Source organism: Catenulispora sp. GP43 (assembly GCF_041260665.1).
GTDB lineage: Bacteria > Actinomycetota > Actinomycetes > Streptomycetales > Catenulisporaceae > Catenulispora.
In genome coordinates this window covers 1-57,671 of sequence record NZ_JBGCCT010000001.1, presented here as the reverse complement: position 1 = coordinate 57,671, position 57,671 = coordinate 1, and the positions used below count along the sequence as shown (strand labels likewise).

Below are 57,671 nucleotides of genomic sequence, written 5' to 3'. Positions count from 1 at the left end.
GGACTGACAGCGCTCAGTAGGGCCGCGCGCCGCCGTACGGGTCGTTCTCCTGCGGCGGCGTCGCGATCTCCGTCGGGGCGTTCACCGACTCCGACGAGTACGAGGAGCTTGCGGAGCCGGAAGAGCCCGACGAGCCCGAGGATCCCGAGGAGTACGGCGAGGTCGGGCTGAACGAGTAATCCGAGTAGTCCGAGTAGTCCTCGAGCGGGCTGGTCGGATACTCCCGCGTCGTCCGGTCCTCCTCGGCGACCTCGGTCGAGCCGTACACCAGCACCGCCACGAAGCCGACCAGCCAGCCCGCGAAGAGCCCGAACGCCAGGCCCGACGAGGTCAGCGCGTAGTAGATGTCCCCGCGCTTCGCCTGGGCGCCGCCCATGCCGGCGATCGACGTGCCCACGATCAGCGCCACGGCCGCGGCCAGCCCGGTGACGAACCAGGCGCCCAGGAACAGCGACCAGCGGCCGCGCACGGCACCGACGCCGCGGCAGACCAGCATCAGCAGCAGGAAGGTCAGGACCACCGCGATCACCGGTGCGGCGAGCGTGCCGAAGAACAGCCGGCTCGGTTCGCCCGTCTCCTTGGTGGCCCGCCAGGCCAGCGCGCTCAGGCCCCTGACCGGGGCGGCGATCCAGCTGTGGGTGGTGTCGCCGCCCTCTGCGGCACGGCCTTCGCGCCAATGGCCGGTCCACTGGTTGTCGAAGGCGGCGAGCAGCACCAACAGCACCAGCGCTGCGAACCCCGCTATGGCCGCCCCGCGTCGCGCGGAGATGTTCTGAGTCATGCCAGGCGCCCCCTGTCAGTGTCCGCTCCCTGACATTTTGTCTCCGGGAGCGCGGCGTGGGTAGCCCTTACCCGCCCCTCACCGGCGCTATCGCGTCCGGCGCATCGGGACCGATGCCCGGATCGAGGCACGTCCCGGGACGATCTACGCTGAAGGGGTGACCGATGACGCCCCGAGCAATCCGAGCCCCGCGCCCCGCACCACCGCCGCCTCGCGCACCATGCTGTCCCACATCATGGGCCCCACCGAGGTGAACCTCCTGGGCACCGTCCACGGCGGGGTGGTCATGAAGTTCGTCGACGACGTCGCCGGCGCCGTGGCCGGCCGGCACTCCGGCGGCCCGGCGGTCACCGCCGCGATGGACGAGATGCAGTTCCTGAACCCGGTCCGGGTCGGCGACCTGGTCCACGCCTACGCGCAGGTGAACTGGGTGGGCGCGACCTCGATGGAGGTCGGCGTCCGGGTGATGGCCGAGCCCTGGAACGAGGCCGGCACCGCCCCGCGCCACGTGGCCAGCGCCTACCTGGTGTTCGTCGCCGTCGACGACAAGGGCCAGCCGCGCTCGGTGCCGCCGCTGGTTCTGGAGACCGACCTGGACCGCCGCCGGCACGGCGAGGCCGAGATCCGCCGCAGCCACCGGCTGGCCCGCCGCCGCGCCATCCAGGCCGCGCGGGCCGGAGCCGGGCAGGCCGTCGGTGCCGCCGGGACCGGGCAGAACGGACAAATCGAACAGGCCGGGCAGTCCGCCGCGAAGGCGGAGGCCGGGCGGTGACCGGCGCCGCCGACCGCGCCCAGCGCCTGCGCCTGGTCCCCGGCCGCTTCGCGGTCGAGCACCTGCCCGCCGCCGTCGCCCCGCCGAACGGCTGGATCGCGCAGGTCCGGGCGCCCGAAGGGCTGACGGTGGTCCGCGAGGTCGTCGAGCACCAGAGCGGCGACGGCGCGGCCGGGCTGTGGCGCGCGCTCTACGGCGGCGACACCGCGCACGGCCTGGACCTGCCCGGGATGCTCGCCGCGCTGCTGGAGCCGCTGGCCGGCGCCGCGGTTCCGGTGTTCGTCGCCTCGACCTACCACGCCGACCTGGTGCTGGTGCCCGAAGCCGACACCGAGCGCGCGGTCGAGGCGCTGCGGGCGGCCGGGCACACCGTCGACTGAGAGCTGCCTGTGCTCCGGGCGTTCTGTAGCTTCTGGTCCCGGCGTTCTGGGCTTCTGTCCCCGGCGTTCTGTGCTTCTGTTCCCGGCGTTCTGTGCTTCTGGTCCAAGCGTTCAGGGTCGGCCGGTAATCTGACCGACGATGAACGTCTCAGAACCCTCCGCGGCGCCCGTTGAGGAGCACAAGACCGCCTGGCCGGCGGTCTCGGTGATCATGCCGGTCCTCAACGAGGAGCGCCACCTCGCCTTCGCGGTCAACGGCGTGCTGGCCCAGGGCTACCCCGGCGAGCTGGAGCTGATCCTGGCGATCGGCCCGAGCACCGACCGCACCCAGCAGATCGCCGACGACCTGGCGGCGGCCGATCCGCGCGTGCGCAACGTGCCGAACCCCACCGGCCGCACCCCCGCCGCGCTGAACGCGGCGCTGGCCGTGGTCAAGCACGACATCGTGGTCCGCGTCGACGGCCACGGCGAACTCGTCCCCGGCTACATCGCCACCGCCGTCCGGCTGCTGGAGCAGACCGGCGCGGCCAACGTCGGCGGCGTCATGCGCGCCGAGGGCGTCACCGTCTTCGAGCAGGCCGTCGCCCGCGCCATGACCAGCAAGCTGGGCGTCGGCAACGCCCCCAACCACACCGGCGGCGAGGGCGGCCCGGCGGACACCGTCTACCTCGGCGTGTTCCGCCGCGACGTGCTCGACGAGCTCGGCGGCTACGACGAGCACTTCACCCGGGCCCAGGACTGGGAGCTGAACTACCGCATCCGCGAGTCCGGCCGGCTGATCTGGTTCGACCCGGGCCTGTCGGTGACCTACCGGCCGCGCCCGACCTTGAAGGCGCTGGCCAAGCAGTACAAGGAGTACGGCCGCTGGCGGCGCGTGGTGATGCGCACCCACGCCGGCACCGCGAACCTCCGCTACCTGGCCCCGCCCGGAGCGCTGCTTGCGGTCGCCACCGGCACCGTCGTCGGCCTGGCCGGCCTCACCGGCGGCCCGGGCATAGCGGCGCTCGGCTTCGTGATCCCCGTCGGCTACTTCGGTGCGCTCACCGCCGGCGCCCTGCGCGAATCGCGCGGCCTGCCCCCGGGCGTCCGGGCCCGGCTGCCGCTGGTGCTGGCCACCATGCACGGCTCCTGGGCCTACGGCTTCCTCACCTCCCCGACCCGGCTGGCCAAGGCCACCGGCAAGACCCCGAAGAAGTAGCCGCGCATGCGCATCCTGATGCTCGTCATCTCCAATGTCGCGACCGACACCCGGGTGATGCGCGAGGCCGCGGCGCTGGCCGCCGCGGGCCACGCGGTCCACGTCATCGGCAAGGACGTCTCGACCGGCTACGAGCCGCCGGAGGGCGTCACGGTGGCCAGCGTCGGCGCCGGCTCGGCGTTCCGCAAGCAGGGCGCCGAATCGCTCGGCGCGCGCCGCAAGCTGCCCCCGCACCTGCGTGTCGCGCGCTGGCTGCTGCTGCCGCAGCACCGCAACTCGGCCTTCGCCTCCTGGCGGGCCAAGGCCGGGGAACTGGCCGCCGGGCAGGAGTTCGACGTCGTGCACGCGCACGATTTCAACACCCTGTCGCTCGGTGTGGAGCTGGCGCGCGACAAGCGCGTCCCGCTCGTCTACGACACCCACGAGCTGTGGCAGGGCCGGCCGCGCGTCGGCCGTCCGGCGCCGTTGCAGAAGCGCCGGGAGGCCAAGCAGGAGCAGGCGTGGGGGGCCCGTGCGGCGACCGTGATCACCGTGGGCGAGGGCGTGGCCGACGCGCTGCGCGAGGCCTACGGCTGGCGGCACGTCGAGGTCGTCCGCAACACCTTCCCGCTGCCCGAGGGCGGCCCCGTCGACCCGCCGAAGACGGTGACCGGCGCCGTGTACGCGGGGCGCATCGCGCCCTTCCGCGAACTGGAGGCCATCGCCGGCGCGTCGGAACTGGTGAAGCCGCTGCGGATCGTCATCGCCGGCCCGGCCGACGACACGTATCTGGGCTCGTACAACGCCAAGGCCGCCGAGGTGGTCGGCGCGCTCCCGGTGGACGAGGTGGACGCGCTCCTGCGGGAGCTGGGCATCTCGCTGGTCACGCACTCCGACAAGTGGCTGAACCACCGCCTGGCGATGCCGAACAAGCTCTTCCACGCCGTGCGCGCCGGCGTCCCGGTGGTCGGCACCGACGTGCAGGAACTGCGCCGGGTGGTCGAGGAGCACAAGCTGGGCGCCCTGTACACGCCGGGCGATCCCGCGTCGCTGGCCGCCGCGTTGCAGGAGGTCGCGGACAACTACGCGACGTACGCGGTCAACGTGCGCGCGGCAGCCCCGGCCCTGAGCTGGGAAGCCGATTCCGTAGTCCTGAGGGGGATCTATGAGCGCCTCACCCCGCGAGGCGATTGATTACGGCCGGTTCGCCGAGCGTCTGGCCGCCCAGCGGGCGAATCAGGACCCGGCCAAGCGCTGGGATCTGTATCAGGAGTTCCACCGCGAGTGGGGGTTCGACCCGGAGGGCGCCGAACGCTGGAACGACGGGGAGCCGGTCTACCGCGACGGCGACGACCGGCTCGTGCCGGCGGAAAGGATCCCGGCGGCCCTGCGCGAGTGGTGGAAGCTGCCGGAGAACTCGTTCGCCGACCGCCGGGTCAAGCACGGGATGCAGCACGACTGGCCGCCGGAGTGGATCACCGCCCCTCCGGGGAACGGCGATGTCGAGGCGCTGGCCCCGGACAGCCCGCTGGTGGTGGATCCGGACGACCTGCGCATGTGCAGCGTCGTGATCGAGAACCAGGGCTGCGCGTACTGGGGGTACCAGAGCGCCGAGGCCCACCTCGACGACCCGCGGGCGTACGTCCTGGCCACCGAGGAGGGATGGGAGGTCCAGGCGGACTCGCTGTCGGAGTTCGCTCTGCTCGTCGCGGTCCGGACCCTCTTGTTCTCCTTCGGCTGGATGGCCGAGAACTGGGACGACGACTTCGACGCGGTGGCGGACAGGATCCGCGCGACCATGCCCGAGCTCGGTTTCCGCGTCTGGCGCGAGCTGGCCTCGGAGATCGTCTTCCACGGCGGCCCGGACACGGTGGCCTGGGTCGACCCGACCGGCGAGGGCGACCAGCTGTACCTGTTCGGCCGGACCCGCGAAGCGCCGGAGCGCCAGACCGCGGACCTGGGCGGGGAGTGGAAGATCTCGCCGCCGCCGGTGCCGAGCGAGTAGGGTCGGTCCGTGTCGAAGCTCCGCGTCCTGTACGCCCCCAGGGACATCGCCGGCCAGCCGTCCGAGTGGGCCAAGGCGCTGCGCGCGCAAGGCGTGGACGCGCAGGTGTGGTCGTTCGGCGAGCCGGCGTTCGGCCTGCGCCCGGACCGCGAGTGGGAGCAGGACCGGCTGCTGGCCGATCCGATGTACCGCTGGCAGGCGCTCGACGAGGCCGTGCGCGGCTTCGATGTGTTCCACCTGCAGTACGGCCGCGGCCTGCTGGACGCCAAGGAGCCGGTGCTGCCCGAGCTGTGGGACCTGCCGCTGCTGCGCTCGCTCGGCAAGCGGGTCTACATGCACTGGCACGGCTCGGACGTCCGGCTGCCCTCGGTCCACGCCGAGCGCGAGCCCGACTCGTACCTGGCCGGCGCGAACGTCGACGAGGACGCCATCCTGGCCCGGGTCTCCGTGGCCCGCCGCTTCTGCGACGCGATGTTCGTCTCCACCGCGGGCCTGCCGGACTACGTCCCCGACGCCGAACTGGTCCCGCTGGCCCTGGACGTCGCAGCCTGGCGCACCACGCGCGGCGCCGAACCGGCCGTCCCGGTGGTGGTCCACATGCCCTCCCGCCGCGCCACCAAGGGCTCCGACCTGGTCGACGCCGCCCTGCGGCCGCTGCACGACGAGGGCGTGATCGTCTACCGCCCGCTGTCCGGCCTGACCCGCGACCAGGTGAAGGCTGAGTTCGCCAAGGCGGACCTGGTGGTCGACTCCCTGACCATCGGCGACCACGGCGTGGTCTCCTGCGAGGCGATGGCCAGCGGCGCGATCGCGATCGCGCACATCCACGAACGCGTCCGCGCCCGCGAGGCGATGCCTGGCACCCCGGTGTCGGAAGTACCGATCGTCGAGGCCACCGGCGCCACCCTCGCCGAGGTGGTCCGCAAACTGGCCGCCGACCCGGCGGAGCGCGCCCGGCTGCGCGCCGAAGGCCTGACCTGGGTCACGCAGCGCCACGACAGCAAGGTCGTGGCGGCGCAGCTGCTGGAGGCGTACAAGCGCCCGCGCGGCAAGGTGGTGAGCGCCTACCCGGAGTGGCCCGAATCGACGGGCAAGAAGCGCGTCCGGGAGCTGGAGGCCGAGATCGAGCGCCTGCGTGCCCAACTGGGCCCGAACGGCGAGCCGCTCCCCGGCCTGACGCGGCGCGACCGGCTGGAGGAGCGGCCGGGGCTGCACCTGGCGGTGCGGAAGGCGGACCGGGCTTATCGCGGGTTGCGGAAGAAGCTGAAGTAGTTATTCGCCGAGGGCGTAGCGGGCGATCGTATCGAGGTCGATGGGGACGTCGATGTCGGCGACTTTGAGGGCGACTTGGCCGAGGTGGGTTTTTTCTTCGCCGCTGAGCGGGATCTCCACGAGAAGAAGCCGCTTTCCGCTGCGTTCGATGCGCCACGACGGAATCCCCGCGTCGCGGTAGAGCGCGGGCTTGATCCGGCGGTCGTTCGTCTTGGAACCGGGTGACGTGATCTCGACGGCCAGCAGAACCTCGGCGGCTTCGGTGACGCGGTCGGGGTCGTAGGGGCTGGAGCGGACGACGAAGACGTCGGGGCGCGGGACGTTCTCCTCGTCGACGATCACGTCGAGGCCGAGATAGACAATGAAGTCCGGCCCGAGGGCTGCTCCCAGGGCATCGCGGAGCTTGAGCGAGACAATGCCGTGCCAGACCTTTGATGATGGACCCACGGACAGCGCACCTCCGATGAGTTCCACCTTGAGCTTCTCGTCCACATCGAGGGCGAAGAACTCTTTGGTGGTAAGCGGTTCGGAGGCGTACATGATGGAGTTCAAGTCGAAACCTCCTTCCGTTCGCTCGCCATCATCCGATGAGGTCATCGGGAATGGAGTACTCGCCATCTTCCCTCGCAAGGACTGACCAACCCGCGTGCCGGTTCCCGGACCCGCCCGCACCACCATGATGCAATGGCACGGCGGGTCGCGGTGGTCTACGACTCGCACGAGTACACCGCCAGCGACCTCCGGCCGGAGGACGTGACCTGGGCGCCGGTGATGACGGCCCAGGAGGCGAAGTACATCCCGATGGAGCCTGTTGTTGTCGCTGCTGGTGCGACTGCTCGCTGCCCGCCACTGCGCTGCCTGCCGCTGCTGCCGTTGTCGCGCTGCCTACCCTCCCGCTGCCGCATGCCACCGCCGCCCAAGCCCGGCCGACCACCCCGGCACCCGCCCCACCCGCCTCACGCGAATCGGCTAACGTGGCCGCACCGGCGCGCCCCGACGCACCGCCCCAGCCCGCCCGACCAGAAAGCCGCCGCGCATGCCAGAGCAGGACCTGCCCGCCGCCGCCCGCAGCCGTGCCGCCGTCGTCTCCGCGGCCCCGGCGACCGCCTCCGCGGCCGCGCGTGCCGAGGCCGACCGGCTCCTCGCCGCCGGGTACAGCGTCCTGTTCCTCACTCCCGCGTTCGGCAAGCGGAAGCCGGATGCGTCGCGCGGTGGCGTGCACGTCGTCGAGGTGCGGGTCGGCACCTCCTTCGACAGTGCGCCTGGCGCGCTGGGCAAGATCGGGCGCAAGGCCGTGCTGACCACGCGCAACGCCCGTGGCAAGGCCCTGAACAACCCGGCGGCCACCTGGTCCGCCGCCGATGTCGCCGCCGAGATCGGTCCCTACCTCGACGCGTTCGCTCCGGACGTCGTCGTGGCCTGCGACAAGACCGCCGAGAAGGCGGTCGCCAAACTCGGCCGCACTGCCACGGCGCCGGGCAAGGCACAGCCGGCCGCCAAGAGCCCGCAGACCTCGCTGATCATCGGCTCCAACAACAACGCCGGCATGGGCCACGCCTGGGCCGTCGCCGTCCGGGAGCACGCTGGGATCCCGGCCCGCAACATCCAGAAGAAGAGCTACCCCTTCGCCTACGGCTCCGACATCAAGGCCGAGGACAAGGACTGGGTGGACCCGCTGTGGGGCCTGGGCCGCGTCGCAGACACCCTGGACACCGTCACCCACGTCCTGTCTGAGAGCGGCCTGGCCGTGCTGGGCCGGCTCAACGGCGGCCAGCTCGCCGACGACCTGCCGGAGCTGCGCCGGGCCGGGATCCACACCGCGCTGCTCTTCCACGGCTCCGACATCCGCTCGCCGGACCGGCACATCGAGCTCTACAAGTTCTCGCCCTTCCGAGCGCCGGTGACTGAGGAGGACCAGAAGCTCACCGAGGTGCTGCGCGGCAAGACCGCCGAGATGGCCAAGTGGGTCGAGGAGTTCGACGGCCCGGTCTTCGTCTCCACCCCGGACCTGATCGACGACGTCCCGCGCGCCACCTGGCTGCCGGTGGTCGTGGACCTGCAGCAGTGGACCGAGGGCACGCGCCGGCCGCTGGAGCGCGAGGTGCCGGTGGTCGTGCACGCGCCGTCGCGGCCGTTCATGAAGGGCTCGGACCTCATCGAGCCGACCCTGCGCGACCTGGAGTCCCGCGGCCTGATCGAGTACCGGCGGCTGGAGCACATCCCGCAGGCCGAGCTGGTCGGCGTGGTGCAGGACGCGGACATCGTGCTGGACCACTTCGTGATCGGCAACTACGGCGTCATGACCTGCCAGGCGATGGCCGCCGGCCGCGTGAGCATCGCCAACATCGACCAGCGGGTCCGGGCGCGGGTGCCAGCGGAGATCCCCACCATCCAGGCCGACCCGGACTCCCTGGGCGAGGTCATCGAGGGAGTGCTCGCCGACCGGGACAAGGCGCGCGCGGTCGCGGCGGCCGGGCGGGCGTTCGTCAGCGAGTTCCATGACGGGCGCAAGTCCGCCGAGGCGCTGGAGCCGTGGCTGCGCGGCTGACCGCTGCGCCAAGCCCCGCCGTACCGGGGCTTGCAGAACCGGGCTCATGGTCATATTCCTCGTTGCTAGACTCCGAGCCAGCCCGCACATGCCTTCGGAGGAACAGTGACCACGTCCGACCAGCGCCGTCCTCGTGTAGTCATGCTGGTCGGGAACTTCATCGACGGCGACTCCCGGGTTCAGAAGGAAGCGCGCTCGGCGGCCGAGGCTGGCTGGGATACCTATCTCGTGGGCCGCTCGCGCAGCGGCAAGCGCGAGGAGTCGAAGCTGGGTGAGGTCACCGTCGTCCGCGCGGCCGAGTCCATGGCCGCCACCCGCTACCGCTCCGCGCACCCGCACCGGCGCGGCGTCAAAGGCCTGATCGCATATTCGTCCCAAGACGTGAGCCGGGTCGAGCACCAGCGGCAGCGGCTGCGACAGATGGACCTGGCCGCCGAGCGCGAGCTCCTGGCCCGCCGGCTCAGCGCCGGCGCCGGCCCGCTCGCGGCGTTGCTCGGCAAGGCCGGCCTGACGTCCGGCGGCATCCTGGTCCGGGCCCGCGGCTACTGGGTCGCGGCCCGCAAGCGCGCCTTCGACGCCAACTACCAGCTCGCCCAGCGGGTCCCGAGCTCGGCCTTCGAGCGACTGCGGGCCAAGCGCGGCGGCGACCGCTCGTCCTGGGACGTCCAGCCCCGGCTGGTCGACTTCGAGGACTCCTTCGGCCGCGAGGCCGACCGGCTGGAGCCGGACGTGATCCACGCCAACGACGCCGAGATGCTGGGAGTCGCGGTGCGTGCCGCGGCCCGGGCCCGCGCTAAGGGCCGCAAGGTCGCGGTGGTCTACGACTCCCACGAGTACACCGCAGGCGACGTCCGCCCCGAGGACGTCACCTGGGCCCCGGTGATGTTCGCCCAGGAGCGGAAGTACATCGGCGCCGCCGACGGTGTGGTGGCCGCCGTGGACAACTTCGCCGACAAGCTGGTCGAGCACCACGGGCTCACCGTCCGCCCCACAGTGGTCCGCAACATGCCGGAGGCCTCGACGTTCACCGTCGCCGGCGGCAAGGAGCCGGGTGTCCGGGGCCGCCTGGGCCTGGGACCGGACGCGACAATCCTGGTGTACCCGGGCGCCGTGACGCCGATCCGCGGCCTGGACACGGCCGTCCGGGTGCTCCCCAAGCTGCCCGACGCGCATCTGGTCCTCATGGTCGCCTCGCGCGGCGGCCATGTCGCCGAACTGGTGGCCCTGGCCGCCGAGCTGAACGTCGCCGACCGCCTCCACGTCTTGGACTACGTCCCGGTCGAAGAGCTCACCGACTTCATCGCCTCGGCCACGATCGGCATCGACACCCTGCGCCGCATCCCCACCCAGGAACTGACCATCACGACGAAGTACTGGTCGTATATCGGCGCCCGGCTCCCGGTCGTGGTCAGCGACGTCAAGGCGGCCGGCGAGCTGACCCGTCGCCTCGGCAACGGCGAGGTCTTCGAGGTCGACGACGTGGACGACTTGGCGCGCGCGGTGCGCGTGGTGGCCGCCGACCGGGAGCGCTACACGGCGGTGTACACCGAGGAGATGCTGGCCGAGCACAGCTGGGAGGGGCAGGTGCCGGCGCTCCTCGCGATGTATTCCGCAGTCAGTGGGCTGACGCCGAAGGCGGCGGAGATGCTGGACACGGTGGACTCTGTAGAGGCGGAGTAGGCGGAGTAGTCGGCCTGAGCCGTCCCGGTGACGTGATGGCTGTGCCGGGCACGGTGCCCGGCACAGCGCGCGACTGCTGTGCGAGGCGGTCGGTCGTGGTTCCACGACAGGGTTCGCTCCGCGACCCACCTGCGCGGTAACCAGGACGTGCTTCCCGGCGTCGTAGCCGCGCTCGGCAGTTGCTACAGCGTCTCCGCCCCGCGCACTGATTGGGAATCGATGGTGCCTGCGAAGCAGCGGCGGATCTTGCCGTAGCCGTTCATCCAGCCTTGCGAGCGCTCCACCAGCCGGCGGCAGCCGACCTGGATCGGCGCGGGCACGCCCTTGGCGGCGATCTGTCCGACCATGTCAGCACCCTGTCACGCAAAAGTCAATATCGCCGTGCCACCAGATTATTGGAAATGCCTGGATAGTTTCCACTATGGATGCCATGCCCCGGTTTCGAGACGATGTGGATGAAGCTGGCCGCTTGAAAGATTCAACAACGCACAGATTGGACCATTCAATTGCGAGCCTTCGTCAAAAAGCGCCTCTTTACCCTCGCCGTCAGCGGTGCGATCACAGCATTCGGTGTTGCTGTGGCGACGCCGGTCAGCGCCACCACTCCCAGCTACCAGGCATACCACCTCTACGGGGGTCAACCCAGTAACTGGACGTGCGGGGCGACGGAAACCGTAGACAGTGTCGGAATCTATGCCCGTACGTGCATAGTCTTGGCATCCGACGGAGCCTCTTATCAAGATGTGACGATTGTCAACAACACCACCGGTTCATCCCAGCAAGTCAATACTACGTCAAGCTCTTCCCAGAACAATAACCAGGATCCGATTTACGGGTTCTGCCTGGGCTTCGCCAACAACTCAACGCAGCAGCCGCTTGCGGCGCACACGGCGTACTACTGCCCCGGCAAGACATATACCGCCCCGCACGGGGCCAGCCTCTCCGGAAGCGGCTACAGCATAAGCGCCAGCGGTAGTCAGGGGTCAACATCCGTAAGCGGCGTAATCCGCTAAGGGGACCCTGAGTCTGGAGTTCTATTCATAAGGATTCAGAGCGAAGCGGGCGAAGTCGAGCAGTCCGATGACCACTCCGAATTCGATCGGGGCGCGGGCCACCGGGGTGATCTCAGCAGGCATCTCTGGCTGATCGGGCGTGATCTTCTGGAAGTTCACAGCGCAGACGTGGGGCCCAGTGGCAGAAGGGTTCCGACTAAGCTCGCTGTTGAACCTTTTCGGCAGGCTTGGTGCCCTTTTGATGATGAGCAGGTCTGCTGTAGGCCTCGCCGGTGGCGAGGACCCGGCCGACGTCGTGGACGGCGGCCCGCTGGCGGTTGTGGGAGCCGGGCGGCCGTCCGGGGCCTGGGCGTGTCGGTTTCGGCGCACGGGTTGGCGACGGGATCTTCGCGCGGAGGTTCCGAAACCCGCAGCGGACCCGGGCGGGGTGAGACGGTCGGGCTCCAGCGGCTTCTCCCACGGCCGGCGCAGGTCGGAGGGGAGTGGCCGGGCCAGGCCGAAGCTGGGTGTGGGCGTCGATCGTGATCCAGGTCCAGCGATCGGCGGCGGCCGGGTCACGAAGCCTCGGGGCGGCCCAGCCCAGGGCTTGCTTCAGCAGCCTGAAGGTGTGCTCGATATCGAACCTTCGCAGGAACGCCGTCCATGCCCGGCGCACTGTAGGCGTCCCGATGTGCTCCCACCTGGGATGGACGTGCCGAGGCTCGGCCCCCCACCCCACTGGGGAAGCCGGGCCTCGGCCTGTGTCGCGGCGTCCGTCGGCGCCCCACAACGCCGAACGTCCGCCCTTCCTACACCACTTTGACGTTTGGGCCAGGCCGCCGGTTCCGGCTGTCCGCAACGTATTTTGGGCGACCGCCGCGCCGGGGGTGATCGAGCTCTGCAGGGCGAAGACTGTGGGACAGGGGCTGTCCACGATCGCGTTCGCTCAAACATTCTCCAAGCCGGATCGGACCCGAGACGGCGTTCTCTGCCCTCGAGGGCAGAGAACGCCGTCGAGTGAATCAGAGCGTTGACCGACAACCTGATCGTCCTGGCCGGGGACGGGGCGTCCTTCCAGGACGTGACGATCGTCAACAACACGGCCGGTACGCCGCGGCAGGTCAACACTGAATCCAATTTCACCAGGAACGATGACAGTTCTTGGCGGGATTGCCTCGTGCACAACGTTATTCGCTGAGTAGTGCTGGAGCCGACATCCGTCGGCAATCTGCCATCCGCAATGGCGAGGAATCACAGCCAGCCGCGGCGCGCGGCCTCGACGCCGGCCTCGAAACGGCTCTCGGCGTCGAGCCGGTCCATCAGGTCGGCCATGATGCGCCGGACCGTGCGGGCCGAGATGCCCAGGCGCTTGGCCGCGGCCTCGTCGGTGAGGCCGTCGGCGAGCAGGCGCAGCAGATGCCGGTCGGTGGGGGACAGTGTGGCGCCGGAATCGGCGACCGAGGGCATGCCGAGTGGGACGGCGTCCATCCAGATCAGTTCGAACAGTGCGGTGAGCTGGTCGATCAGTCCGGGCTCGCGGACACAGAGCGCGCCCACGCTGGCCTCGTTCGGCTTGATCGGCACGACGGCGGTCTTGCCGTCCACGATGAGCAGGCGGCGGGTGACGGCGGGGGAGAGGCGGATCTCGCTGCCGCGCTCGGCCATCCACTTGCCGTAGGCGATGGTGGTGGGGTCCTGCCGGACCGTGGAGTGGTAGAGGATGCGGGAGCGGACACGGCGGGTCATGTCCTCGTCGAGAGCCTCCGCCGCCTTCAGCGTCGCGGCCGGTACCGCACTGCCCGGGACCATCGAGAGCACCTCGTCGCTCGCGCCGGCCAGGAGCTGCTCCAGTTCGGCCTGCACCGCGTCCAGGCCGAACAGCCGCTCGGCCAGTTTGCGGTCGGCCACCGCCGCCCGGCCCGCGGCCACGGCGTCGCGGCCGGCGGCCAGTTCCGCCTCCTGCCGCTGCACCAGCAATTGCATTCCGGCCACCAGGGACACCGGGTACAGCTCTCCGGGCTGTTCGCGCGAGGGGCGCAGCAAAGCCAGCTCGACGAGCCGGTCCAGGGTGTCCCGGATCCGTCCCTCTTCCTGGCCCAGCCGGTCCTTCAGCTCGCGGACACCTACTGAAGGGTCGGCGAGCATCGCGCTGTAGACCGCTTGCGCTAGCGGATCCAGTCCCAGCGAACCAAGCACGGCACACCCCCTTTTTGGTATATCCGGCCTCCATTTTGCCGGACCCATGCTCGCAGCCGGACCCTTGGCGATCAAGGGGGATACCGCACGATTCCGGATACAGGGTTGTGGCCGGGACCGGCCTGTCCTAAGGCGGACGGGCCTGCACCGTTCCCCGCTGGGCCTGCCACGGGCGAGACTCGAACCGGCGCCGGATCCCGGCGCACCGGCCCGCCCCCCGCTTCTGTTTATCGGGCCCCACAAAACCCACCCCGAAGAATGGATTCGCCGTGTCTCGCTTCAAGCATGTCCTCATGGGCTCCGTGGTCGTCGCCGCGCTGGTCGCGGTACCTGTTGTCCCGGCGGTGGCGCAGCAAACGCCCGCGTCGCACGCCACCGTCACCGCGGCCGCCGTCACGCCCGACTGTGCCGGCTGCTGGGTCCCGGGGATCTGAGCGGAAGAAGGAAGAGCAATGGACCTGATCATGGTGGCAGTGCAGCGCGCCGGCTTCGCGGGGGACCGCGGCCTGGCCGCGGCGACCCTCCGCTACGCCCTGCAGGCTGTCTCCGGCGACTCCCCACGCGCCCTGGAGCACGCCCACGTCGTCGTCGACGAAGCCGGCGTCTTCCCGGCCCGCCTGGTGGCCGGCCTGTACCTCTCCTCCGACCCGGACGCCCCGTACTCGGTGCGGGACACCGCGACCGCATTGGTGCGGCGCGCCCTGACCACCTCGCCGATGCTGGAGGACTGGAGTGTGGACTGGGTCGAGGGCCCATACGGATACGAGTTGCTGGGCGGTCTCGACGCTCTCGAGGACAGTGCGAGCCCGTTGCACAACTGACTGTGCGGCCCGGCCCGCAGTCGGTTGCGGAGGTGTGCCCCACCGGAAACTTTCGGCGGGGCACACCTCTTATACTTTTTTGGACCTATACATCCCATTAGCGCGTTTCCGACCATGCCGGTCAATCGTTGATCCAGCATGCGAATGGCGTTGCGGAGGATCGACCCGTTGGCGGCGGCGGTGGCCGTCCTCGCCTTGGCGCTGCGTGTCCCGCTGGTGGTGGCGGCGCTACCCGGTCTCGGCAATTCCGACGAGCCGCTGAACGTATCCGTCGGGCTGCGCATGGCGTCCGACGGGACATTGGACGCGCACAGCTATCGCTACCCGGGCCTTCTCTATGGGGTCATCGTCGGGGTGACGGATACCTTCCGTGCAGTGGGGATCCGCGTACCCACGCACGGAGCGATGCGGATCGAGAACCTCGGTGTGGCGCACACGGACTCCCGTGCCTTCATCGTGGCGATCCGGCTTGTGGGGGTCCTGGTGTCGGTCGCTACATGCCTTCTGGTGTGGGCCACAGTGCGGGAAGTGCTTAAGGCGTCAGAGCTGCCGGAACGCTGGGCCCGCATCGCGGCTGCGGTCGCCGCGGCCACGGTGGCGGTGTCCCCGTTGGCGGCGGCCAACAGCGCCTACGCGACTCCGGACGTATATGCGGGATTCGCTGTAGCGCTTACCTTGTATGGCGCTACCCGGGTTCTTCGTGGCGCGCGCTATGCGGACCTCCTCTGTGGACTCGGTGTGGGGATCGCATTGGGCGCCAAGTACCTCGTCGCCGCGGTGCTTCCGGTAGTCGTCGCCTATTTATTGGCGCCCGGACTACGTGCCGAGCGCGGCAGGCGAATGATCAGAATCACCGGAGTCACCGCCATCGCGGCGGCCGTGTTCGCGCTGACCACGCCGGGGATCCTCACCCATCCCGTCGCGGTTCTCGACGGATTGCGAGCCGAAGCCGTCCATTATCAAGACGGCCATGTCGGCGCGCAGGGCGGTGCGCCCGGCTACTACCTGAGCGCGCTCTTCCGTGATCAACCTTTGCTATTGGCCGCCGCCGCGGTGGCGGCCGTCGCGATGTTCCGCACGGCCGGCCTCATTCGCAGAACCTTGATCACCGGCTTCGCTTATGCGATTCCGCAGTTCTTTCTCCTGGCCGTGATGACCGTGCGCTTCGACCGCAATCTCGTCCAGCTGACCCCGGCGCTCGCGGTCCTCGCCGGCGTGGCGGTCCCGGCGGTGTTCCCGGCGGTGGTCCCGCGGACATACTCGCGGGCGGCCGCGGCCGTCGCGGTCCTAGCCGCGGTCGTCCCCCTGGCCGTCGCGGTGCGCCTCTATCCGCGGCTCGACGAGCACTCGCGGGTCGAGGCCGCCGCCTGGGTCGTCCGGAACGTCCCCGGGCACGAGCCGGTGGCCGTGGAGAGTTACGGTCCGTGGCTGGATCCTTCCCGCTATCGCCTGGTCCCGCTCACCTTCGCGGCGGACAAGCCGACCGTGGACGCCCGCGCCCTCATCCTGACCGAGCACGCCGCCGGCCGCTTCCTGTCGGATCCGGCGGACCACCCCCGGGAGGCCGCGGCGTACCGGCAGATCATGAGCCGTTACCGACTTGCAGCACGATTCACAGACGGCTCGTGGATCGAGGTCTACGTGCCGCGGAAGACGGCGGGGACCGCCGCGCGGCCAGCGCGTTAGCCGGGTCACCCGTCCGGCGCAGCGGCGGCTTTCCCTTCCCGGGGCGGGACCCCACTAGCATTCCCATGTGACAAACGACCGCCGCCTCAGTGCCCGGCGCCCACGCGTGGCGATGCTCGTCGCCAACGACGTCCGCCTGGACTCGCGGGTGCAGAAAGCCGCCTACAGCGCCGCGGAGGCCGGCTACGACGTCCTCCTGCTCGGCTACGAGCCGAACCGCAAGGGGCGTCCATCGGACCCGGCCTACATCGGCGCGGCGCAGGTCGTGCGCACCGGGCTGCACAACAAGTGGCAGATCGCGCAGTGGCCGCTGAAGGACGGCGGGGCGCCGAGCCTGCGGTTGATGCCCTTCCGGGCGCTGTCGTTCGCGTCGTCGCTCGACTACAAGACGCGGCGCCGCATCGTGCAGCGGATCAAGGAGCCCGGCACCGGCGACGGCAGCATGAAGCACCGCGCCAAGGAGATGCTCTGGAAGGTCTACTTCCGGGACGGTGACTGGCGGCGCACGGCCCGGCACCTGCTGTGGCTGGAGTCGAGCTGGTCGGCGCTGATCGAGGAGTTCGAGCCGGACCTCATCCACGCCCACGACATGCACACCCCCGGCATCGCCGTGCGGGTGGCCGACAAGCTGGGCCGCAAGGGCAAGCGGCCGAAGGTGCTCTACGACGCCCACGAGTTCGTGGCCGGCGTCTCCATGCCGGAGCAGCGGCGGCTGGCCTACGTCGGGCTGGAGGGCGAGTACGTCCGCAAGGCCGACGCCGTCATCACCGTCTCCCCGTTGCTCGCGCAGTGGCTGCAGGAGCGCTACCACCTCACCGAGACGCCCGGCGTCGTGGCCAACGCCCCGATGCTGCACGTGCCCGGCGAAGAGCGCGACGAAGCGGACAAAGCAGGCGAATCAGACTCCGCCGAGGCCCCGAACCTGGAAGCCCCGAACCTGGAAGCACCGAGCCTGCGCAAGGCCTGCGGCCTGGCCGACGACGTCCCGCTGCTGGTCTACTCCGGCGCGGTCTCGCCGATGCGCGGCATCGCGACCATGGTCGCGGGCCTGCCGGAGCTGCCGGACGTGCACGTGGCGGTGGTCCGCGGCGCCGACACCGAGTTCACCCGCGCGCTGCAGAAGCAGGCCGAGGAACTCGGGGTGGGCGACCGGCTGCACATGGTCGGCTACGTGGCGCCGCACCTGGTCCCGCAGTACCTGGCCTCCGCGGACATCGGCGTGATCCCGATCCTGCACACCCCGAACCACGAGGTGGCACTGATCACGAAGTACTACGAGTACATGCACGCCAAGCTGCCGATCGTGGTCTCCGACGTGCAGGCGATGGCGGACTTCACCCGCGAGTTGGGCAACGGCGAGGTCTTCACCGCCGAGGACGCCCACGAGTACGCTCAGGCGGTCGCCAAGGTGCTCGCCGACCGGCCCGCCTACGCGTCCCGTTACACTGACGACTTGCTGGCGGCCAACTCCTGGGAGGGCCAGGCCGAGGTACTGGGCGGGGTGTACACGCGGCTGCTGGGGCGGGCACCGGAACCGCGGACGGGGGTCCGGGCGTTCGGCGAGACAGATGGGCCGAACGCTTAGGGTGTAAACCACGGGGACATCGGCGGACTGCATAGCGTTGCCCGATAGTGTGACCGATCTACAGCACGACCCTGACCCCCATTCAGGCGCAACCTAGTAAGTGGAGTGTGAGCGTGGCGACCGCCACCAGTGAGACGGGATCCTTGGAGGACACCCGTACGAAGGCCCCCGAACCCCCGCGCCCGGCCGAGCAGGTTCACGTCTTCGAGCCCTACCGATACGCGCTGCCCAAGCTGGGCCCGTATTTCCGGGACGTGTGGGCCCGGCGTCAGTTCGCCACCCACATGGCGTCCTCGACCCTGAAGGGCCAGCACTTCGACAGCTTCTTCGGCCAGTTCTGGCTGGTGCTGAACCCGATGCTGCTGGCGCTGGTGTACTTCCTGCTGACCAGCGTGCTGGGCGGGCAGAGCGGCGCCGGCACCAGCGCGATGAACCATTTCGTCGGACTTTTGACCGGTCTGTTCGCGTTCTTCTACACACGCAACGTGATCCAGTTCGCCGCCAGCTCGATCACCGGCGGCGGCAAGATGATCATCAACATGTCGTTCCCGAAGATACTGCTGCCGCTGTCGACGACGTTCACGGCGATGCTGACGTACTTCCCGACGCTGTTGGTTTACGCCTGCTTCTACATCGGCGTGCATCACAGCGTCACGGTGAACATCCTGTGGATCATCCCGATCTTCATCATCCAGACGGTCTTCAGCTTCGGGCTGGGGCTGCTGTTCGCGGCGGTGACGCTGTACTTCCGCGACATGTCGACGCTGCTGCCCTACGTGCTGCGCATCTGGATGTACATCACCCCGGTGCTGTTCTCCTTGAGCTACGTGAAGTCCGAGGTCGCGGCCGGGAAGCTGCCGCACGCGATCGAGGCCGTGTACAAGTGGGATCCCTTCTCGCCGATCATCAACTCCTGGAACACGGTGCTGGTCGGCAACGGCCCGCGACCGTTCGCCCACGGAGCCTCTTACGCCCCGCAGTTGTCGGAGCTCCTTGTCGGCGCCGTGTGCGCCACCGTCGCGCTGGTCGTCGGCGCCTGGTACTTCATGTCGAGGGAGCGTGAGTTCGCTGTCCGCCTCTGAAACCGTCGAGACCGTGGAGACCGCCCCCGTGGCGGAGCAGACCAAGGTCATCGAGAAGCAGCAGGAGAAGCGCCTGGCCATCAAGGTCGAGGACCTCCACCTGTACTACCGCACCAAGGCCGAGGCCAACCCGACCCTGAAGGCCGCGCTGATCCGCAAGGCCAAGCGCCAGAAGGTCGAGCAGAAGGTCATCAAGGCGGTCAACGGCGTCTCCTTCGAGGTGCCGCACGGCACCGTGCTGGGCGTCATCGGCCACAACGGCGCCGGCAAGTCCACGCTGCTGCGTGCGCTCTCCGGGATCCTGCCCCCCACGCAGGGTCGCGTGGAGGTGCGCGGCCGGGTGTCCACGCTGCTGGCCCTGGGCGTCGGCTTCAACCAGAACCTCACCGGCCGGGAGAACATCGTCCTGGGCGGGCTCGCGCAGGGCTGGTCGAAGGACCAGATCCGCGAGAAGGAGAACGCGATCATCGACTTCGCCGACCTCGACACGCTCTCGGAGGGCGCGATCGACCGGGCGATGAAGACGTACTCCTCGGGCATGTACGCGCGCGTGGCCTTCGCGGTCGGCGTGCACATGGACCCGGACATCCTGCTCGTGGACGAGGCCCTGTCCGCCGGTGACGCGCGGTTCAAGGAGAAGGCCACCGAGAAGATGCTGGAGCTGTGCGAGAACGCCCGCACCATCGTGCTGGTCTCGCACGGCCTGGAGACGGTCCGGCACATGTCCAACCACTGCATCTGGATGGACCACGGCAACCTGGTGGGGGCCGGCGACCCGGACGAGGTCATCGACGCCTACATCGAGAAGCAGCGCAAGGACCGCGAGGACGCCGACCGCAAGAAGGCCGCCGCCGAGGCCAAGGAGGCCCAGGAGGACCAGGCGCTCGCGGCCAAGGCCGAGAAGACCAAGGAAGCGCTGCACAAGGCCATCGGAGAGGACGTCTGAGCAAGGCATGGCCCCCACCATCGACGTCTCGATCATCACCGGCGGGCACGACGTCGCCGACGCCAGGCTGCACCGCCTGGCCGCCGCGCTGCGCCGGGCCGGCCTGGCCGTCGAGGTGGTCGGCCTCGGGGCGCCCGAGGCCGGCCCGGCCGACTGCGCGGTGCGCACGCTGGGCGCCCGTTCGGCCAAGAAGCGCCTCAAGGCGGACCTGACGCTGCCCTTCAAGGCGCGCGGCAAGGTCCTGCTGACCGTCGACCCGGACATGGTGCCGGGCGCGACGCTGGCGCGCTGGTTCAAGGGCCGCAAGGTCGTGGCCGACGTCCACGAGGACTACCTGAAGCTGCTCAAGGACCGCGCCTGGGCCCGGGCCTCGTGGAAGAAGAGCCTGGCCACCTTCGCGGTCCGGTTCTGCACGTTCTGGACCAAGCGCGCGAACATCACCGTCGTGGCCGACGACCACGTGCCGCCGATGAAGGGCCGCGAGCGCCTGGTGGTGAAGAACCTCCCGGACTTCTCCTTCCTGCCGGCCCCCGGCGACCCGGACACCGCGGTGCCGCGCGCCATCTACATCGGCGACGTGCGGCGCTCGCGCGGCCTGCAGGCGATGCTGGCCGCGGTGGAGGGCACCTACACCTGGGAGCTCGACGTGGTCGGCCCGGTCCAGCCGGGCGACCAGGCCTGGCTGGACACCTGGCACGCGACCTCCAGCGAGCAGGTGCGCAACCGGATCCGGTTCCACGGGCGTCTGGACCCTCAGAAGGCCTGGGCGCTGGCCGACGGGGCGTGGGCCGGGCTCGTGCTCCTGGACGACACCCCGGCCTTCCGCGAGGCGGTGCCGAGCAAGCTGTACGAGTACCTGGCCGTCGGTCTGGCCGTGGTGGCCACGCCGCTGCCGCGGATGGCCGAGCTGGTCACCGAGTCCGGGGCGGGCGAGGTGGTGGCGGACCCCGCCGCCGCGTCGGTTACGCTGCGGCGGTGGTCGGAGGACTACGAGGAGCTCGAGAAGGCGCGCCGCAACGCCCGCAAGTGGGCCTCGGAGCACCTCACCGGAGCCTCGCCGTACGACACGCTCGCGGAGCAGATCCGCGGGCTGGCCAAGCACTGAAGCCACAACGCAATGGGCCGCCGAGCCCACGGCCGAGCGGGCCGCGACCCGGCACCGCGCGATCGACCCCGGAGAACCGAGAGTGACTGAACAGAAGCAGGGTGGCCGGGAAGGCGTGCGGATCCTGCCCAGCGCCGACGTGGACGACCGCGCGGAGATCGGCGAGGGCACCAGCGTCTGGCACCTGGCCCAGGTGCGCGAGGGCGCCAAGGTCGGCCGCAACGTCGTGATCGGGCGCGGCGCCTACATCGGCCCGGACGTGCCGGTCGGCGACAACTGCAAGATCCAGAACCACGCGCTGGTCTACGAGCCGGCGGTGCTGGAGCCCGGCGTGTTCATCGGCCCGGCGGTGGTCCTCACCAACGACCACTACCCGCGCGCGGTCAACGCCGACGGCACGCCCAAGTCCGCCCACGACTGGACCCCGGTCGGCGTCACGCTGCGCGAGGGCGCCTCGGTCGGCGCGCGCTCGGTGTGCATCGCCCCGGTGACCATCGGCCGCTGGGCCCTGGTCGCGGCCGGCTCCGTGGTGAACAAGGACGTCCCGGACTTCGCGCTCGTCGCGGGCGTCCCGGCGAAGCGCCTGCGCTGGGTCGGCAAGGCCGGCGAGCCGCTGGAGGACCGCGGCGACGGATTGTTCGTCTGTCCCAAGGACGGATCCGAGTACGTTGAGATCGACGGCGTGTTGAAGGAGAAGGCATGACGCTCCCGTTCATTCCCCCGGCCCGTCCGGTGACCGGCGAGGATGAGATCGAGGCCGTGGTGCGCGTCATGCGGACCGGGCAGGTCGCCTCGGGACCGGAGGTCGAGGCCTTCGAGAACGAGTTCTCGCAGCTGGTTGACGGCCTGCACTGTGTGGCCGTGAACTCCGGCACCTCGGCGCTGCACCTGTCGGTGCTGGCGCTGGGCGTCAAGCCGGGCGACGAGGTCATCATGCCCTCGTTCTCCTTCGCCGCGACCGCGAACTCGGTGGCGATCGTCGGCGCGGTGCCGGTGTTCGTGGACATCGAGCGCGACTCGTTCAACATCGACCCGGCCGCGATCGAGGCCGCGATCACCGACAAGACCGTGGCCATCATGCCGGTGCACCTGTACGGGCACCCGGCGGCGATGGGCGCGATCATGGAGATCGCCCGCAAGCACGGTCTGAAGGTCATCGAGGACTCGGCCCAGGCGGTCGGCGCGTCCCTGGACGGCAAGGCGATCAGCACCTTCGGCGACGCCGCGTGCATCAGCCTGTACCCGACCAAGAACATCCACTCCATCGAGGGCGGCATCGTGGTCACCCCCGACGCCGAGGTCGCGCGGCAGGTCCGCCTGCTGCGCAACCAGGGCATGGAGGAGCGTTACAAGAACGAGGTCATCGGCCTGAACAACCGGCTGTCCAGCGTGCACGCGGCGGTCGGCCGGGTGCAGCTGGCCAAGCTGGCCGGCTGGACCAAGCAGCGCCAGGAGAACGCCAAGTACTTCGACACTCATCTGCAGGGCGTCGGCGTGCCGCCGGTCGCCGCGGGCGCCGAGCACGTCTACCACCAGTACACGATCCGCGTCACCGACGAGGTCGAGGGCGGTCGCGACGGTCTGGCCGAGCGTCTGAAGGAGCGCGGCATCGGCACCGGGATGTACTACCCGATCCCGATTCACCGGCTGCCGTCCTTCCAGCGTCCTGATGTCCTGTCGCGGGTGTCCGGTGATCTGGTCGAGACGGAGAAGGCCGCGGCTGAGGCGCTGTCGTTGCCGGTGATGCCGACCCTGGCGTCCGAGGAGTTGGAGCGGATCGTGGCCGGGGTGAACGCGCTGTGAGCGGGGCTGAGGGTAAGAAGCTGCGCGCGGGCCTGATCGGTCTGGGCATGATGGGCCGGCACCACGCGCGGGTGCTGGGTTCGCTGGACGGCGTGGAGCTGGTCGCGGTCGCCGACCCCGGCGGCGACCAGCACGGCGCGGCCGGCGGCCGCCCGGTGCTCGGCGGCGTCGAGGAGCTGATCGCGGCGGGCATCGACTTCGCCGTGGTCGCGGTGCCGACGGTGTTCCACGCCGAGACCGGCCTGGCGCTGGCCGAGGCCGGCATCCACACGCTGATCGAGAAGCCTTTAGCGCCGGACGTGGAGTCCGCGACGCAGCTGACCGAGACCTTCGAGCGGGCCGGCCTGGTCGGCGCGGTCGGCCACATCGAGCGCTTCAACCCCTCGCTGCAGAACCTGCGCAAGCGGCTGGAGCACGGCGAGCTCGGCGAGGTCTTCCAGGTCGTCACCCGGCGCCAGGGCCCGTTCCCGAACCGGATCGCCGACGTCGGCGTGGTGAAGGACCTGGCCACCCACGACATCGACTCCACGGCCTGGGTGACCCGCCAGACCTACACCTCGATCTCGGCCCACACCGCCTACCGCTCGGGCCGCGAGCACGAGGACCTGATCGCGATGACCGGCCGGCTGGCCGACGGCACCGTGGTCAACCACCTGGTGAACTGGCTGTCGCCGATGAAGGAGCGGGTGACGATCGTCACCGGCGAGAAGGGCTGCTTCGTCGCCGACACGCTGGCCGCCGACCTGACGTTCTACGCGAACGCCTCGGCCCCGACGATCCCCACCTGGGAGGCGATGCAGGCCTTCCGCGGCGTGTCCGAGGGCGACATGGTGCGCTTCGCGATCCCGAAGCCCGAACCCCTGCGCACCGAGCTCGAGGCGTTCCGCGACGCGGTCCTGGACGTCGAGGGCGGCCGCGACCGCATCGTGAGCATGCGCCAGGGCCTGCAGGTCGTGCGGGTGGCCGAGGCCGCGCTGGACTCGGCCGCGAAGGGCGCGACCGTGGAGCTGTGAGCCGTGTCCGGAACAGGCCGTTGACCTGCTGAGGACGCCGAGTGATCAGGGCCCCCGAATCCGGGTAACCGGATTCCGGGGGCCCTTCACGCGTTCTTTACCTGAGTTTGACGACCTTCACGAAACTCTAAGAGTCGTCACGGAGACTGTGATCTCCCGACTCGGGACGAGTCCGCACCATGCCTGATGAAAGGGGCTGGATCCTTGGAGAACGAGCAGCCTCCACCGCATGTCAGTGTGGTTCTGCCGTGTTTCAACGAGGAGGCGCACGTTCTGCTGGAGATCCAGCGGATCTGTGCGGCGTTGGACGCCATGGACTACCCGTACGAGGTGCTGGCGATCGACGACGCCTCGACCGACGGGACACTGGAGGTGTTGCGCAAGGCGGAGATCGAGTATCCGTCGGTGAAGGTGGTGGCCTTCAACCGGAACGGCGGGGCCGGGACGGTGCGGCGGATCGGGTCGAAGATGGCCCGGGGCGACATCGTGGTGTGGACCGATGCCGACATGTCGTATCCGAACGAGCGGATCCCCGAGTTGGTGGAGATGCTCGATTTCGATGCGGACATAGATCAGGTGGTGGGTGCTCGCAAGGCCGAGATGGGGTCGCACCGGTTGTTGCGGATCCCGGCCAAGTGGGTGATCCGCAAGATCGCGGAGAAGCTGACCAACCAGAAGATCCCGGACTTGAACTCGGGGCTGCGGGCGATGCGGCGTGAGGTGGCGTTGCCGTATCTGCGGCTGCTGCCGCCCGGGTTCTCCTGTGTCACCACGATCACGTTGGCGTTCATGTCCAACCAGCATCCCGTGGTGTACATGCCGATCGACTACGCGAAGCGGGCCGGCAAGTCGAAGTTCCGGTTCGTGACCGACGCCTACCGGTACATCCTGCAGGTGCTGCGGATGGTGATGTACTTCAACCCGCTGAAGGTCCTGATGCCGCCGGCACTGTGGCTGATCGGGATCGGCGTTGTGAAGGCGGTGTTCGACTTGGTGGTGCACCCGGTCCGGTTCGCGCAGAACACAGCTTTGTTGTTGCTCAGCGGGCTGATCATCGCCTCGATGGCGTTGCTCGCCGACCTGATCGTGCGGTCGCGGCCGGAGTGAGCGGGCGCGGTTGGGGCGCTCGCCTGGTGACCGCCGCGTCCGTGCTGGCCGCGCTGTACCTGGCGATCGGCGGCATCGCCTCGCAGCTGGCCGGGCGCAGCGTCCTCGCCGACACCGACTACATGGTGCGATACGGCGTGTACGCGAACGCCGGTTTCGCCGACTCGCAGAGCAAGAACCTGATGCAGTCGGACGTGTACAGCGCCGAGATCCCGGCCGAGGACCTGTTCGCCAAGGGGGTCAAGTCCGGCAAGGCCACGGCCTGGGACCCCTACATCGTCGGCGGCACGCCGCTGGGGAGCATCACCAACAACGCCCTGGCCTCCCCGGTGACCGCACCGTATTACGTGCTCCCGTCCTGGCTCGCGCCGGCGTACGAGCGGCTGGCCGAGGTGCTGGTCGGTCTGGTCGGGCTCTATCTCTTCCTGCGCCGGCTGAAGCTGTCGCCGCCGGCCGCGCTGGTCGGCGGGATGGCGTACGTCTCCGGCGCCTACATGGTGGCTTGGCAGGGCTGGCCGCAGACCCGGGTCGGCGCCTTCGTGCCCTTGGTGTTCTGGGCCGTGGAGCGGCTGCTGCAACAGCGGCGCTTCCGGGACGTCGCGGTGCTCGCCGTGGTGGTCGCCTGCCTGCTGCTCGGCGGGTTCCCGTCGGTCGAGGGCTACGCGCTGCTCACCGCGGGGGTCTACGCGCTGGTGCGGACCCGCAGGATCGGGCAGCTGGCCGCGCTCGGCGCCGGCGTCGCGGCCGGCGTCGGGCTGGCGATGTTCCAGCTGCTGCCGTTCGCGAAGTTCTACTCGTCCTGGTTGATCGAGGGCCGGGGGCAGAACGGCGCCGACCATCTGGATCCGGTGTCCTTCCTGACTTCCTTCGCGCCGTGGGCGTTCGGCGGCGTGGCGTCCACCGACCAGCAGTTGTTCTACCTGGGCCCGAACGCCGTCGAAGCGCTGGGCTATGTCGGCGCGGCGGTGCTGGTGCTGGCCGTGGTCGCGGTGATGGCGGTCCGGCGCGGCCGGATCCTGTTGCCACGCGGGGTGTGGGTGTTCTTCGTCGCCGCCACCGCGATGTGGATGCTGCTCGTATACCACGGTGGCTTTCTGCTGGCGGCCGGTCAGCACATCCCGGTCCTCAGATCGCTGTTCGGGGCGAACTTCATCGGCCGGGCGCGGTGTGTCACCGGGCTGCTGCTGGCGTGCCTGGCGGCGGTCGGCTTCGAGGTGGTGCTGCGCAAGCGGTCGGAGTTCGCCGACGCTCCCGCCGGGTCGCGCGGCCGTCTCGCGCGCTGGGTGGCGCCGCGGATCACGCTTCGGCCGGGCCTGGCACGCTGGGCCGCGCCGGCCTGGGCGGCGCTGGTGGTGCTGGCGGTCGGCCTGGAGGCCTGGGCCCTGGTGGGCCAGGGGCGCAAGGTCGCGGCCGCCGACGGTGCCACCGGGTACAACGGCGGCGACGGCGCGAAGGCCACCCAGGTGGCCGTCTCCACCTACAACACGGACATCCGCCACGGACTGCTGCTGATCGCGGCCGCCGTGCTGCTGGTCGGCCTGCTGTACCTGGTGTCGCTGGTCGGCGGGTCGGTGCGGCGCCTGGGCGTGGTGCGGGTGCTCGCGGCGTGCGGGGTGGTGGCCATGGTCGCCGCCGAGGGGACGTCCTTCATAGGGCGGTTCACTCCCAGTGCTGATAAATCGACTTTCTATCCGGTGACGGACACTCAGGAGTTCCTGGCCGCGAACCTCGGCCACTCGCGCTACGCGGCCACCTCCGAGGCCTCGGTCCTCGGGACCGACTCGGTGTACGGGCTGCGCGCGCTGAACGGGCACGCGTTCCTGAACTCGGCGTTCGCGACACTGGTGAAGGGCGTGCCCGGGGACCCGGTCCCGGCGCCGACCCGGCTGGCGTTCAGCCCGGACGAGGCGCAGGCGACCAGCCCGATCCTGGACCGCCTGGGCGTCGCCTACTTCACCGCGGCGCCCAGCGAGCAGGTGTTCGGGACCGTGCACGCGGCCCAGAGCGACGGCTCCTCGGTGGACCTGCAGCCGAACGTGCCGGTCACGGTGCCGCTGCCGGTCGGGGACGACGTCCGGGCCCTGGGCCTGGTGCCGACCTCCGCGGACGACGTGTTCTCCTACGCGCCGACGTCGAGCGGCGACTGGATCGAGGTGACGGTCTCGGACGGGGCCGCCTCGGTGACGTCGAAACGGCTGACCCAGGGCATCCAGACCGGCGTGGAGTTCGACGTGCCGATCGCCCTGGACTCCCCGGCCGCGAACGGGCCGCGCACCGCGACGATCACCCTGCACTCGGCGAAGACGAAGCCGCTGGCGGTCCAGGCCGTGGCCGGCGACCCCGCGCTGGCGACGGTGACCGACCCCGGCGACGGACTGAAGCTGGTGTACGCCGGATCCTCGGTGATCTACCAGCGGCTGAACGCGCTGCCGCGCATCCGCTGGGCCGACTCCTCGGTGGTGGTGCCGAACGCCAGCTCCCGCGTGAACCTGCTGGCCTCCGGCATGCTGGACGCCTCGACGGTGGTCCTGAACAGCGGATCGGCGTTGACCGCGCCGACGGTGCTGTCGGCGGAGGCCTCCGACTCCGGGGCCGCCGCGGCGAGCCCGCCTTCGGGCACGCCCGACGGCGCGGTGACGGTGACCGGCGACGGCATGGACTCGGTGGGCGCGCAGGTGGAGTCCCAGACCCCGGGCTACCTCGTGGTCGCCGACTCCGACCAGGTCGGATGGTCGGCCACGGTGGACGGCAAGGCGGCCCGCCTGGTCCCGGCCGACCAGGGCCTGGTCGCGGTGGCGGTACCGGCCGGAGCCCATACGGTGAAGCTGCGGTACCGGTCTCCGGACAACGGCATCGGCGGCTACGCCAGCGCCGCGACGGCGTTCGCCCTCGCCGGCGGCGTGGGCGTGGAGACCTGGTGCACACGGCGCGGACGCGCACTGCCGTGGGAGCTGGCCTGGATGCGCGTCCGGGCACGGCGGGCCGCGGCGGCGGTGCCCGGCGGCGCCGGAACGGCCGATGTGGTCGCGTCCGGGAGCGGCGGCGCGGAGACTGGAGACGGTGACGTGCGCGGGCCGGATGTGCGGGAGGGAACGGGTGTCTGAGACGTCGATGCGCGACGCGGGCTCGCGGTTCGGCGGTTCGGCGTTCGGAGGCGGGCTCGGTCGCGCAGCCTTGCAGGCCGGGCCTGGAAGTTCAGCCTCCGAAGCCCAGTTCGTCCAGCTTCGCCAGCAGCGGTTCGACCACGCGTGCCGGGGTGAACCGCTCGCGGGCGGCGTTGCTCGAAGCGTGCTTCAGCTTGGCGAGCTCGCCGGGGTCGGCGGCGAGGTCGGCCAGCGCGTCGGCGAGGGCGTCGGCGTCGCCGGGCGCCACGTAGCGTGCGGCGCCGTCCAGGGCGCGGCGCTGCGGCGGGGTGTCCGAGGTGACGATCGCGCAGCCGGCCGCGGCCCCCTGGTAGACCTTGTTCGGCACCACGCGCAGCGCCTTCGGCCCGGTGCCGAAGATGCCGAGGCACACGTCGTGCTCGGCGACCAGCCGGGGGAGCTCCGCGGCGGGGACCCAGTCGTGCCAGGTGACGTTCCCGGCGTCGCCGGCGTTGCGCACCGTCTCGGCCTTGTCCTGGCCGCCGCCGACCATCGTGAAGGCGACCGGCCGGCCGGCCAGGCGGGCGATGGCGCCGCCGATCGTCGCGGCGCCCTGGAGCGGGGTGAACAGGCCGTAGAAGACCACTCGGAGCGGGCCGTCGGCCGGCTTCGGCGCGTCCTCCGGCGCGAACCACTCGTCCGGAGCACCGACGGGCACCACCACCGCATGCGCCCGGTGTTTCGCGGGCAGGGTCTCCCGGTGCTCCTCGGTGTCGACGACCACCACGCGCGCGGCGCCCAGGGCCGCTGCGTCGATGGCGCGCAGCAGCGGCTGCCGCACCCCGTGGCTCACCTGCCGGTCCCGCCCGGTGTCGGCGGCCCCGATGAGGTGGTCCAGCACCACCCGCCGGCGCCCGAACAGCAGCCGCGCCAGATGCACGTCGAAGTGCCCCAGATACCCGACCACCACGACGTCGGGCCGCGGCCCGCGCCTCGCCTGCCGGGCCAGCCGGGCCCAACACCGCGCCAGCCGCACGCCCAGAGCGGGCACCCGCCACGGCTGGGCCAGCATCTTGACGCGGGCGGCGGTATCGAAACCGAGGGGCGCGTTACACTCGCGGACCTCATGACCCGCACTCCGCAGCCCCTCAGCGATGACCCCCACCCGGGGGTGCGCCGCCACGTCGTAAGTGCCGAAGATCAGGACGCGCATGGTCAGCCACAGTAGCGGTTCCAGCTATGGCCGGCGGGCCCCCCGGACGGAAGAGGACGCGGCCGCGCAGAGCGCCGCGCCCCAGCCGGGCCTTGCCGAGGCCGAGCGGGACTCCGCACCTGCCGCCGCCCTGCCGGTGGAGCAGTCCGGCGCCGCATCTTCCGCTGCCGACGTCGCCGCAGCTGAGCCGGAGCGGGCTTCTGGCGCCACCGAAACTCTCGCCGAGCCACAGCAACAGCCGCAGCCAGACACCGACGCCGACCCCGACGAGCCCCCGCGCGTCACCCCCAACCGCCGCGGCCAGATCGCCCGCCTGGCGTTCCTGGCCCTCACCCTCGCGGCCGGCGCCTACGCCGTCGGCCGCCAGTGGACCCGCGTCCAGCAGGGTTTCGCCGAACTCGGCCCGGTGCCCCTGCTCGTCGCCCTCATCCCGGCCCTGGCCTCGGTGGTGGCGATGATGCTGGCGTGGCGCGGCCTGCTCGGCTCGCTGGGCTCGCCCCTTCGCCTGCGGCCCGCGGCCCGCATCTTCTTCACCAGCCAGCTCGGCAAGTACCTGCCCGGCTCGGTCTGGCCGGTGGTCGCGCAGATGCAGCTCGGCCGCGCGTACCGCATCCCCCGCGCCCGCAGCGCGGCGGCCGCGGCCCTGGCGATGCTGGTGTCCCTGTCGTCGGCGCTGGTGCTGGCCGCCGCGACCCTGCCCCTGGGCGGCGGCACGGACGCCGCCGGCTACCGCTGGGCCTTCGCCGTGGTTCCGCTCCTGCTGGCGGGCCTGCATCCCAAGGTCGCGAACCCGGCCCTGCGCACCCTCTTCCGCCTGACCCGCCGCCCCGCCATCGAGCCGCTCACCGCTCGTACCATCGCCGAGACGGCGGCCCGCAGCGTGGTCGGCTGGCTCCTGGCCGGACTCCACATCTGGGTCCTGGCCGTCGCCCTCGGCGCCACCCCCGGCCGCACCCTCCTGCTGGCCATCGGCGGCTACGCCTTCGCCTGGAGCGTCGGCTTCATCATCGTCTTCGCCCCCGCCGGAGCCGGCGTCCGCGAACTGATCCTCGTCGCCGCCCTCCAGCCGGTCCTGGACCCCGGCAAGGCGACCGTGGTCGCGCTGGCCTCCCGCCTGGTGACCATCGTCGCCGACCTCGTCGCCGCCGCCGTCACCGCCCGCGAAGGCCGTGCCGGCAAGGGAGACGCGGCCACCGGCGACGCGACGGTGACGGAAGCCGCCGGCGTCAGCGCTTAGACGGGAGCCGCCCTGCGACTCCCCGGGTTACGACTTCTTGGGCGGCAACGGCGGCATCCGAAAAGCCTTCCGCACCACCGGATTCCGCTTCACCGCCAACTCCGTGGCGGCCATCCGCCAGCGCACATAACCCTTCTTCGAGTACCGCCACTCCCGCTTGTGCCGCGCCCAGTCCACCTTGCGCGGCTCGGGGACCGAGCCCAGCTTCTCCGAAGCCAGCGCCTGGTACTTCTCCTGCAGCGAGGTGCGCAGGGCGGCGTCCTCGGCGTTCTTGTTGACGCTGCTGATGTTCGCGTCGTGGCGGCGGTACAGGAACGACGGGGTGCGCGAGTACACGAACTTCCGCCCGTCGATCAGCAGCGTCGCCCACACCGGGTACAGCATCTGCGCCAGCAGCGCCGGGTCGAGTTCCACCGCCTGGATCAGTTCGGTGCGGACGAAGGCGCCGTCGTTCACGTCGATCCGGCCGACGAGCAGGTCGCCGAGGTGCGCGGCGCGGCGGCGCTTCGCGTACTGGCGGTTCAGCTGGCCGTCGGTGATGTAGTACGAAGCCGCCGACACGTCGGCGCCGTTCCGCATGTTCCGCAGATGCAGCGTGATGTGCTCCGGCAGCATGATGTCGTCGTCGCCGAAGATGGTCAGGTAGCGGGAGTCCGCCAAGGAGACGCCCAGCGCGATCGCGGCGCCCGGGTCCTTGCGGCCGTCGTGAACCTCGACGCGTGCGTAGTCGACGCTGACTCCGGTGCCGGCCGCGGCGGCGGAGGCGCCCAGAGCGGAGACCGCCTCGCGCGTGGAGTCCGTCGGCGACGCGTCGTCCACCACCAGCACCCGCACCGTGGCCCCGAGTTTGTCCGAGGCGGCGCGGGCCGAGGCGACGATGGAATCCACCGTCTCCTTCAGCAGTTCCGGCCGCTCGCGAGTCGGGACGATGACTGTGAGTTCAGGGTCGGTCACGGTGCTCCTCAGCAAGTAGACGGCATAAGGGTATTAGGAACCGGGCCGGGTACGCTTGCGTCCTCAGACTTGGATAACCAAGTGAAGTCCGCCGAGCCTGGAGTCCGGAGCACTGTGAAGATCAGCGTCATTGGAATGGGCAAGATCGGCCTGCCGCTGGCCGTCCAGTTCGCCTCGAAGGGGCACCAGGTCTACGGCGTCGACGTCGTGCCGCGCGTGGTCGACCAGATCAACGCCGGCGTGGAGCCCTTCCCCGGCGAGGCCGAGCTGGACGTGCGCCTTCCGCAGGCCGTCTCCGCGGGCAACCTCACGGCCACCCTGGACGGCGTCGCCGCGGTCGCCGACAGCGACGCGGTCGTCGTGGTGGTGCCGGTGGTCGTCGACGAGGACGCGGTGCCGGACTTCCGGGCCATGGACGCCGCCACCCAGACCATCGCCGCCGGCCTGAAGGAGGCCGCCGCCAACGGCCGCACCGGCATCCTGCTGAGCTACGAGACCACCCTGCCGGTCCACACCACCCGCGCGCGCTTCCTGCCCGCGCTGGAGGCCGCCTCGGGTCTGAACGCCGGCCGCGACTTCCTGCTCTGCCACAGCCCCGAGCGCGTGTACACCGGCCGGGTCTTCGCCGACCTGCGCAAGTACCCGAAGCTGGTCGGCGGGATCGACGCCGACTCGGCCGCGGCCGCCGTCGCGTTCTACGAGGCGGTGCTGGACTTCGACGAGCGCCCCGACCTCAAGCGCGGCAACGGCGTGTGGGACCTGGGCTCGGCCGAGGCCGCGGAGCTGGCCAAGCTGGCCGAGACCACGTACCGCGACGTCAACATCGGCCTGGCCAACCAGTTCGCGCGCTTCGCCGACCGCACCGGCATCGACATCTTCCAGGTGATCGAGGCCTCCAACAGCCAGCCGTTCAGCCACATCCACCAGCCCGGCCCGGCGGTCGGCGGCCACTGCATCCCGGTCTACCCGCGCTTCTACCTGTTCAACGACCCCGAGGCCTCGATCGTGCGCGCGGCCCGCGAGTCCAACCTGGCGCAGCCGGCGTACCTGGTCGGCCTGCTGGAGGGGCTGCTCGGCGGCACGACCGGCGGCGGCGGGCTGGCCGGCCGCACGGTGCTGGTGCTCGGCGCGGCCTACCGCGGCGGCGGCGTGAAGGAGACGGCGTTCTCCGGCGTCTTCGGCCTGGTCGCGGCGCTGGCCGGGGACGGTGCCCAGCCGGTCGTGTCCGACCCGCTGTACAGCGCCGAGGAGTTGCAGGCGCTCGGCCTGCCGGCCTACGTGCCCGGCACCGAGGTCGCGGGCATCATCGTGCACACCGAGCACGAGGAGTACCGCGAGCTGGCGGCCGCGGACTTCCCCGGCGTGAAGGTGATCGTCGACGGCCGCAACATCACCGACCCGGCCAAATGGGACGGCGTCGCGCGCAAGGTCCTCGGGATCGCCTGACGAGCCGGGGGCGGCCCATGCCGATCCGCGCGATCGTCCTCGACATCGGCGGGGTCCTGGAAATGACCCCGGACACCGGCCTCGACCAGCGCTGGGAAGCGGCGTTCGGACCGGGCTGGGCCGACCGCGTCGGCGCGGTCTTCGACGCGGGCGAGATCGGCCGCATCACCCTCGACGACGTCCACGAACAGGCCGCCGGCATCCTCGGGGTGCCGACGGCCCGTTTCGAGGCGTACATGGAGGACGCCTGGGCCGACTACCTGGGCACCTACAACACCGAGATGGCCGACTACTGGCGCGCCCGCCGCGCCGAGGGCTACACCACCGCGATCATCAGCAACAGCTTCGTCGGCGCGCGCGAGCGCGAGGAGGAGGCGTACCGGTTCAGCGAGCTGACCGACCTGATCGTGTACTCCCACGAGGTCGGCATCAAGAAGCCGGACGCCGCCATCTTCGAGCTCTGTCTGGAGCGGCTCGGCCTGCCCGCGGAGCAGGTCGTCTTCGTCGACGACTACGGGCCGCACTGTGAGGCCGCCCGGAAACTCGGCATGGCCGCGGTGCGTTTCGAGGACACCGCGCAGGCCATCCGCGACCTCGACGAACTGCTGGCAGAAGCCTGAAATCCGCCCCGCACCGATGACTTCCGCGCCGCCGGATCGTCTGTACAGGCATGAGTGCGCTCAAGCCCCTGCGGGCCAAGAACCTGTCCCTGCCCAAGTACGGACTCGACCAGCTGCTCTGGGACGAGGTCGAGCTGGCGGTCGCCGCCGAGGTGGCCGGCCCCGGCCGCTCCTGGTACCTCACCACGCTGAACCCCGACGGCTCCCCGCACACCACCGGCTTCGGCCACACCTGGCTGGACGGCGCCGTCCACTTCACCACGGCCCCCACCGTCCGCAAGACCCGCAACCTGCTGGCCGACCCGCGCTGCACCGTCGCGGCCCCGATCGAGGGCTTCGACGTGACCTTCGACGGCGAGGCGCACCGGACCGACGACCCGGCGGTGGTCGCCGCGATCGCCGCGATGTACGCGGCCGCAGGCTGGCCCTGCCGGGCCGAGGGCGACGTGATCACCGCGCCGTTCAGCGCGCCGAGCGCGGGGCCGGGGCCCTGGCAGGTCTACCGGATCGACGTGCGCTCGGCGGTGGCGTTGAAGACCACCGGGGACGGCGGCGCGACGAAGTGGTGGTTCCGGTAGGGGCGCACGGGGGACGGTGAGGGCTCGCGCGGACGGCTGCGGCGTTGCGGCGAGGCGAGGCTGGCGGCCCGGCCCGGCCCGGCGGGGCGGCTGCGGCGTCGGCGGCCCTCAGCAGCCCCCAGCCCGCCCTCACGACGTCGTCTGCTCCCCCTGCTTCGCCGACAGCGCCAGCACGTCCGCCGGCACCGCCGTGTCCTGCCGCATCGCGGTGAACAGCTCCTGCGCCAGCGGCGCCAGCTGCACCCGGTTCGGATCCGGCTGGTACCACTGCCACGGCACCGTCAGGTACGTGATCTGCTGCCGCGGCACCTGCTTCAGGTCCGAGGCGAAGTCCGCCAGCGCCGGCAGCGAGCCGAGCGCGGGGTCGGTGGTCAGCGCCTTGGTGGCGGCGTCCAGGACCTTGTAGAGCTTCGCCGGGTCGTCCAGGGTCCCGTTGTCCGCCAGGGTCTGCAGCGCGGAGTCCAGGAACTGCTGCTGGCGGCTCATCCGGCCGATGTCCGAGCCGTCGCCGAGGTTGTGGCGGGCGCGGACGAAGGCCAGCGCCTGCTCGCCGTCGACGACCGTGGTGCCGGCCGGCAGGTTCAGGTGCGAGTCCGGGTCGTTGACCGGCTGGTCCAGGTGGACCGGTACGCCGCCGATGGCGTCGATGATCTTCTTGAAGCCGGTGAAGTCGACGACCAGGACGTGGTCGACCCTCAGGCCGCTGATGGACTCGACGGTCTTCACCGTGCAGGCCGGCCCGCCGATGGAGAAGGCCGCGTTGAACATCCCGAACTGCGGCTGGGACCGCGTGCCGTTCGGCTCGGTGCACGCGGGGGTCTGCACCATCGTGTCGCGCGGGATCGAGGCCACGGTCGCGCTCTTCCGGTCGGCGGCGACGTGCAGCAGCATCGTGGTGTCCGACCGGGCGCCGGAGTTGGCGTCGCCGTACTGCGCGTTCGCCCCGTCCCGGTCGTCGGAGCCGATCAGCAGGACGTTCATCGAGTCGCGGCTGCTGGAGGACGGGCTGCCGGGTACGGGCTTCATGGTGTCCGCCGGGCCCGGCGTGTCGTCGGCGTGGATGTCGACGGTCCTGATGTTGTCGTTCAAACGGTTGTACAGGGTCCACAGTCCGGTCGTGCCGGCGACGGCCAGCACGGCCAGCGAGGTCGCGCAGATCATGACGACTCTGCGGCGCGGCATCGAGCCGCGGTCCGCCGGTTCCGTGGGCTGGTCGTCCATGATGCGACGAGACTATGTCATCTTCATACTTACTTCGTCCCGGATGTCCCGCTGCTGCGACATCTGTGCGATATGTACGATCCGAACAAAAGTGCGCCGGGGCGGTGATCCGCCCCGGCGCACGTGCCGCGTGTCGGACGCGGCCTCGCCGGACCTCAGCCGGTCCCGGCCCCGTAACCCTCGGTGATGCCCGAGCAGATGTCCTGGTCGGCCGTCCGCGAGTTGTTCGCGATGTCGGTCGGCAGCGTCCCGCTCGGGGTCGTCGAGCCGCCGGAGGTGGAGCCCGAGGTGGGCGCACCGGTCGTCCCGCCGGCGCCGCCGCCCTTCGGGTGCGCCGCGGCGTAGTCGTCGCCGAGCGTCACCACGATCTGCGTGCCGGAGCCGCCGGACTCGACCTTCGCGCCCGGGTACAGCGTGGCGAGCTGCTTGGCCTTGGCCTCCTCGCGCGAGCTGCCGTAGACGATCGTGGTCACGGCGGTGTGCGGCGGGGTGGTGTGGCTGGTCACCGCGTTGTAGCCCTGCGCCTGCAGCGAGGTCGTCGCGTCGCCGGCCAGGCCGGTGACCGTGGTGCCGTTGCGCACCAGGACCGAGATGGTCGACGGTGAGATCGACGGCGCCGGCGGAGCCGTGGTGGTCGGCGGCGCCGAGGACGTCGTCGAGGCGGGCGTGGTCGGCGCGCCCGAGGCGCCGGAGCCGTTGCTGCCGTCCAGCAGGGTGTCGCTTTTGAGGTGGTTCCAGATCACGCCGGCGGCCACCGGGTCCATCTCCACCCGGCCGTCCTGGGTCCGGTAGTGGCCCGGCAGCGTCATGAACTGGATGTGCGCCGGGTCGATCCCCTTCATCGACGAGGCGAAGCCCGACAGTGCGGTCAGGCTGCCCAGGCCCGGGTCGAACTGCGCGTACTTCAGCGCGTCGTTGAAGATGGCGCTCAGGGTCGTCGGGTCGTTCAGGACCCCGTCGCTCTCCACCTTCTTGATCATCGAGCCCAGGAACGCCTGCTGGCGCCGGGTGCGGCCGATGTCCGAGCCGTCGCCGAGGCCCTCGCGCTCGCGCACGTAGTCCAGCGCGGTCTGGCCCTTCACCGTCTGGATGCCCTTTTTCAGGGTGATGTTGTCGCCGCCGGCGTCGCTGACGTCCTTGGGCACGCAGACCTGCACGCCGCCGATGTCGTCGGTGAGCTTGGCGAACGCCGCGAAGCCGACGACGACGGTGTGGTCGACGCGGATCCCGGACATCGACTCTATGGTGTTGATCTCGCAGGCCACGTTGCCCTGCGAGGTGTTGCCGACCGCGAACGCCGCGTTGAACTGGTTCTGCTGCGGCTTGGTCTGGCCCTTGCCGGGGTTCTTCGGGTCGATGTCGCACGCCGGCATGTTGACCATCATGTCGCGCGGTATCGAGATGCCCACGGCGTGCTGGTGGTCGGCGTAGACGTGCAGCAGGATCGAGGTGTCCGAGCGGGCCCCGTCGCCGGTCGCGCCGCCGCCGAAGGCGTTGTTGCCGTTGTCGCGGCTGTCGGAGCCGACCAGCAGGATGTTCTCCGGGCGCTGGCCCTTGGCGTTCGCCGCGGCCTCGGCCGGGCGGTTGGTCGACAGGCCCGAGGTGTCGAACGTGTTGATGCTGCCGTTGAAGTGCTGGTAGGTGAAGGCGCCGGCGCCTATCACCGTGACCGCCAGCGAAGCCGCGGAGATCGTGATGATGCCCTTGGGGGCCAGGCGTCCGCGTCCGGCGGCGGCGGGTATGGCCGCGCCGCGTCCGGTCCGTCCGCCGCGTCCGCCGCGGCCGCCGGCGTCGAGCTCGCCGTCTGTCCCGCTGTCGGCCTCGTAGTGGTAGCCGCCGCGGCCGCGGGGCGGCCCCGGTGTGTCGTCGCTGTAGCCCTCAGCGCCGCGGGAGGGCGGGACCGGGCCGCGGGCCGCGCGCCGGGGCGGCGGGACGTCGCGGCCATCGCCGTACGCGTCCTGCGCGTCGCCGTAACCGCCGGAAGACTGCCGGCCTGCCCGCTCCCACGGGAGTGGCTCGTTCCGCTCGCCTGCCACACCATCTCCTCATGCCTGGGTCCGCGGTGGTTGCGGCCCGGTTCGCCACCGCGGATTGCTTCACCGCGCGAAGACGTTACTCGACAGGAAGCACGCCGAGAGTGCCCTCAGCGGTTCCACTCTCACCGCCACCGCCTCCGGACAGGGACGCGACCCGCGCGTTCACCTTCTCCGAAGCCATGCGCCCCGGCAGTCTGGCCGGGTCGACATTCCGGCACAGTACCAAGGAAGCGCCGACGGCGAGCTCGGATGTGAAAGCCGCGCGGATCTCCGGCCGTGAATCATAGGCGCATCCGCTCAGAACCCGGCTTCCGGTGCGCAGGCCCCACCGCGCCGCCGCGTCGGCCGCGTCCCGCACCATCTCGCCGTGGGTCCAGCTGTTCCCGTCGGCGACCAGGGCCGGGCTGTCGGCGGTGACGGGGGAGTACGGCACGAACACGTCCGGCTGCGCCGGCGCGACCGCGGCGTAATCGGTGAAACCTTGAGGAACGCTGGGGAACGGCGCGCCCAGCGGTCGCAGCGCCAGCGCGATCCGCTCGCCCTTGCACGCCAGCGCCTCGGCCAGCCGGTCCGGGCCGGCGACCACGGCCGCGGCGCGCTCGGCGGCCGCCGAGTCCTCGCCGACGCTGGCCACCACGCCGGCGGTCCAGCAGGCCAGCAGCCAGATCGGGGTCTGCCAGTGCGTCGGCAGCAGGATCGCGACCTCGTCGCCGGGCGCCAGCGCCAGTTCGTCCTGGATCAGGTTGGCGGTCTTGGCGACCCAGTTGTCGAACGTGGCGTAGGACAACTCCACGCGTTCGCCGGTGTGGTCGTCGTAGTACGTCAGGAACGGCCGGGACGGGCCCAGGGCAAGTGCATCCCGCCACACGTCCGGGAAACTACTGTTCGCTGCGGTCACGCCGAGAGGATACGGGGGAAACAGGCTGCTGTTGCGCAAGCACGTCGGTCAAGGACCGTTTATGCTGGCCCGCACGGCGTGCCGGGTGAGCACGGGCCATGCGCGGTGCAACGGACAGCACGGCGTGCTGAGAGAACTGGTGAGGGGACAAGAGCGTGACCGAAGCGATCCTTCTGGTGGGTGGCAAGGGCACACGCCTGCGCCCGCTGACGGTGAACACCCCCAAACCGATGCTTCCGGTCGCGGGCGTCCCGTTCCTGACCCACCAGCTGGTCCGCGCCAAGGACGCCGGGGTCCACCGCGTGGTGTTCGCCACCGCCTACAAGGCCGAGGTCTTCGAGCAGTACTTCGGCGACGGCTCCGACCTGGGCCTGGAGCTGGTCTACGTCACCGAGGACGTGCCGCTGGACACCGCCGGCGCCATCCGGAACGTGGCCGACAAGCTCACCAGCGCCCCGGACGAGCCGGTCCTGGTGTTCAACGGCGACATCCTGTCCGGGGTGGACATCGCCGGGCTGGTCGAGGCGCACCGCGAGCGCGGCGCCGACGTCACCCTGCACCTGTCCCGGGTGACCGACCCGCGCCCCTTCGGCCTGGTCCCCACCGACGCCGAGGGCTGGGTGACGGCCTTCCTGGAGAAGCCGCAGCGCCCCGAGGACATCGTCACCGACCAGATCAACGCCGGCTGCTACGTCTTCCAGCGCTCCCGCATCGACGAGATCCCCGCCGGCCGCCGGGTCTCGGTGGAGCGCGAGACCTTCCCGGGCCTGCTCACCGCCGGCGCCAAGGTGCTCGGCGTGGTCGAGCAGTCCTACTGGCTGGACCTGGGCACGCCGGCGGCGTTCGCCAAGGGCTCGGCCGACCTGGTGATGGGCGTCGTGACCTCCTCCGCGGTGCCCTCGCCGGCCGAGCGCGGCACCGCCGAGGCGCTGATCCTGGCCGGCGCGCGGATCGCCGACGACGCGGTGGCCGACGCCGGCACCACCGTCGGCTCCGGCGCGGTTGTCGAGTCCGGCGCCCGGGTGAGCGCCTCGGTCCTGGAGTCCGGCGCGGTGATCGGCGCCGGAGCACAGGTGACGTGCTCGATCATCGGCTCCGGCGCCCGCATCGGCGCGAACACCGTGCTGGACGGCGTGGTGATCGGCGACGGCGCGGTGATCGGCGCGGACAACGAGCTGCGGGCCGGCGCGCGCGTCTGGTGCGGGGCGGTGCTGCCGGACAAGGCCGTGCGGTTCTCCAGCGACGAGTAGGACGTCGATGGCAGACTCTCCTGCGCGATGACGGAGAACCAGGACGACCAGGGCGGCGACATCCGAGCGGTCTGGGCTGCCCGCAAGGGCCGCAGCGGCGGCGCCGCCTTCGAACGGCGCCGCACGGTCCCGCCCCGGCGCCCGGCCGTCCCGGCGGCGCGCCAGGCGCCGCCGGAGCCGCCCGCGGAGCCCGAGGCCCGCGCGACGGTCGTCGTCGATCCGGGCTACGACCTCACCATGACGGTGACCGCCCTGCGGCGCGGTCCGGGCGACCCGACCTTCCGCCGCGCCGCCGACAACTCGCTGTGGCTCGGCTGTCGCACTCCGTCCGGCGACCCGGGAACCCTGCGCCTGAGCCGGGTGACCACCGAGACCGTCGACGCCGAGGCCTGGGGTCCCGGCGCGCCCTGGCTTCTCAAGACGCTGCCCGATCTGCTCGGCCTCTGCGATAGCGAGGACTCGCGCGCGGAGTTCGCCGACCTCGTGGCGTCGCAAGGCAATCCGCAGCTGATCCAGTCTCTGCACCGCAACCGAGGCTTCCGTGTCATGCGCAGCGGCCGGGTCTGGGACTCGTTGGTGCCGGCGGTGCTGGAACAGCGGGTCACCGTGCAGGAGGCGCACCGCGCGTACCAACTGTTGGTGCGGCGCTATGGGATTCCCGCTCCGGGGGCTCCTGCGGACGTCCGCTTATGCGTTTCGCCCTCACCCCGGGAGTGGGCTCTGATCCCGTCCTGGGAGTGGCATCGGGCCGGCGTGGACGGCAAGCGCTCCCGCGCCGTCCTGGGGGCCTCCCGCGTCGCCGCCCGCTTGGAGGAGACCGTGGGGATGGAGCGCGATGAGGCGGCGCGCCGTATCCGCACGGTGCCGGGCATCGGCGTGTGGACGGCCGCCGAGGTGATGCACCGCTCGCACGGCGACGCGGACGCGGTCTCCGTGGGGGATCTCCATCTGCCGCGCATCGTGTGCGGTGCTCTGGGGGATCCCGCGATGCCGTGGGACGACAACCGCATGCTGGAGCTCCTGGAGCCCTACCGCGGTCACCGCTATCGCGTCAGCGCTCTTCTGTACCGCTGATCCTGAGGCCGGTGTGGTGCTCCACCAGCCGCGCCAGCATCGCCATCAAGGCTTCCCGCTCGCCGGGCGATAGCGGAGCCAACAGTTCCTCCTGCGCGGCGTCCAGCTCCTTGTCCAGCCCGCCGAGGAACTTCTCGCCCTCCTCGGTGATGCGCACCAGGTTCCGCCGCCGGTCCGCCGGGTCCGGCGCGCGTTCCAGGTAGCCGTGCCCTTCCAGGTCCGTGACCGCCGCGGTGACGTCGCTGCGGTCCAGCCCGGTGCGCCGCCCGAGGTCGGCCTGGCTGGTCGGGCCGCTCTCGGCGAGCGCGGCCAGCAGCGCGTAGTACGACCGGCTCGGCACGCCGGTGGCGTGCATCCGCTCGCCGATCAGCCGGTGCCCCTGGTTCGAGGTCTGGCCCAACAGCCAGGTCGCGCGGCTGTAGAGGCGGGCGGGGGTGCTGAGCGGGTCCATGGCCGCAGCCTACTTCGGGCCGACGGGTTGACAGAAGTCGTTGGTCGGACCAACATTGGCCTTGCCAACAAAACGTTGGCCGAGCCAACGATTGGTTGATGGGGAGACGACGATGACCGGCTACGACATCCAGACCCTGGCGGACCGCGCGGAGATCACCGACCTGTTCGTGAGCCTGGGCCGCTGCCTGGACGAGCACGACTTCGACGGGCTGAAGGAGGTCCTCACCGAGGACGTCGTGGGGACCACCCCCGGCGGGACCAAGGAAGGGCGCCAGGCGCTGATCGAGCAGGCGCGCGCGAACCACGAGGGCTACGAGCGCCTGGCGCACCAGTTCAACAGCGTCCTGGTGAAGGTCGAGGGGGACACCGGCACGGTGCGCGCCTACGTGACCGGTGCGTTCGGGCACACCGACAGCCCCGAGCCGGTCCGCGTCCTCGTCGGGGAGTACCGCAACAAGGTGGTGCGGACCGCCGAGGGCTGGCGGATCAGCGAGCTGACGGTGCGGCCGGTGTTCCGGGTGGGGGAGCCGGCTCCGGCGCTGTGAAGGTCAGCGCACAGCGATGAAGTCCTCGGGATCCCGCAGAGCTGCCGGAGTCGGCGCCTCTGCGGGTTTCCCTATAGCGATGACTCCCAGCGGTTCCCATCCGTCGGGAAGCGCTAAGAGTTCCCTGACGGAGTCAGAGTCTGCGTTCATCCATGTAGAACCGATGCCGTCGGCCGAGAGCGTGACCAGGAAGTTCTCCACGGCAGCGCCGAGCGACGCTGTGAGGAGCTCCGTACTCACGGACGCTGTAGCGAGATAACAGGGGACGACCAGATAAGGCGCGGCCTCAAGAACAGAGTCGGCCAACGCGCTGGCGAACGCCTTGCGCCCGGTCTCGGATTCCACCAGCACGAACCGCCACGGCGTCGTCCCGCTCTCGGTGGCGGAAGCGGACAAAGGAGCTGGGGCGGTCAACGCGGCGGCCACAGCGCCGCGCACCGTCTCCCCGGACACCGGATCCGAGGCGAACCACCGCGTCGTCCGGCGCCGCAGCACCCCCTCGCGCATCGCCTCGGTGGTCCCGAGCGAGAACATGTCGTTCTCCGCGGACCGGATCAGCGGCCGGACGCCGAGTCCGGGCTCCGCGGTCACCAGGTCGCCCAGCCCGCGGATCACCGCGACCGGCACGCCGTCGGCCTTGCCCTTCACCACCTCGCCGGCCCCGGCCAGCTCGTCGGCCGTGGCCGCGGCCGTCACCAGCAGCTCGTTGCCGAAGGCGTCAATCGTGCCGCGGTGGTCCATGAGCGCGCTGAGGTAGGCGCAGCCGATGGCCACATCGGTCTGGCCCTCCCGCCACGGCCGCCCGAAGGTGTCGGTCACGATCACGCCCACCGAGACGCCGAACCGGTCCCGCAGCGCGTCGGCGATGTCCCGTGCCGAGCCGTCTGGATCCTCGGGCAGCAGCAGCACCGTCCCGGCCGGGGTGTTGGAGGCGTCCACGCCGGCCGCGGCCATCACGAAGCCGTGCCGCGTCTGCACGATCCGGGTCGGCCCGCGGCGCGCCACCAGGCGCACCATCTCGGCGTCGATCGCGGCCTCGCGGTCGTCGGCCCGGACCACCCGGCCCTCGGCCTTGGACAGGATCTTGGAGGTGACGCACAGGATGTCGCCGTCCCGCAGGCCCAGCCCGGAGGCGGTGACCGCGGCGCCGATCAGCGCCGCCACGTCGTCGCCGGGTCCGACCTCGGGGATGCCGCCGACGGCGTGCACCGTGTAGGAGGAGTCGGCCATCGGTCAGCGCTGGTTCGAGGAGATCTCGGCGGCCAGGTCCAGCGCCGCCCGCGCCATCGCCCGCGTCGCCTCCGGCGAGGACATCATCAGCGGGACCGCGCGGCAGGCGATGCCGGCGGCCTCGACCTCGGCGACCGCCGCGGCGTCCGCGTCGGCGTCGACGAGCCAGCCGTCCAGCAGGTCCGCGCCGTAGTGCCGGGCGACGGCCGCCGCCGACACCTGCACCCCGACCGCGGCCAGCACCTTGTCGGCCATGCCGCGCACCGGGCCGCCGCCGACGATCGGCGACAGGCCCACCACCGGGGCCGAAGCGCCGGCCACGGCCTCCCGGATGCCCGGGATCGCCAGGATGGTGCCGACCGACACCACCGGGTTCGACGGCGGCAGCACGATCACGTCCGCCTCGGCGATCGCCTCCAGTACGCCCGGGGCCGGCTTGGCGTGCTCCACGCCGACCGAGACGACGGCCCGTGCGTCGGGCGCGTGCATCCGGACCCAGTACTCCTGGAAGTGGACTGCGCGGCGCCCGCCCGGGGCCTCGGCGTCGTCGACCACGACGTGGGTCTCGACCCGCTCGTCGGTGGAGGGCAGCAGCCGCACCGGGAGCTCCCAGCGGGTGCACAGGGCCTCGGTGACCGCCGACAGCGGGTAGCCGGCGCCCATCATCTGCGTGCGCACCAGGTGCGTGGCGATGTCCTTGTCGCCGAGCGTGAACCAGTCCGGGCCCACGCCGTACGCCTTCAGCTCGTCGGCCACCCCGAAGGTCTCGTCGACCCGGCCCCAGCCCTGCCCCTCGTGGATCCCGCCGCCGAGGGTGTACATGACGGTGTCCAGGTCCGGACAGATCCGCAGGCCGTGCATGGTCATGTCGTCGCCGACGTTGCCGATCACGGTGACGTCGGCCTCGGGGGCGGCCGCGAGCAGGCCGCGGAGGAAGCGGGCTCCGCCGACGCCTCCGGCAAGGGCTGTGATGCGCATGCGAACAGTATTTCAGGAGGCGAAGCGCTGCCGGGCTGCGTCCCACCGCAGACCGGCGGCCGCCAGCCCGTCGGCGCGCGCCGCGGCGGCGAGATCGGCGATCGTCACCGTGGGTTCGGGGATCACGATGTCCGGGTGCGGGGTGGCGCCGAGGAACAGCGCGAGCAGGTCCGGCGCGAGCGCGTCGTGGGAGAACGTGAGGCCGGCGGTCGCCGCCGGGGAAGCCTGGTCCGGCATGGGGGAAAACTCCGCAAGGACGTCCGGCCTCCGACGGGCCGGGCAACGGTCGGGTCTGTGGGTTCGGTCAGCTGTGACAGCGACAGCGACAACACAGACCGCGACAGGACTCCATGGCGTCCATCGCGGCGCGCGCACCGGTGACCAGCGCGGCGGCGGGGGCAAGGCCCCGGCGGCGCTCGGCGGTCACGATGCGTGCGTTCATGATGCCCCCACCCCATCCGGCGACCGGTGCCGCTGTCAAGCGGCGTCCGCATGGTGGGGGCGCGTATTAGCTCCAACAGGTGAATCGCATGGTCGCTACCAGATCCCGGCTTGACGGCCCGGTAATGACGCGCGTGTAATTTCAAACGTGTCGTGATGATCTCCGCACGGGGAGTGATCTTCTTCTGTGCGGACAAGGTAGGGCCAGGAGGCGTTGCGGTGGCCGAGGCCGCGGAGAACACAGAGGGCGCGGAAGAGGCTTGTCACGCCGAGGTGTACCGCATCTACCCGCTCCACAACGGGGTCGACGAGGACCGCGGTTGGCAGTCCCGCGCGCTGTGCGCGCAGACCGACCCCGAGTCCTTCTTCCCGGAGAAGGGCGGGTCGACCCGGGAGGCGAAGAAGATCTGCCTCAACTGCGAGGTCAAGGCCGAGTGCCTGTCCTACGCGCTGTCCAACGACGAGCGCTTCGGGATCTGGGGCGGGCTGTCCGAGCGGGAGCGCAGACGGCTTAAGCGCGCCGCCGTGTGACCAGCGGTATGACACCGGCATGACCAGCGGAATGGCCGGCCGCGCGATACCGGTATGACCGGTTCGCCCGGGATCCGTCGGCCGCGGAGACTTACTGAACAGGACCTGTGGAGGACTCTTCAGTAAGTGCTCCGCGGCCGCTTTCTCCTTGCCCGGGAACGCAATTCGGGCATAACGGCATAGCCGGTCAGCATCCTCGAACCCTCGCGTATGGTGGTCCCTCAGTCCGCCCCCGAGCGGGGATTCCCGAGACCGGAGCCGGTGCCAGCGCAGCATGTCCCAGTACCCAGAGTCCGGATACCGCACCGGCGGCCTGGCCGCCACCGGCCAGTTCCCCGCCGGGGCCTACGGCGCACAGCCCGGCGGGACCGGGCAGTTCGCCGTGGCCGACGTCGAGGCCCGCCGCCGGGCCGCCGCCGAGGCGGCGGTCAACGCCTTCCCGAACCACGTGGTCACCGCCGTGATCGTCGCCCACGACGGCGCGCGCTGGCTGGACGACTCCCTCAAGGGCCTGCTCGGGCAGCTGCGCGCGCCCCAGCGGGTCCTGGCCGTGGACACCGGTTCCAAGGACGACTCCCTGGCCATCCTGGACGAGAACCTCGGCCCGGAGTCGGTGCTGCATACCAAGCGCAACACCGGTTTCGGCACCGCGGTGAACCACGCGCTCAAGGCCGCCCCGGTCGCCGACTTCGACCTCTACGGCCGCGGCGACGGCCAGGTGGTGGAGTGGCTGTGGCTGCTGCACGACGACTCCGAGCCCGCCCCCGACGCCCTGCTGCGGCTGCTGGAGGTGGGGGACCGCAATCCCGCCGCGGGCGTCATCGGCCCCAAGATCCGCGGCTGGGTCGACCGCGAGCAGCTGCTCGAGGTCGGCGTCACCGTCACCGCCGACGGCCGCCGCTGGACCGGCCTGGAGGACGGCGAGCACGACCAGGGCCAGCACGCCGAGCCGACCCCGGTGCTCTCGGTGTCCAGCGCCGGCATGCTCATCCGGCGCGAGGTCTGGGACCGGCTGCGCGGCTTCGACCGCGCCATCCCGATGTTCCGCGACGACCTGGACTTCTGCTGGCGCGCGAACAACGCCGGCTACGAGGTGCTCACCGCGCCCAAGGCGGTGTTCTGGCACGCCGAGGCGGCCGCCCGCGGCGAGCGGCGGATCAGCGCCGGCGTCTCGCGGCCGCACTTCGAGGACCGCCAGCACGCGCTGTACGCGGTCACCGTCAACCACACCGGCCGCTTCCCGATACTGACGTTCCTGCGCCTGTTCTTCTGGTCGCTGCTGCGCGCGATCGGCCTGGTGCTCAACAAGGCCCCGCTGACGGCGGCGGACGAGGTCCTGGCGGCCCTGGCCTACGCCGGCCGCCTGGACCGCATCGTGCGCGCCCGGCGTGCGCGGGCGCGCACCAGGGCGCAGGGCCCGGTGGACCTGTCCGGACTGTTCCCCTCGCGGCTGCAGGTCTTCCGCCACACCTTCGAGGACGCGTTCGAGGGCTTCCGCTCCCGGAACCAGCGCGACGAGGAGGCCACCAGCGGCTCCATCGAGAGCGGCCCGGTCTCCGAGGAGGCCGAGTCCTTCGACTCCGGGACGCCGTGGCTGATCCGCGCGGTCCGGATGCCCGGCAACTTCGTGTGGCTGGCGCTGACCGTCGTGATGATGGTGTCCGCGCGGAACCTGCTGACCGGCGGCCGCCTCATGGGCGGCGCCCTGCTGCCCGCGCCCAACGGCGCCACCGACCTCTGGCACGACTTCCTGGCCCCCTGGCACGGTGTGGCCACCGGCTCCACTTCCCCGGCGCCGCCGTACCTGGCGGTCGTGGCCCTGCTCGGCACGCTGCTGTTCGGCCACGCCAGCCTTGCGGTGACGGTCCTGTTGCTCGGCTCCGTGCCGTTGTCCGGACTCACCGCCTACGCGGTCCTCAAGCGCACCGTCTCCTCCAGCGCCATGCGGGTCTGGGGAGCGGCCGCCTACGCGCTGCTGCCCGCGGCCACCGGCGCGATCTCCGGCGGCCGGCTGGGCTCGGCGGTCGGCATCACGCTGCTGCCTCTGGCGGCCTCCGGCGTGCTGCTCGCCATAGGCGGACCGGGACGTAAGGGTTCTGTGCGCGCCGCATGGCCGGCCGCCTTCGCGATCGCCATCGCCATGGCGTTCGCCCCGATCATCTGGGTGCTGGCCGCGGTGCTCGCCGCCGGCGCCACGCTGACCGTGTTCTGGCGCTCCACCGCCGACTTCGCCACCGTGCTGGTCCGCCTGGCGATCCTGCTCGTGACGCCGATCGCGGTGCTCATGCCGTGGTCGCTGCAGCTGGTCAAGCACCCGGCGGCGTTCCTGCTGGAGCCCGGCCTGCCGCCGGTGCCCGGCACCCAGCCGGACCCCACGCACCTGCTGCTGGCCAACCCCGGCGGCCCGGGCACCTACACCTACTGGTTCACCGGCGGCCTGTTCCTCGCCGGCCTGGCCGGCCTGCTGCGCAGCGGCCCGCGCCGCCGCCTGAGCTTCGCCGGCTGGACGCTGGCGCTGGCCGGCTTCGCCGCCGGGCTGCTGGCGCTCCAGGTGCGCCCGACCGGCCTGGCCGGCGGCCTGCCGCAGCAGCCCTGGAGTGGCGTGCCGACCGCGGCGATCGGCTTCGGCCTGATCGTGGCCGCGGTGATCGGCGCCGAGGGCGCGCGCGACTACTTCCAGGCCTCGCAGCTGAGCTGGCGCCAGCCGGCCGCGCTGGTGGTGACGCTGGCCGCGGTCGCCACCCCGGTCGCCGCGGCGGGCTGGTGGATCACCCACGGCGTCGCCGGACCGGTCCAGCGGGCCACCGCGGACTTCCGCCCGGCGGTGGTCTCGGTGCAGTCCCAGATGCCCGACCAGCCGCGGGCCCTGATCCTGGGCTCCGGCGCGCAGACCGTGATCGGCTACGGCATCGTCCGGGACAACGGCGCCAGCCTCGGCGACGCCGACTACCAGGTCCCGGCGGCCGACGCCGCCCGGATCAACACCCTGGTCGGCGGCCTGCTCTCGGACTCCGGCGGCAGCGAGCTGCAGGGGCTGGCGTCCCTGGGCGTCCGCTACGTGGTCGGCATGAAGACGCTGAGCCCGGACTACGTCCACATCCTCGACGCCACCCCCGGCCTGAACCGGCAGTCGCAGATCCAGGGCGTCAACCTCTGGATGATCTCCAACCCGGCCTCCCGGCTCTCGCTGCGCGGTCCCGGCACCACGGACCCCAAGGCGCTGCAGCAGATCAGCGCCGGCGACCGCACGATGAAGGCGACCGTGGCCGCCGGCCAGGACGGCCGCCAGCTGGTGCTCGCCGAGGACGCGGACAGCAACTGGTCGGCGCGGATGAACGGGACCGACCTGCCACGGGTCACGATCGACGGCTGGGCGCAGGGCTTCCAGCTGCCGGCCGCCGGCGGCACGGTGACCGTCACGTACTCGGACATGTCGCGCACCGTGTGGCTGGTGGCCGAGGGCTTGATCTTCCTGTTCGCACTGATCATGGCGCTGCCGACGGGCAGCCGGGCGGAGAACCGGGGTCCGGCCTCCGAGGCCGACGACTACGTCCCGCCGAGCCTGCCCGGCCAGCACAGCCGCGAGCAGGAGGCCGAGCCCGAGCTCGAACCGGAGCCGGAACTCGTTCCGCAGGCCGAGGCCGACTATCCCGCTTATCAGAACGAATACGAGGGCGGGTACGACCAGTACCAGCAGCAGGAGCAGTACCCGCAGGAGCAGTACCAGCAAGAACAGTACCCACAAGAGCAATACCAGCAAGAGCAGTACGTGCAGCCGGATCCGTACGCGCAGCAGTACCAACACGATCCGTACGCACAGCAGCCGGACGCATATGCGCAGCAGCAACCAGATCCCTATGCGCAGCACCAGGCACCCGGGTACGGCAGCGGTGAATACGCCGGTACCGAGTACGCCGGTACTGAATATGCCGGTACCGAATACGGCAACCACGAGTACGGCGCCGTCGAGTACAGCGGCGAGTACGAGAACCCCGAAGCGTACGGCGGCTACCTGCGCCCCGGCACCGGCGAATACGAGCGCCCCGACTTCGAGACCGACGACTACCGGCAGGGAGGCCACCGATGACCCGGCAGACCCGTCCGGCGCGTCCCGGCGCCGGCGACCGCCCCCAGCGCCCCGCGCGCTCCACCGGAGCCGGCCCCGCCGGCGCCGGCGTCCCCCGAGGCCGCGCGCTGGCCAAGACCCGCACCTCGCCGATCTCCACCTTCGGCGCCCTCGGCGCGGTCGCGGTGGTCCTGCTGGCCGGCCTCGGCTACGGCTTCTCGACCCGGAACCAGGACAAGTCCGCGATCAGTGAGCAGACCTCGCGCACCCTGCCGATCGGCAGCGCCACGGGGGTCTGCCAGGGCGAGGTCGGCGCCGGCACCGACACCTCGACGACGCTGACCACGTTCACCCCCTCCGGCAACGCCGCCACCGGCACCGACGGCGCGGGCGTGCAGTACGTCGACGGCAAGCCCTTCGCCGCGCTGAAGATCGGGGCCGCCGGCGCCCGCTCGACCGCCCAGCAGGTCACGCAGTTCAACAGCGTCACCGACGACGCCGGGCTGCCGCGCTCGGTCCCGCTGGTCTTCCAGGCCAACGGCTCCTACGCCCCCGGCTTCACCTCCAGCGAACTGCTCCGCAGCGACAGCGGGGTGCAGCGCGGCATGGCCGCCACCCCCTGCACCGCTCCGAGCACCGACTTCTGGTTCGCCGGGGTCTCGGTGGGCACCGCCGACCGCGACTCCTACCTGTACCTGGCGAACACCGACAACGCGCCGGCGACGGTCAACCTGACCTTCTTCGGCCAGGACGGCAAGATCGACACCGGCACCGTCGGCCACGACATCACGGTCCTGCCCAAGACCTCGGCGCAGTTCCTGCTCAGCACCGAGCTCGGCGCCTCCGCGCAGGCCAGCGCGGTGGCCAGCGTGCACGTCACGACCACCGCGGGCCGGGTCGCGGCCCAGGTGCTGGACATCGACAAGCCGCAGCAGAGCGACGTCAAGACCGGCCGCGGCATGGACTTCATCCCGGCCCAGACGCCGGCCGAGGCCGCCCAGACGACCCAGACCATCCCGGGCATCCCCGCGCCCGGGAACAACACCCTGACGAAGTTCGACCTCGTCATCACCTCCACCAGCGACGTGCCGGTCAGCATCGACCACGTCTACTGGTACGGCAAGGGCGGCCGGTTCGAGCTGTCGGGGCAGACGCAGGACCCGGGTAAGGGCTACACGAAGCGCGACAGCCCCTTGAGCATCGACCCGGGCAAGACGGTCATACTGAACATGCTCCCCGACGACCGCGACAAGACCGAGTCCGCGGCGCTGCAGATCGTCGGCAGCGGCGGCTCGTTCGTCAGCGGCGTCCGGCTGGTCGAGACGGACCAGAAGAGCAACACCCTGGACACCGCCTACCTGGCCCCGACCCCGCCGGTGAGCAACCAGGCGATCGTGGCCGACAGCAACATCGGCGGCGCGGCCGCCACCACGCTGATCCTCACCAGCACCGGGACCAAGGGGTCGACGGTCCAGGTCACGACCGTCGGCGCGGACGGCAAGGCGGCCCAGGACCAGGTGCAGATCCCGGCCAACAGCACGGTCGCCTACACGCCGAAGGCCACGTCGTGGTTCACCACGATCGTCCAGCCCCAGCCCGGATCCGATCCGGTGTACGGCGCCCGCATTCTGTCGGACCTGCCGGGCAAGGGCGGGATGCAGGTCACCGCGGAGACGCTGCAGGACGCGCGGTTGTCGGCGGCGGTGCCGCCGGTCGCGCCGGACCTGTCCGGTGCGGTCACGCGCTGAGAACACGCATATAAGGAACTAACACCTTATATATAGGGGAAAGCGGACGGCTGACTCGTCAGTCGTCCGCGTCCCGTCCCTCGTCCACTTCGTCGGGCTCCATGCCCAGAAGTTCCGCGACCTGCTCCACGACCACTTCGTAGACCAGGTCCGCAAGTTCCGGCCGCCCGGCCGCCCGGGCCTCCACCGGCCGCCGGTACACCACGATCCGGACCGGCTCGCCGGGGCGGTCGGCGATCACCCGGCCCAGCGGGACGGCCTCCTCGCTCCAGTGCTCGGTGTCGGCCGGCGGGACCTCCTCCACCGCCAGCTCCACCTCGGCCAGCCGCGGCCAGCGGCGCTCCAGGCGCTCCACGGCGTCCAGGACCAGCTCGTCGAACTGCTCGGCGCGCGTCAAGGCCAGCGGGACCTGCGGAGGGGCCAGCGGTCCGCGAAGGCCCCGCCCCCGCCGGTCACGCGTATGCTTCCGGCGGCGCGGCTCCTGACCGGCCCCCGACCTGATCGAGGCAGTGATGGGCACGCGTCGAGCGTAACCGGCGATCCGCCCCTCGGCGACAGTCATTCCCGGCGTGTCGGAGCGGCTACGCCGTGACCTCGGCTTTCGCCCGGATGGCGGCTCAGCGCCGGTTCAGCGCCGGTTCAGCGCTCGGGATCGGGCAGGGCTCGCAGGTGGCCCCGGGCGCGCGAGAGGACCGCACCGTCCCCGTCGTCCCCGCGCTCCCCTCGGTTCCCGCGTTCCCCACGCGGCCCGCGAGCGGCCTCCCGTACCGCGTTGGCCAGGGCTTCGAGGTCGTCCGACGAGGGCTGGGAGGGTCCCGGGTCGGGCTCGGTCAACCGCAGCACGGCCCACCCGCGCGGGGCGGTCAGCCGGGTCGAGTGCTCGGCGCACAGGTCATAGCTGTGCGGCTCGATATAGGCGGCCAAAGGGCCGAGGACGGCGGTGGAGTCCGCGTACACGTACGTGAGCGTCGCGACGGCCGGACGGCTACACGCGGTTCGCGAACATCTGCGGGCTGGGCTCACTTGGTGGAGATTAGCGCTTGCCGGCGCGGATGGAACACTGGCACGCCCTACGTCATTCTCAGGGTCGTCCGGGTGGGTCCTCCCGGTGACCACCGCACCACTGGGACCGGCCGCCCAAGATAGGCTCGACGCCGCAAGCAGCCGCACATAGGACTAGAACTGAAAGCGGGAGCCAGTGGCCGGGCACGACTTGTCACAGATCGTCAAGGCATACGACGTACGCGGGGTGGTCCCGGACCAGCTCGACGAGACCGACACCGAGGCGCTGGGCGCGGCGTTCGCCGACTTCGTCGGCGCCCCCTCCGTGGTCGTCGGCCACGACATGCGCCCCAGCTCCCCGGACCTGGCCGCGGCCTTCGCCCGCGGCGCCGCCTCCCGGGGCGTGGACGTGGTGGAGATCGGGCTGGCCTCCACCGACCTGCTCTACTTCGCCTCCGGCGCGCTGGACATGCCCGGCGCGATGTTCACGGCCAGCCACAACCCGGCGAAGTACAACGGCATCAAGATGTGCAAGGCCGGCGCGGCGCCGATCGGGCAGGAGTCCGGTCTGGTCCAGATCCGCCAGGCCGCGCAGGAGGTGCTGGACGGCACCCCGCTGCCGCCGTCGAACAAGACCGGCACCATCACCGAGCGCGCGATGCTCGACGAGTACGCCGCGTACCTGAACAAGCTGGTCGACCTGTCGGCGATCCGCCCGCTGAAGGTGGTCGTCGACGCGGCCAACGGCATGGGCGGCTACACGGTGCCGACCGTCTTCAAGGGGCTGCCGCTCGAGGTCGTCGACCTCTACTTCGAGCTCGACGGCACCTTCCCGAACCACGAGGCCAACCCGCTGGACCCGAAGAACCTGGTCGACCTGCAGCGCGCGGTGGTCGAGCACGGCGCCGACCTCGGCCTGGCCTTCGACGGCGACGCCGACCGCTGCTTCGTGGTCGACGAGCGCGGCGAGCCGGTCTCGCCGTCCACGATCACCGCCCTGGTCGCGGTCCGCGAGCTGGCCAAGCACCCCGGCGCCACGATCATCCACAACCTGATCACCTCGGCGGCGGTGCCCGAGATCGTGCGCGAGCACGGCGGCGTGCCGGTCCGCACCCGGGTCGGCCACTCCTTCATCAAGCAGGAGATGGCCACCAGCGGCGCGGTCTTCGGCGGCGAGCACTCGGCGCACTACTACTTCCAGGACTTCTGGAAGGCCGACACCGGCATGCTGGCCGCGATGCACGTGCTGGCCGCGCTCGGCGGGCAGGACGCCCCGCTGTCGGAGCTGGCCGCGGACTACACCCGCTACGCGGCCTCCGGCGAGATCAACAGCGAGGTCGCCGACCAGGCCGGCCGCTCGGCCGCGGTCCGGGCGGCGTTCGAGAGCCGGCCCGGCGTCACCGTGGACGAGCTCGACGGGCTCACGGTCACCGGCGAGGGCTGGTGGTTCAACGTGCGGCCGTCGAACACCGAGCCGCTGCTGCGCCTGAACATCGAGGCGGCCGACGCCGACGCGGTGGCCGCGCTGCGCGACGAGGTGCTGGGCATCATCCGCGCCTGACCGTCCGCCGACCACCCCACCACCGATTCGATTGGAGCCCTCCCGTGATCGAGCCCTCCCTGCTGGAGATCCTCGCCTGCCCGAAGTGCCACGCCCCGCTGCGCGAGGAGGAAGCCGCCTCCGCGCTGGCGTGCACCAACTCGGAGTGTGCGCTGGTGTACCCGGTCCGTGACGGGATCCCGGTCCTGCTCATCGACGAGGCCACCAAGGCTGCGTGAGCGGCAGGGCCCCACGACCCGCTACATTCATAAACGCAACGTCAGCCGACGAAACAGGAGAAACGCCGTGAGCGTCCTCACTCCGAGCGACTACAAGGTCGCTGACCTGTCCCTGGCCGAATTCGGCCGCAAGGAGATCACCCTGGCCGAGCACGAGATGCCCGGCCTGATGGCGATCCGCGCCGAGTACGCGGAGGCGCAGCCGCTGCGCGGGGCGCGCATCTCGGGCTCGCTGCACATGACAGTGCAGACCGCGGTCCTCATCGAGACCCTCGCGGCCCTCGGTGCCGAGGTGCGCTGGGCCTCCTGCAACATCTTCTCCACGCAGGACCACGCCGCCGCGGCGATCGTGGTCGGCCAGGGCACGCCGGAGGCTCCGGCCGGCATCCCGGTCTTCGCCTGGAAGGGCGAGACCCTGGAGGAGTACTGGTGGTGCACGGACCGGATGCTGCGGTGGCCGGACTCCGGCGACGGCAACACCGGTCCGAACATGATCCTGGACGACGGCGGCGACGCCACCATGCTGGTCCACAAGGGCACCGAGTTCGAGAAGGCCGGCGCCGTGCCGGCCGCCGCGGCCGGCGACAGCGAGGAGTGGCAGGTCTTCCTGGAGCTGCTGCGCCGCTCGCTGAGCGAGGACGGCAACCGCTGGACCGCCATCGGCGAGCGCATCAAGGGCGTCACCGAGGAGACCACCACCGGCGTGCACCGGCTGTACGAGATGGCCAAGGAGGGCTCGCTGCTCTTCCCGGCGATCAACGTCAACGACTCGGTCACCAAGAGCAAGTTCGACAACAAGTACGGCTGCCGGCACTCGCTGGTCGACGGCATCAACCGCGCCACCGACGTGCTGATCGGCGGCAAGGTCGCGGTCGTGTGCGGCTACGGCGACGTGGGCAAGGGCTGCGCCGAGTCGCTGCGCGGCCAGGGCGCCCGGGTGATCGTCACCGAGGTCGACCCGATCTGCGCCCTGCAGGCGGCGATGGACGGCTTCCAGGTGGCGACGCTGCAGGACGTGGTCGGCATCGGGGACATCTTCGTCACCGCGACCGGCAACAAGGACATCATCATGGCCGCCGACATGGCCGCGATGAAGCACCAGGCGATCGTCGGCAACATCGGCCACTTCGACAACGAGATCGACATGGCCGGCCTGGCCAAGATCCCGGGCATCGACAAGGTCGAGGTCAAGCCGCAGGTCCACACCTGGAAGTTCCCCGACGGCAAGACGATCATCGTGCTGTCCGAGGGCCGGCTGCTGAACCTGGGCAACGCCACCGGCCACCCCAGCTTCGTGATGTCGAACTCGTTCACCAACCAGGTGATCGCGCAGATCGAGCTGTTCACGAAGACCGCGGACTACCCGATCGGCGTCTACGTGCTGCCCAAGCACCTGGACGAGAAGGTGGCGCGGCTGCACCTGGACGCGCTCGGGGTGCGGCTGACGAAGCTGTCGCCGGAGCAGGCCGCTTACATCGGCGTGCAGGTCGAGGGACCGTACAAGCCTGAGCACTACCGGTACTGAGATACGTGTACGAAGCCCGGCTCCGCTAAGCGGAGCCGGGCTTCGGCATTCACTGGGCTTCTTCAGACTGGCGGCTTGAAACCGTCCTCCTCAGCGCTGGCGGCAGGCTCGGGCATGCTTTCCGGAATCCGGTCCTGTACTTGGGGCACTGACATAGCCGGAGCTGCGACCTCCGCGTAGACAGGAGTCTGTCCCGGACCCCGCGCCCACGCCTCCCACTGTGCCTTTTCGACGGACCGCATCTGCCGTACCCGCCGCTCCGCGGTGATCGCCGCCAGGTACGCCCACGGCGGCGTCCCGGCGGGAGGCAGGGCGACGTACCGCATGACCTCTGTCGCCAACTCGTGCCCCATGCGCGCGGCGACGTCCGGGCGCATCTCGTGCATGCGCGTCAGGTACTGGCGCGCGGACAGGGCGACGTCGTCGGGCAGCGCGGACAGGTCCAGTTGCTGGGCCCAGCCGAGCAGCGGGTACGGCATCGCCAGCGACGCCATGCCCGACGCGCTCACGCCGGCGTCGGGGGCCCGGTCGCGGACCACGACCGTCCCGGCCAGCCAGTCGCCGGTGCGGCGGCCCTGCTTAGAGCAGAACGAGGTGACCACCGCGAGCACACCGACGGTGGCGTAAAGGTCGAAGATCCCGGTGAGCGCGCGGACCAGGGCGTGCCGGAACCGCACCGGGCCGCCGTCGGTGCGCACGACGCGCAGCCCCAGCGCCATCTTGCCCAGGGTGCGCCCGCGGGTGACCGTCTCCAGCAGTGCCGGATACCCGACCACCACCGCGACCGTCATGACGATCATCAGCCCGGCCATCACGGCGTCGTCGACCGTCCCGGCCGAGGCGACGATCCCGAGCACGGCGGCGAGCACACCGAGCAGACCGGCCTGCACGAGCAGGTCCAGGAGCCGGGCCAGTGCCCGGCTGGGCAGCTTGGCGAGCCGGAGGTCCAGGGCCACGCCCTCGCCGATGACCAGATCGCTCAAGGTCGTTGTCTCCACTCCGGGCCGCTGACATTGTTGCGGCAACCGTAGACCGCTCATACCGTGGGCGCACAGTTTCTCACCGGAGACTTCTTACAGAGGCGGGGCTTGCGACGTGGACATCGACGCATACGCGGCGGCGCACCGTGCAGAGTGGTCCCGCCTCGCGCAGTTGTCGAACCGGAGCCGCGCTCTGGACGGCGCTGAAGCGGACGAACTGGTGGCGCTCTACCAGAACGTCGCCACACACCTGTCTGTAGTGAGGTCCGCGGCGCCGGACGCTGTAGTGGTCGGCCACCTGTCCTCCCTTCTGGCGACCGCGCGCGGTGCCATCTCCGGGCCGCGGGTTCCGGCGTGGAGAGAGCTCCTGTACTTCTTCACGGACGGCTTCCCCGCCGCGCTCTATAGAGCGCGACGCTGGTGGATCGCCACTGCGGTGGTGTCGTTGGTGGCCGCGTTCTTCATGGGCTGGTACATCGCGGCGAATCCGCGGGTCCAGGGGGAGCTGGCTTCTCCCGATCTCGTGAACGGGGTCTTCCGGCCCGGCGGTCAGTTCGAGACGTACTACACGGAGTTCAGTCCGGGGTCGTTCGGCTTCAAGGTGTGGGTGAACAACGCCTGGGTGTCCGCCCTGGCTTTGTTCGGGGGAGTGACTCTGGTCTTCCCTTTCGTCGCCATGTACATGAACACGGCGAACCTGGCCATCGACGGCGGATTCATGGCGGCGCACGGCCGCTTCGGCACGTTCCTGTCGCTCGTGGCACCGCACGGAATGCTGGAACTGAGCGCGGTCTTCGTGGCCGGCGGCTGTGGGATGCGGATCGCGTGGACGCTCCTGTCGCCGGGGCCGCGGACCCGGGGCGAGGCGCTGGGGGAGCAGGGACGGGTCCTCGGGACGATGGCGCTCGGGCTGGCGTGCGTGCTGCTGGTGTCCGGCTCGATCGAGGGGTTCGTGACCGGGCACACGTCCGCTCCGGTGCGTCTGACGATCGGTTTCACGGCCGAGACGCTGTTCCTCGTGTACGTGTTCTACGTCGGCCGCAGGGCCGCGATGCGCGGCGAGACAGGGGACGTGAGCAGGGCGGACAGGGCGGACGCGGTACCCACGAGGGCTTAGTCGCCCGGCCGGCGTCCGATCAGCGAACCGATGGTTTCAGCCCTCTGAGTGATGGGTAGACACGGTCGATTGGTATGCGGCCTCAGACGTGTGCCATACTTACGGAGTTCCCCTCCATGAACCGGCAACGGCCTTCGGGTTGACACGCCTGTTCGGGGAACGTAAGTTAGACGGGTTGCTGTCAAGCGGGAGCGGCGGGCGAGAGCCCAAAGAAACCATGCTAGAGTAACCAAGCCGCCGAGGCAAGGATTCGAAAAAGAATCCCAATCGGCAATCGCAATAAAGCACTGGTTGATGAAAACCGGCTGAAATTGCGGAAAACGCAGAGGATCTGCTAAGATCTAAAGCGAAGCAAGACAAGAGAAAAGAAAAACAGAGCAAGACCTGACAACGCCGGGTCGCAGCCGATCGGAACGAAGGTTCCGGGGTCGAGTGGTTCGGGCGTCTGTTTCTTGAGAACTCAACAGTGTGTGACGAATTGTGATGCCATGCGACCTCGGTCCTGCGCCCCTATGTTGGGCGATGGTCCGAGTGTCTTGAACACATGGTTGGTAGACGACTCCCGACCCCCGTCGGGATGTTCGGTCTACTTGCCAGGTGACTCTTCTGACACCTCTGCTGACCTTATTCCGGTCGGCTGGTGATAATCATCAATGGAGAGTTTGATCCTGGCTCAGGACGAACGCTGGCGGCGTGCTTAACACATGCAAGTCGA

The 57,671-nt window shown here is 70.8% G+C and carries 52 protein-coding genes, 1 rRNA gene and 2 pseudogenes (1 of these 55 running past the window's edge); 37 read left to right on the top strand and 18 right to left on the bottom strand.

What is annotated here, in order from left to right; translation table 11 throughout:
• Positions 1-7, top strand: partial view of a dihydrofolate reductase family protein gene (locus ABH926_RS00275; RefSeq protein ID WP_370363168.1) — the 3' portion only. 551 nt of this gene lie to the left of the window's left edge; only the last 7 of its 558 coding nucleotides appear in the window; the start codon falls outside the window, past its left edge; the stop codon is at positions 5-7.
• 6 nt (positions 8-13) lie between these two features.
• On the opposite strand, the gene ABH926_RS00270 is transcribed toward ABH926_RS00275, so the two are convergent.
• The gene (locus tag ABH926_RS00270) at positions 14-781 is read right to left on the bottom strand and encodes a hypothetical protein (protein ID WP_370363167.1); all 768 of its coding nucleotides are present in this window, start codon (positions 779-781) and stop codon (positions 14-16) included.
• Positions 782-938: 157 nt separating this feature from the next.
• Here ABH926_RS00270 and ABH926_RS00265 point away from each other — a divergent pair, with 157 nt between their 5' ends.
• From ABH926_RS00265 to ABH926_RS00240, 6 genes are all read left to right on the top strand, one after another.
• Positions 939-1,553: an acyl-CoA thioesterase gene (locus ABH926_RS00265; RefSeq protein WP_370363166.1), complete on the top strand. Its 615-nt coding sequence runs from the start codon at positions 939-941 to the stop codon at positions 1,551-1,553.
• On the top strand, positions 1,550-1,933 hold the full coding sequence (locus tag ABH926_RS00260; protein WP_370363165.1) for an ACT domain-containing protein: 384 nt from the start codon (positions 1,550-1,552) through the stop codon (positions 1,931-1,933). Before ABH926_RS00265 ends, ABH926_RS00260 begins: the two co-directional genes overlap by 4 nt.
• Positions 1,934-2,072: 139 nt before the next feature.
• A complete protein-coding gene (locus tag ABH926_RS00255; RefSeq protein WP_370363164.1) occupies positions 2,073-3,131 on the top strand; it encodes a glycosyltransferase family 2 protein in 1,059 nt (352 codons plus the stop codon).
• A gap of 6 nt (positions 3,132-3,137) precedes the next feature.
• The gene (locus tag ABH926_RS00250; protein WP_370363163.1) at positions 3,138-4,304 is read left to right on the top strand and encodes a glycosyltransferase family 4 protein; all 1,167 of its coding nucleotides are present in this window, start codon (positions 3,138-3,140) and stop codon (positions 4,302-4,304) included.
• Entirely contained in the window at positions 4,276-5,115 is an 840-nt protein-coding gene (locus ABH926_RS00245) for a hypothetical protein (protein WP_370363162.1), read from the top strand. The genes ABH926_RS00250 and ABH926_RS00245 overlap by 29 nt, the downstream gene beginning before the upstream one ends.
• A 9-nt stretch (positions 5,116-5,124) precedes the next feature.
• Positions 5,125-6,387, top strand: coding sequence for a glycosyltransferase (locus ABH926_RS00240; protein ID WP_370363161.1), 1,263 nt, complete (start codon positions 5,125-5,127; stop codon positions 6,385-6,387).
• On the opposite strand, the gene ABH926_RS00235 is transcribed toward ABH926_RS00240, so the two are convergent.
• A complete protein-coding gene (locus tag ABH926_RS00235) occupies positions 6,388-6,939 on the bottom strand; it encodes a Uma2 family endonuclease (RefSeq protein WP_370363160.1) in 552 nt (183 codons plus the stop codon).
• A 484-nt stretch (positions 6,940-7,423) separates the two neighbouring features.
• Between ABH926_RS00235 and ABH926_RS00230 the strand changes: the two genes are divergently transcribed.
• A complete protein-coding gene (locus ABH926_RS00230) occupies positions 7,424-8,935 on the top strand; it encodes a hypothetical protein (RefSeq protein ID WP_370363159.1) in 1,512 nt (503 codons plus the stop codon).
• A gap of 105 nt (positions 8,936-9,040) precedes the next feature.
• Positions 9,041-10,615: a glycosyltransferase family 4 protein gene (locus ABH926_RS00225; protein WP_370363158.1), complete on the top strand. Its 1,575-nt coding sequence runs from the start codon at positions 9,041-9,043 to the stop codon at positions 10,613-10,615.
• Between the two features lie 233 nt (positions 10,616-10,848).
• On the opposite strand, the pseudogene ABH926_RS00220 reads toward ABH926_RS00225, so the two are convergent.
• The 3 genes and pseudogenes from ABH926_RS00220 to ABH926_RS00210 form a co-directional block, all read right to left on the bottom strand.
• Positions 10,849-10,956 (bottom strand): annotated as a pseudogene (locus ABH926_RS00220) (IS5/IS1182 family transposase); the annotation flags it as partial.
• Positions 10,957-11,649: 693 nt separating this feature from the next.
• Complete coding sequence (locus tag ABH926_RS00215) at positions 11,650-11,787, bottom strand: hypothetical protein (RefSeq protein WP_370363157.1); 138 nt, start codon at positions 11,785-11,787, stop codon at positions 11,650-11,652.
• Between the two features lie 37 nt (positions 11,788-11,824).
• Positions 11,825-12,283 (bottom strand): annotated as a pseudogene (locus tag ABH926_RS00210) (transposase); the annotation flags it as partial.
• A 354-nt stretch (positions 12,284-12,637) separates the two neighbouring features.
• On the opposite strand from ABH926_RS00210, the gene ABH926_RS00205 reads away from it, so the two are divergent.
• Positions 12,638-12,805: a hypothetical protein gene (locus ABH926_RS00205; RefSeq protein ID WP_370363156.1), complete on the top strand. Its 168-nt coding sequence runs from the start codon at positions 12,638-12,640 to the stop codon at positions 12,803-12,805.
• Between the two features lie 53 nt (positions 12,806-12,858).
• Here ABH926_RS00205 and ABH926_RS00200 read toward each other — a convergent pair whose 3' ends face one another.
• Positions 12,859-13,803: a LuxR C-terminal-related transcriptional regulator gene (locus tag ABH926_RS00200; protein WP_370363155.1), complete on the bottom strand. Its 945-nt coding sequence runs from the start codon at positions 13,801-13,803 to the stop codon at positions 12,859-12,861.
• Between the two features lie 269 nt (positions 13,804-14,072).
• Between ABH926_RS00200 and ABH926_RS00195 the strand changes: the two genes are divergently transcribed.
• The 12 genes from ABH926_RS00195 to ABH926_RS00140 all read left to right on the top strand — a co-directional run bounded on the left by ABH926_RS00195 (position 14,073) and on the right by ABH926_RS00140 (position 28,055).
• Positions 14,073-14,237, top strand: a complete 165-nt coding sequence (locus ABH926_RS00195; protein WP_370363154.1) for a hypothetical protein — start codon at positions 14,073-14,075, stop codon at positions 14,235-14,237.
• An 18-nt stretch (positions 14,238-14,255) separates the two neighbouring features.
• Positions 14,256-14,624, top strand: a complete 369-nt coding sequence (locus tag ABH926_RS00190; RefSeq protein WP_370363153.1) for a hypothetical protein — start codon at positions 14,256-14,258, stop codon at positions 14,622-14,624.
• 144 nt (positions 14,625-14,768) lie between these two features.
• Positions 14,769-16,310 (top strand): glycosyltransferase family 39 protein, encoded by a 1,542-nt coding sequence (locus ABH926_RS00185; protein WP_370363152.1) that lies wholly within the window; start codon positions 14,769-14,771, stop codon positions 16,308-16,310.
• A gap of 67 nt (positions 16,311-16,377) precedes the next feature.
• Positions 16,378-17,895 carry a glycosyltransferase family 4 protein gene (locus ABH926_RS00180; protein WP_370363151.1) on the top strand — a complete coding sequence of 506 codons (1,518 nt, stop codon included), beginning with the start codon at positions 16,378-16,380 and terminating at the stop codon, positions 17,893-17,895.
• A gap of 113 nt (positions 17,896-18,008) precedes the next feature.
• Positions 18,009-18,977, top strand: a complete 969-nt coding sequence (locus ABH926_RS00175; RefSeq protein WP_370363150.1) for an ABC transporter permease — start codon at positions 18,009-18,011, stop codon at positions 18,975-18,977.
• On the top strand, positions 18,955-19,923 hold the full coding sequence (locus tag ABH926_RS00170) for an ABC transporter ATP-binding protein (RefSeq protein WP_370363149.1): 969 nt from the start codon (positions 18,955-18,957) through the stop codon (positions 19,921-19,923). Before ABH926_RS00175 ends, ABH926_RS00170 begins: the two co-directional genes overlap by 23 nt.
• A gap of 7 nt (positions 19,924-19,930) precedes the next feature.
• Positions 19,931-21,028: a glycosyltransferase gene (locus ABH926_RS00165; RefSeq protein ID WP_370363148.1), complete on the top strand. Its 1,098-nt coding sequence runs from the start codon at positions 19,931-19,933 to the stop codon at positions 21,026-21,028.
• Positions 21,029-21,110: 82 nt separating this feature from the next.
• Complete coding sequence (locus ABH926_RS00160; protein WP_370363147.1) at positions 21,111-21,731, top strand: acyltransferase; 621 nt, start codon at positions 21,111-21,113, stop codon at positions 21,729-21,731.
• Positions 21,728-22,831 carry a DegT/DnrJ/EryC1/StrS family aminotransferase gene (locus tag ABH926_RS00155; protein ID WP_370363146.1) on the top strand — a complete coding sequence of 368 codons (1,104 nt, stop codon included), beginning with the start codon at positions 21,728-21,730 and terminating at the stop codon, positions 22,829-22,831. Before ABH926_RS00160 ends, ABH926_RS00155 begins: the two co-directional genes overlap by 4 nt.
• Entirely contained in the window at positions 22,828-23,844 is a 1,017-nt protein-coding gene (locus ABH926_RS00150; protein ID WP_370363145.1) for a Gfo/Idh/MocA family oxidoreductase, read from the top strand. The genes ABH926_RS00155 and ABH926_RS00150 overlap by 4 nt, the downstream gene beginning before the upstream one ends.
• Before the next feature lie 186 nt (positions 23,845-24,030).
• Positions 24,031-24,951 carry a glycosyltransferase family 2 protein gene (locus ABH926_RS00145; protein ID WP_370363144.1) on the top strand — a complete coding sequence of 307 codons (921 nt, stop codon included), beginning with the start codon at positions 24,031-24,033 and terminating at the stop codon, positions 24,949-24,951.
• A gap of 26 nt (positions 24,952-24,977) precedes the next feature.
• Positions 24,978-28,055, top strand: a complete 3,078-nt coding sequence (locus ABH926_RS00140; protein WP_370363143.1) for a hypothetical protein — start codon at positions 24,978-24,980, stop codon at positions 28,053-28,055.
• A 91-nt stretch (positions 28,056-28,146) separates the two neighbouring features.
• Here ABH926_RS00140 and ABH926_RS00135 read toward each other — a convergent pair whose 3' ends face one another.
• A complete protein-coding gene (locus ABH926_RS00135) occupies positions 28,147-29,247 on the bottom strand; it encodes a glycosyltransferase (protein ID WP_370363142.1) in 1,101 nt (366 codons plus the stop codon).
• Between ABH926_RS00135 and ABH926_RS00130 the strand changes: the two genes are divergently transcribed.
• Positions 29,246-30,484: a YbhN family protein gene (locus tag ABH926_RS00130; RefSeq protein ID WP_370363141.1), complete on the top strand. Its 1,239-nt coding sequence runs from the start codon at positions 29,246-29,248 to the stop codon at positions 30,482-30,484. The two genes, ABH926_RS00135 and ABH926_RS00130, sit on opposite strands and share 2 nt — an antisense overlap.
• A gap of 27 nt (positions 30,485-30,511) precedes the next feature.
• Here ABH926_RS00130 and ABH926_RS00125 read toward each other — a convergent pair whose 3' ends face one another.
• A complete protein-coding gene (locus ABH926_RS00125) occupies positions 30,512-31,438 on the bottom strand; it encodes a glycosyltransferase family 2 protein (RefSeq protein ID WP_370363140.1) in 927 nt (308 codons plus the stop codon).
• 114 nt (positions 31,439-31,552) lie between these two features.
• On the opposite strand from ABH926_RS00125, the gene ABH926_RS00120 reads away from it, so the two are divergent.
• From ABH926_RS00120 to ABH926_RS00110, 3 genes are read left to right on the top strand one after another with little or no spacing between them, the layout of a single operon-like run.
• Positions 31,553-32,884 (top strand): nucleotide sugar dehydrogenase, encoded by a 1,332-nt coding sequence (locus tag ABH926_RS00120; protein WP_370363139.1) that lies wholly within the window; start codon positions 31,553-31,555, stop codon positions 32,882-32,884.
• 17 nt (positions 32,885-32,901) lie between these two features.
• Positions 32,902-33,504, top strand: coding sequence for an HAD family hydrolase (locus tag ABH926_RS00115; protein WP_370363138.1), 603 nt, complete (start codon positions 32,902-32,904; stop codon positions 33,502-33,504).
• A 50-nt stretch (positions 33,505-33,554) separates the two neighbouring features.
• On the top strand, positions 33,555-34,082 hold the full coding sequence (locus ABH926_RS00110) for a pyridoxamine 5'-phosphate oxidase family protein (RefSeq protein ID WP_370363137.1): 528 nt from the start codon (positions 33,555-33,557) through the stop codon (positions 34,080-34,082).
• 129 nt (positions 34,083-34,211) lie between these two features.
• On the opposite strand, the gene ABH926_RS00105 is transcribed toward ABH926_RS00110, so the two are convergent.
• The 3 genes from ABH926_RS00105 to ABH926_RS00095 form a co-directional block, all read right to left on the bottom strand.
• Entirely contained in the window at positions 34,212-35,303 is a 1,092-nt protein-coding gene (locus ABH926_RS00105; protein WP_370363136.1) for an LCP family protein, read from the bottom strand.
• Between the two features lie 155 nt (positions 35,304-35,458).
• A complete protein-coding gene (locus tag ABH926_RS00100; protein ID WP_370363135.1) occupies positions 35,459-37,339 on the bottom strand; it encodes an LCP family protein in 1,881 nt (626 codons plus the stop codon).
• 76 nt (positions 37,340-37,415) lie between these two features.
• Positions 37,416-38,237 carry a TIGR03089 family protein gene (locus ABH926_RS00095; RefSeq protein WP_370363134.1) on the bottom strand — a complete coding sequence of 274 codons (822 nt, stop codon included), beginning with the start codon at positions 38,235-38,237 and terminating at the stop codon, positions 37,416-37,418.
• 155 nt (positions 38,238-38,392) lie between these two features.
• Between ABH926_RS00095 and ABH926_RS00090 the strand changes: the two genes are divergently transcribed.
• On the top strand, positions 38,393-39,487 hold the full coding sequence (locus ABH926_RS00090) for a sugar phosphate nucleotidyltransferase (RefSeq protein WP_370363133.1): 1,095 nt from the start codon (positions 38,393-38,395) through the stop codon (positions 39,485-39,487).
• Positions 39,488-39,514: 27 nt separating this feature from the next.
• Positions 39,515-40,561 (top strand): DNA-3-methyladenine glycosylase, encoded by a 1,047-nt coding sequence (locus ABH926_RS00085; RefSeq protein WP_370363132.1) that lies wholly within the window; start codon positions 39,515-39,517, stop codon positions 40,559-40,561.
• Here the strand turns inward: ABH926_RS00085 and ABH926_RS00080 are convergent.
• Complete coding sequence (locus tag ABH926_RS00080; RefSeq protein WP_370363131.1) at positions 40,539-41,012, bottom strand: MarR family winged helix-turn-helix transcriptional regulator; 474 nt, start codon at positions 41,010-41,012, stop codon at positions 40,539-40,541. The two genes, ABH926_RS00085 and ABH926_RS00080, sit on opposite strands and share 23 nt — an antisense overlap.
• 112 nt (positions 41,013-41,124) lie before the next feature.
• On the opposite strand from ABH926_RS00080, the gene ABH926_RS00075 reads away from it, so the two are divergent.
• Positions 41,125-41,559: a nuclear transport factor 2 family protein gene (locus tag ABH926_RS00075; RefSeq protein ID WP_370363130.1), complete on the top strand. Its 435-nt coding sequence runs from the start codon at positions 41,125-41,127 to the stop codon at positions 41,557-41,559.
• A gap of 3 nt (positions 41,560-41,562) precedes the next feature.
• Here ABH926_RS00075 and ABH926_RS00070 read toward each other — a convergent pair whose 3' ends face one another.
• Genes ABH926_RS00070 through ABH926_RS00060 form a run of 3 tightly spaced genes read right to left on the bottom strand, consistent with a single transcriptional unit; the run spans position 41,563 to position 44,004 of the window.
• Positions 41,563-42,789, bottom strand: a complete 1,227-nt coding sequence (locus ABH926_RS00070) for a coenzyme F420-0:L-glutamate ligase (RefSeq protein WP_370363129.1) — start codon at positions 42,787-42,789, stop codon at positions 41,563-41,565.
• Positions 42,790-42,792: 3 nt separating this feature from the next.
• Entirely contained in the window at positions 42,793-43,767 is a 975-nt protein-coding gene (gene cofD, locus ABH926_RS00065) for a 2-phospho-L-lactate transferase (protein ID WP_370363128.1), read from the bottom strand.
• 12 nt (positions 43,768-43,779) lie between these two features.
• A complete protein-coding gene (locus ABH926_RS00060) occupies positions 43,780-44,004 on the bottom strand; it encodes a hypothetical protein (protein WP_370363127.1) in 225 nt (74 codons plus the stop codon).
• A gap of 477 nt (positions 44,005-44,481) precedes the next feature.
• On the opposite strand from ABH926_RS00060, the gene ABH926_RS00055 reads away from it, so the two are divergent.
• The 3 genes from ABH926_RS00055 (at position 44,482) to ABH926_RS00045 (ending at position 50,553) form a co-directional block, all read left to right on the top strand.
• A complete protein-coding gene (locus tag ABH926_RS00055; protein WP_194915663.1) occupies positions 44,482-44,739 on the top strand; it encodes a WhiB family transcriptional regulator in 258 nt (85 codons plus the stop codon).
• Positions 44,740-45,013: 274 nt separating this feature from the next.
• Positions 45,014-48,826 (top strand): glycosyltransferase family 2 protein, encoded by a 3,813-nt coding sequence (locus ABH926_RS00050; protein ID WP_370363126.1) that lies wholly within the window; start codon positions 45,014-45,016, stop codon positions 48,824-48,826.
• Positions 48,823-50,553, top strand: a complete 1,731-nt coding sequence (locus ABH926_RS00045) for a DUF5719 family protein (protein WP_370363125.1) — start codon at positions 48,823-48,825, stop codon at positions 50,551-50,553. Before ABH926_RS00050 ends, ABH926_RS00045 begins: the two co-directional genes overlap by 4 nt.
• Before the next feature lie 58 nt (positions 50,554-50,611).
• Here the strand turns inward: ABH926_RS00045 and ABH926_RS00040 are convergent, their stop codons facing one another.
• Together ABH926_RS00040 and ABH926_RS00035 are read right to left on the bottom strand one after the other, a co-directional pair.
• Entirely contained in the window at positions 50,612-50,950 is a 339-nt protein-coding gene (locus tag ABH926_RS00040; protein ID WP_370363124.1) for a metallopeptidase family protein, read from the bottom strand.
• Positions 50,951-51,192: 242 nt separating this feature from the next.
• Positions 51,193-51,576 (bottom strand): DUF3499 domain-containing protein, encoded by a 384-nt coding sequence (locus ABH926_RS00035; protein WP_370363123.1) that lies wholly within the window; start codon positions 51,574-51,576, stop codon positions 51,193-51,195.
• A 175-nt stretch (positions 51,577-51,751) separates the two neighbouring features.
• Between ABH926_RS00035 and ABH926_RS00030 the strand changes: the two genes are divergently transcribed.
• From ABH926_RS00030 to ahcY, 3 genes are all read left to right on the top strand, one after another.
• Complete coding sequence (locus ABH926_RS00030; protein ID WP_370363122.1) at positions 51,752-53,116, top strand: phosphomannomutase/phosphoglucomutase; 1,365 nt, start codon at positions 51,752-51,754, stop codon at positions 53,114-53,116.
• A gap of 44 nt (positions 53,117-53,160) precedes the next feature.
• Positions 53,161-53,334 (top strand): Trm112 family protein, encoded by a 174-nt coding sequence (locus tag ABH926_RS00025; protein ID WP_370363121.1) that lies wholly within the window; start codon positions 53,161-53,163, stop codon positions 53,332-53,334.
• Positions 53,335-53,401: 67 nt separating this feature from the next.
• Complete coding sequence (ahcY, locus tag ABH926_RS00020) at positions 53,402-54,859, top strand: adenosylhomocysteinase (RefSeq protein ID WP_370363120.1); 1,458 nt, start codon at positions 53,402-53,404, stop codon at positions 54,857-54,859.
• Between the two features lie 62 nt (positions 54,860-54,921).
• Here the strand turns inward: ahcY and ABH926_RS00015 are convergent, their stop codons facing one another.
• Positions 54,922-55,842: an RDD family protein gene (locus ABH926_RS00015; protein WP_370363119.1), complete on the bottom strand. Its 921-nt coding sequence runs from the start codon at positions 55,840-55,842 to the stop codon at positions 54,922-54,924.
• Between the two features lie 112 nt (positions 55,843-55,954).
• Here ABH926_RS00015 and ABH926_RS00010 point away from each other — a divergent pair, with 112 nt between their 5' ends.
• Together ABH926_RS00010 and ABH926_RS00005 are read left to right on the top strand one after the other, a co-directional pair.
• Positions 55,955-56,956, top strand: a complete 1,002-nt coding sequence (locus ABH926_RS00010) for a stage II sporulation protein M (protein WP_370363118.1) — start codon at positions 55,955-55,957, stop codon at positions 56,954-56,956.
• A 650-nt stretch (positions 56,957-57,606) separates the two neighbouring features.
• Positions 57,607-57,671 (top strand): 16S ribosomal RNA (locus tag ABH926_RS00005); the annotation flags it as partial.

Coding starts and splice junctions, on each gene's coding strand:
- ABH926_RS00270 (WP_370363167.1), bottom strand. CDS start 781: ATGACTCAGAACATCTCCGCGCGACGCGGGGCGGCCATAGCGGGGTTC.
- ABH926_RS00255 (WP_370363164.1), top strand. CDS start 2,073: ATGAACGTCTCAGAACCCTCCGCGGCGCCCGTTGAGGAGCACAAGACC.
- ABH926_RS00250 (WP_370363163.1), top strand. CDS start 3,138: ATGCGCATCCTGATGCTCGTCATCTCCAATGTCGCGACCGACACCCGG.
- ABH926_RS00245 (WP_370363162.1), top strand. CDS start 4,276: ATGAGCGCCTCACCCCGCGAGGCGATTGATTACGGCCGGTTCGCCGAG.
- ABH926_RS00230 (WP_370363159.1), top strand. CDS start 7,424: ATGCCAGAGCAGGACCTGCCCGCCGCCGCCCGCAGCCGTGCCGCCGTC.
- ABH926_RS00190 (WP_370363153.1), top strand. CDS start 14,256: ATGGACCTGATCATGGTGGCAGTGCAGCGCGCCGGCTTCGCGGGGGAC.
- ABH926_RS00185 (WP_370363152.1), top strand. CDS start 14,769: ATGGCGTTGCGGAGGATCGACCCGTTGGCGGCGGCGGTGGCCGTCCTC.
- ABH926_RS00165 (WP_370363148.1), top strand. CDS start 19,931: ATGGCCCCCACCATCGACGTCTCGATCATCACCGGCGGGCACGACGTC.
- ABH926_RS00155 (WP_370363146.1), top strand. CDS start 21,728: ATGACGCTCCCGTTCATTCCCCCGGCCCGTCCGGTGACCGGCGAGGAT.
- ABH926_RS00145 (WP_370363144.1), top strand. CDS start 24,031: ATGAAAGGGGCTGGATCCTTGGAGAACGAGCAGCCTCCACCGCATGTC.
- ABH926_RS00130 (WP_370363141.1), top strand. CDS start 29,246: ATGGTCAGCCACAGTAGCGGTTCCAGCTATGGCCGGCGGGCCCCCCGG.
- ABH926_RS00135 (WP_370363142.1), bottom strand. CDS start 29,247: ATGCGCGTCCTGATCTTCGGCACTTACGACGTGGCGGCGCACCCCCGG.
- ABH926_RS00115 (WP_370363138.1), top strand. CDS start 32,902: ATGCCGATCCGCGCGATCGTCCTCGACATCGGCGGGGTCCTGGAAATG.
- ABH926_RS00110 (WP_370363137.1), top strand. CDS start 33,555: ATGAGTGCGCTCAAGCCCCTGCGGGCCAAGAACCTGTCCCTGCCCAAG.
- ABH926_RS00105 (WP_370363136.1), bottom strand. CDS start 35,303: ATGGACGACCAGCCCACGGAACCGGCGGACCGCGGCTCGATGCCGCGC.
- ABH926_RS00085 (WP_370363132.1), top strand. CDS start 39,515: ATGACGGAGAACCAGGACGACCAGGGCGGCGACATCCGAGCGGTCTGG.
- ABH926_RS00080 (WP_370363131.1), bottom strand. CDS start 41,012: ATGGACCCGCTCAGCACCCCCGCCCGCCTCTACAGCCGCGCGACCTGG.
- ABH926_RS00075 (WP_370363130.1), top strand. CDS start 41,125: ATGACCGGCTACGACATCCAGACCCTGGCGGACCGCGCGGAGATCACC.
- ABH926_RS00070 (WP_370363129.1), bottom strand. CDS start 42,789: ATGGCCGACTCCTCCTACACGGTGCACGCCGTCGGCGGCATCCCCGAG.
- cofD (WP_370363128.1), bottom strand. CDS start 43,767: ATGCGCATCACAGCCCTTGCCGGAGGCGTCGGCGGAGCCCGCTTCCTC.
- ABH926_RS00060 (WP_370363127.1), bottom strand. CDS start 44,004: ATGCCGGACCAGGCTTCCCCGGCGGCGACCGCCGGCCTCACGTTCTCC.
- ABH926_RS00050 (WP_370363126.1), top strand. CDS start 45,014: ATGTCCCAGTACCCAGAGTCCGGATACCGCACCGGCGGCCTGGCCGCC.
- ABH926_RS00045 (WP_370363125.1), top strand. CDS start 48,823: ATGACCCGGCAGACCCGTCCGGCGCGTCCCGGCGCCGGCGACCGCCCC.